Below are 53773 nucleotides of genomic sequence, written 5' to 3'. Positions count from 1 at the left end.
GGGCGTTAGCTCAGTTGGTAGAGCAGCGGACTCTTAATCCGTAGGTCGAGTGTTCGAGTCACTCACGCCCCACCAAAGCATTACAGGAAGGCTGCGACGCTTGCAGCCTTTTTTGTTCCCGGTAGTATCGGGGCGTTAGCTCAGTTGGTAGAGCAGCGGACTCTTAATCCGTAGGTCGAGTGTTCGAGTCACTCACGCCCCACCAAGTATTCATGTAACGAAAAGGGTCTGCGCTTGCAGACCCTTTTTTGTTTCCCCCTACGAAAGTCCCCCTTCAACCTGCCGCGATTGGGCGGCGTGCCTCGAATTCCCACCGGCAATCTCCCGAAAAAACGCGCAGGTGCATCGCCGCACGGCACGGGCCCATACACTGCATCAGCACGTATCAGCCCGCACCGTATCGACCTCCCCTCCCGAGGACCCGCGATGACAAACTGCCCACCTGCCCCCGCGCTTTACCGTGTATGGCCATCGCACCTGCCTGACGAATTCTGCGACCTGCTGCTCGACACAGGCCGCTCGATAGCCCTGTCCGATGCCAATGTGGTATCGACAGCCGAAGGACCGATACGCAACGAAAACGTCAGAAAATCGAAAGTCGGATTTTTCAACAAAGCACACTGGATTTCCCAGATCTGCCTGCATTACGGATGCCTGGCCAACCACGAACTCTGGCAGTACGACATCGCCGAAATACAGGGCACGCAATTTAGTACTTACGAGCAGGGCTGCTTCTTCAACTGGCATCGCGATGGCGCACCGCGAAGCGACGCAACACACAACGATCCCGACGTTTTAAGAAGAGTCATCACGGTGATCATCATGCTCTCGGACGGGAGCAGCTACGAGGGGGGCGATTTTCTGCTCCGCGATGCAAGCCGTGCGGAGCTGAAGGATCCGGCGTTTCGAGCAAGAGGCACGGTGGTGGTCTTTCCCGCCTACGTTTTGCATCAGGTGAGTCGAATGGTGTCTGGCCATCGAGCGTCGATTGTCGGATGGCTCATGGGCCCGTAATCCAGACACTAGCGCCAGACACCAGCGCGGGCACAAGCCCGACCACAGGCGACCAAAAAGACGAGGCAGCGCTCCCTGTCATCCAATTCCTACAGTCGTTTCAGCCACGACCGATAGTGCGTCAATCAGGCCCGCCCTAAGCTGGACTCATGTCGCTGCGCGGCACGCTGCCGCCAATTGCTACAGGAGACGCATCATGAAAATGGCCAAGTCGATTCTCGTTGTCATCACCGCGCTTGCGATGGGTTCGTCCATCATCGGGTGCACGCTGGGTGGCGCAGCGGCAGGCGGCGTCATCGGTCACGAAGCCACCGGAGGTAGCACTGCGGGGACCATCGGCGGTGCCGTCGTCGGCGGCGTGATCGGCCACGAACTCGGCAAGTAATCCAAATCAACGCGCCGAATCAACGCGCCGATACCCTCCGCCCCAATCTGCACGCCGGATTTGCTACGCCGTCATCGGCCAACGATGTATAGCGGGCCGTTGGCGGCGAAGCTGTACATGATCAGCACATCGCCCACCAACGTGTCTCCCGCCGCCCTCGCCTGCGCCACGCTGCCATAGCGCTTGGCATGCGCTGTGCAGGGGACATAGTGACGCACGCCGCCTTTGAGCGGCCCCCGAGAATTGCGCAGATCATGAGTGTCACGCGCATCGTCGTCGCGACCGATGAAGGCTGCCTGCCGCACACTCCAGACGAAATGCCCTTCGCACTTCGCCATTTCGGGCGGACGCCGTACCGTCGGATCTTCCTTTGCCGACGACTCTCCCTCTTTGTGCAAACGCCATTGACGCTTGGCCGCGTTATCCGACCAACGTCCAATCCCGATGTCCTTGCCTTTCGTTCTCGCCATTGTTTCCTCCTGGTTTCGGTTGCGGCACCGCGTTCGCGGGCACTCCGATAATGGTGAAACATAACGGGGGGAATGGGGTTGGGGAGTGTCCGATATGCGAGGCCGCACCCTACGATCACGCTTCACGCGCTTCGAAACTCGCCGGGCGTCAAGCAAAGGACACCAAATCGCGCCCCGCATGTCGCGCTCATCCGCAACATGCGTTATTTCCTGGCATACATAGCGCGGCGCACACGCAACACTCGCGCGACGAATCCGGGAGGCTGCCGCCGCAGATGATCCTCATTGTCTACACTGAAAGTCTCACTGCCGACGATTGACGGCGTCGCGCCTGGAACATTCGGCGGCAGCAGGAAAACGCACAAGCGAGCCCCAACGCACAAAACACCCACCAGCCCAACATGGCGACCGTTATTTTTGCGCCCGCAATCCAACGTCATGTGCCCGTCGACGAGCAACACGTCGACGGCGCGAACGTGCACGAAGCACTGGCGCAATGCGTGTCGCAAACCCCTGCCCTGCGCGGCTATCTGTTCAACGATCAGGGACGCTTACGCCCGCACGTCGCCGTCTTTGTGGACGGTCGGCTGATTCGCGATCGTCGCACGCTGGGCGACGCACTGACCGGCGCGAGCAGCGTCTACGTCGCACAGGCGCTTTCGGGTGGATGAGGAGAGACAACATGGAACACGTCATTGGTGCCACCCTCCTGGTCGCCACACGCAAGGGATTGTTCACATGGCAGCGTGAAGGCGCCGAATGGCGATTGACGTCGAGCACACCGGACTTTCCCGGCGAGCCGGTCAGCGCGGTGTTGCACGACGCCCGCGACGGCACCGACTACGCGGCGCTCAACCTCGGTCACTTCGGTGTGAAGCTGTGGTGCCGCGCGCGTGACGCAAGCACGTGGACGGAACTCGCTCCTCCCGCGTTCGCGCAAGCGTCCGACACGCAGACGCCACCGTCCGAGCCTGCCGAGTCTCCAACACAAGCACCGTCAGTGGAGCTTCTCTGGTCGCTCGAAGCCGCAGGCCCCGACGCGCCCGGCGTGCTGTGGGCGGGCACCATTCCCGGCGGCCTGTTTCGCTCCGGCGATCACGGACAAAGCTGGCAACTGATCGAAAGCTTGTGGGACCGGCCGGAGCGCGCCGAATGGATGGGGGGCGGCTACGATCACGCGGGTATCCATTCGATCTGTATCGACCCGCACGATAGCCGGCAGGTGATGGTCGCCGTGTCGACCGGCGGTGTCTGGCGCACGCGCGACGATGGTCAGACATGGGCGCTCGCCGCGTCCGGCATGGAAGCCGATTACATGCCGCCCGAGCGGCGGCTCGATCCGAACGCGCAGGACGTTCACCGCCTCGTGCAGTGCCGCGACGCCCCGAACGCGCTATGGGCCCAGCATCACAATGGCATCTTCCGCACACTCGACTACGGCACCACGTGGCGACGCATTCAGGCTGCACCGTCGAGTTTCGGCTTCGCGGTCGCCGTCGATCCGCATGACCCCGACGTGGCGTGGTTTGCCCCCGCGCAGCGCGACGCGTGCCGCATTCCCGTCGACGCGCGTCTCGTCGTCACACGCACACGCGATGGCGGCGAGACGTTCACCTCGCTCTCGCATGGCTTGCCCGAGACCCCCTCCTACGATCTGATCTACCGGCACGGACTCGACATCGACGCCACCGGCCGCACGCTCGCGATGGGGTCGACCACCGGTGCGCTATGGATCAGCGACAACGCGGGCGAACAATGGCAATCGCTGTCGGCGCACTTGCCGCCGATTTATGCCGTACGTTTTGTCTGAGCGCTCTAACTCGCACGCAGGCGCGCCGATGCGCACGAATTCGGCGGCCACATTGCATCACGTCGGCTGAATCGTCGCGTTCTGCGTCATCGCGTGCGTCGCGCGCCGCGCGTCTCGTTTTGTTGCTCAACTCGTCGTTTACCCCTTCGCGACAAAAGTAGCCTTCAGTTCGCATATTTCCGGTCGTATACGAAATCAGACGGACTGGCTTCATCGAATCCCCCCGTCACGCGTCGCCGGACATGTCACACGTGTCGCTCCCGGCGCGTGAGCTGCGTCGCGTCGCGCCTGATCCGGGCATCGATGCTTATACGCAGCAGACCGGCGACCACTCCTCGAAAACGCCGACAGTTACACGTCACCCGTGTTGTCCTGGCATCAAATCACTACAAGGAGTCTCTCCCTATGCGAATCGCCGACCTGAAGATCCGAACCCGGCTGGCCATCGGCTTCGGCACCCTGCTGTTGCTACTTCTCACCATGCTGGTCATCTCGTTGGTGCGCTTCATCGCCATCGAACGCTCCAATGAAGAGTTGCTCACCCGCGCCTGGGCGAAAGCCGACGCCGCGCACAGTATCGACGCCATGGTGCGCGGCAACGGCCGTCGCATGCTCGAAGTCGCTACCGCGCAAGACCCTGCGCAACGTAAAGCCTTTAATGAACGCATCGACGTCAATCTGGGTCGCATTGCGGCGGCGCAGGCAGTGCTCGACAAATATGTGACGTCGGGACGCGGCAAGGAATTGATCGCGAGTCTGCGTAAGCACAACGATGCATTCCAGGCGTCGCGCAACAAGGTCATCGCCGACCTGAATGCCGACCAGCGTGCGGACGCCATCGGTCTCGTGGAACGCGAAGCGCTGCCCACGCTCGACGCCATGCAGGCCGAGGCCGCCGACCTCGTCACGCTCCAGCAAAAGATCGTCGACGACACGGGGGCTGCCACGGCCGCCGACATCGCCTTCGCCAAATGGCTGCTGGTCGCGATCGGCGTTATCGCGACGGTCATCGGTATCGGCGCGGCGTACTCGGTCACGCGCAGCATCACGCGCCCGATCGCGCGCGCCGTCGAAGTGGCCGAGCGCGTCGCGCAAGGCGATCTCACGAGCCGCATCGAAGTCACCAGCCGCGACGAGACCGGCCAACTGATGGCGGCCCTCAAACACATGAACGAAAGCCTCGATCAGATCGTGCGTCGCGTGCGCAGCGGCACTGCCGCCATCGCATCAGCCTCGGGCGAACTGCTGGCGGGCAACACCGACCTTTCGTCGCGTACGGAGGAGCAAGCCGCGTCGCTCGAAGAAACGGCATCGTCCATGGAGCAGTTGACGGCCACCGTCAAACAGAATGCCGACAACGCGCGACAGGCGAGCCAACTCGCGTCGAACGCCTCGGAGATCGCGGGCGAAGGCGGCCGCGTGGTCGAACGTGCTGTGAGTTCCATGCAGGAAATCGCGGCCAGCTCGACGAAGATCAACGACATCATCGGCGTGATCGACGGCATCGCTTTCCAGACCAACATCCTCGCACTGAATGCGGCCGTCGAAGCGGCGCGTGCCGGTGAACAGGGACGCGGTTTCGCCGTCGTCGCCGGTGAAGTGCGTACGCTCGCCCAACGCAGCGCTGCGGCAGCCAAGGAGATCAAGTCGCTCATCGAGACGTCCGTGGGCAAGGTCGAAGACGGTTCGTCGCAAGTGCGCGATGCCGGCCGCACGATGACGGAAATTGTGCAGGCGGTGCAGCGCGTGACCGACATCATGGGCGAAATCTCGGCCGCATCGAGCGAGCAGTCGGGTGGTATCGAGCAGGTCAACACGGCCGTGATGCAGATGGATCAGGTCACGCAGCAAAATGCCGCACTGGTCGAGGAAGCGACGGCAGCCGCTGGCTCGCTCGAAGATCAGGCGCGCAATCTGCGTGAGGCCGTGGCGGTCTTTCGTCTGCCCGGCGGCGATACTGCAAGCACCGGTTACGACGACGATGCCGGTATCGCGTCCAATAGCCCGCGCGGTGCTGTGCTGGCTTTTTCGCGTGAGCGGCAGGTTGCCTGACGTCGCGTTCTCTGCGGCAGACCCTGCTGTATTAGCGGTCACTTAGACGTCAACTTTGCCGTCACCGCCAAAGCCCCGGCCCTCACGCCGGGGCTTTGCTTTTTTTGCGCTCGGACTCGGTGCGACACGTCACCGCGCCTTCGCCGCAAAGCCCCGTCTGCGCTGGACTTGCGGACGATGTGACCGCCAGCGAGGTATCGGGACATTGGAGTATGATGGCTGCTCCTGTGCTTTTTCCTCACCGTCTGAAAAGAGGTGTACTGTGCCCAGAAAGACCCCCATCGAGCGCTACCGAAATATCGGCATCAGCGCTCACATCGACGCTGGCAAGACAACGACGACCGAGCGGATCCTGTTCTACACGGGCGTCAATCACAAGCTGGGCGAAGTCCACGAAGGCGCTGCCACGATGGACTGGATGGAGCAGGAACAAGAGCGCGGCATCACGATCACGTCCGCCGCGACGACCTGCTTCTGGCGCGGCATGGCTGGCAACTTCCCCGAACACCGCATCAACATCATCGACACGCCGGGACACGTCGACTTCACCATTGAAGTCGAGCGCTCGATGCGCGTGCTCGACGGTGCCTGCATGGTCTACGACTCGGTCGGTGGCGTGCAGCCGCAGTCGGAAACGGTCTGGCGTCAGGCCAACAAGTACAAGGTGCCGCGCATTGCGTTCGTCAACAAGATGGACCGCGTGGGCGCCGACTTCTTTCGCGTGCACAAGCAGATTCACGAACGTCTGCGCGGCAATGCCGTGCCGCTGCAGATCCCCATCGGTGCCGAAGATCATTTCCAGGGCGTCGTCGATCTTGTGAAGATGAAAGGCATCGTCTGGGACGAAGAATCGAAGGGTGTGAAGTTCGAGTACATCGATATCCCCGACAACCTCAAGGACCTCGCGCAAGAGTGGCACGAGAAGATGATCGAGGCTGCCGCCGAAGCCGATGAGACGTTGCTCGAAAAGTATCTGGGCGGCGAAACGCTGACCGAGGACGAGATCAAGGCCGGGCTGCGCAAGCGCACGGTCGCCGGTGAGATCGTGCCCATGCTGTGCGGCACGGCCTTCAAGAACAAGGGCGTGCAGGCCATGCTCGACGCTGTGATCGAGTACCTTCCCTCGCCTGTCGACGTGCCCGCCATCGCCGGTCACGACGAGGACGACAAAGAGATCGAGCGTCATCCGTCGGACGACGAGCCGTTCTCGGCGCTCGCCTTCAAGATCATGACGGACCCGTTCGTCGGTCAGCTGATCTTCTTCCGTGTGTATTCCGGCGTGATCGAGTCGGGCGGCACCGTGCTCAACCCGCTCAAGGGCAAGAAGGAGCGTCTGGGGCGCATCTTGCAGATGCATGCGAACACGCGTCAGGAACTCAAGGAAGTGCGCGCGGGCGACATTGCGGCCGCCGTGGGCCTGAAGGAAGCAACGACCGGCGATACGCTGTGCGATCCGAACCACATCATCATTCTGGAAAAGATGGAGTTTCCGGAGCCGGTGATCTCGCAGGCGGTCGAGCCGAAGACCAAGGCCGATCAGGAAAAGATGGGCCTCGCGCTCAACCGTCTGGCGCAGGAAGACCCGTCGTTCCGTGTGCAGACCGACGAAGAATCGGGCCAGACGATCATCTCCGGCATGGGCGAGCTGCACCTCGAAATTCTGGTCGACCGCATGCGCCGCGAGTTCGGCGTGGAGGCGACGGTCGGTAAGCCGCAGGTCGCGTATCGCGAAACCGTCCGCAAGAAAGTCGAAGACGTGCAGGGCAAGTTCGTCAAGCAGTCGGGCGGACGCGGCCAGTACGGCGACGTGGTCATCACGCTCGAACCGGACAAGGAAAAGCCGTACGAATTCGTCGACGCCATCAAGGGTGGCGTGGTGCCACGCGAGTACATCCCGGCAGTCGACAAGGGCATTCGCGAGACGCTCAACAACGGTGTGGTCGCTGGCTACCCGGTCGTGAACGTGAAGGTCACGCTCACATTTGGTTCGTACCACGACGTCGACTCGAACGAAAACGCGTTCCGCATGGCCGGTTCGATGGCCTTCAAGGAAGCCATGCGCCGCGCCGAGCCGGTGCTGCTCGAACCGATGATGGCGGTGGAAGTCGAGACGCCCGAGGAGTTCATGGGCAACGTGATGGGCGACCTCTCAGGGCGTCGCGGCATCATGCAAGGCATGGACGACATCGTGGGGGGTGGCAAGATCGTACGCGCAGAGGTGCCGCTCTCGGAGATGTTCGGCTACTCGACGTCGCTGCGCTCGCTCACGCAAGGACGCGCCACGTACACCATGGAGTTCAAGCACTACGCCGAAGCCCCGAAGAATGTGGCCGAAGCGGTCATGACGTCGAAGAAGTAGGCCGTTCGACGCAAGCGCGTCGACGAGCATCGATGGCAAGTGCGATGGCCTCGCGCCACGCGCTTGCCGCTAGTTGCACACTCGACAACCCAACGCTTTCCAGCGCTTCCCAACGCTCAAGCCTCGCCCGCAATGCCCACGCCCCCGTCTTTACTGATGCGAGACGTGCCGCTTGCGGGCGTTGTCCATTCTGCGTAGTTTCCGGGTATTGTTGGCGTACTTAGCGCCGCTCACCTCGCGCGCCCTCGCTACCCCGCTTACATCGCTTCTCCCCGTCAATATGAAAAACGTCCTCAGCATCCAGTCCCACGTCGTTTTTGGCCATGCAGGCAACAGCGCCGCCGAGTTTCCGATGCGGCGTCTCGGGGTCAACGTCTGGCCGATCAACACCGTTCAGTTCTCGAACCACACGCAATACGGCAAATGGACGGGACAGGCGCTGCCGAGCGACGAGATTCTGCGACTGGTCGAAGGCATCGCCGACATCGGCGAGCTGGGCAACTGCGACGCTGTGCTCTCGGGCTACCTCGGCGCACCGGAACAGGCGGGCTACGTGCGCGCAGCGGTGCAACGCGTCAAGCAGGCCAATCCGGCGGCGATTTATCTCTGCGACCCGGTGATGGGCCATCCGGAGAAAGGATGTCAGGTCAAGCCGGGCATCGAACAGTATCTCGTCGAGCACATGCCCGAGATCGCGGACATCATGACGCCCAACCATCTCGAACTCGAAAAGCTTTCGCAGCATCCCATCGATTCGTTCGACGACGCCGTTGCCGCGTGCCGCGCCCTGCTCGCACGCGGACCGAAGATGGTGCTCGTCAAGCATCTGGAGTACGCAGGCAAGCCTGCCGATCGCTTCGACATGCTGGTGGTCACGCGTGACGAAGCGTGGCATGGCTCGCGTCCGCTTTACCCTTTCTCACGTCACCCGGTCGGCGTTGGCGATCTGACATCGGGCGTATTTCTGGCCCGCCTGCTCAAAGGCGATACGGTGCGGGCAGCGTTCGAACATACGCTCGCGGCGGTCGATGCGGTACTGTCGGTCACGCACCTAGCGGGACGCTACGAACTGGAGATCGTGCGTGCACAGGACGAGATCGTCACGCCGCCGCGCCATTACGAAGCGCGGGCGGTGTGACGTCACATCACGATTGAAAGGAAGACGGCAGATCAGTACGCGCGCAGATGCTCGGCGTGATGCGACAGATGATCTGCCATGAACGTCTGGATGAAGTAGTAGCCGTGATCGTAGCCGTTGTGACGGCGCAGATTCAACGGCTGCCCCGCCTTCTGGCAGGCACGCTCGAAGATGTCAGGATGCAACTGCGCTTCGAGGAACTGGTCGTTCAGGCCCTGATCGATCAGAATGCCGCCCGGAAACACCACCGTCCCTGCCTTCGCGATCAGTTCGCTGGCATCGTACTGACGCCACGTCTCGCGGTCCGCCCCCAGATAGCCGGTGAATGCCTTTTCGCCCCACGGGCAATGCATCGGCGCGGCGATCGGTGCGAACGCCGACACCGAGCGGAACTTGTCCGGGTTACGTAGCGCGAGCGTCAGCGCACCATGTCCGCCCATCGAGTGACCGAAGATGCCGATACGTTCGGCGTCGATGGGGAGCGACTGCGTGACGAGGCCGTACAGTTCGTCGACGATGTAGCTGTACATCCGGTAGTGCTTCGACCACGGGTCTTGCGTAGCGTCGAGATAGAAACCTGCACCGACGCCGAAATCCCACGCGTCGGTCTCGCCGGGCACGCCCGCGCCTCGCGGGCTGGTGTCAGGGGTGATGAGCGCCACCCCGTGTTCTGCGGCCAGCCACTGCGCGCCGCCCTTGATCATGAACGTTTCTTCCGTACACGTGAGGCCCGCGAGATAGAACAGCGCGGGCACGGCGCGTCCGTCACGCGCCTGCGGCGGCACAAACACCGAAAAGCGCATCGGCAGACCGATCACGGACGAAGTGTGGCGATAGAAGCGCTGCACGCCACCGAAGCAGCGGTGTTCGGAAATGAGTTCGAGCATGGCGAAATCCGGGAAATGTGGCTGCTATCTTACCTCGCGATGTGACGCGTGACATTGGCTAGGCACGCAACGTGCGCATCTCACCGAACTACGTACCGGACGGCGACGGCTATGTAGCGCTTGTCTGCGCTTGTCTGCGCTTGTCGTCGCTTGTCTTCTTGTGACAGGTGAGCACGCGTCGCTACGGTGGGCCTCCCGTATTCGATACCAGGAGCACCCCATGCCGATGTCACCGTTCGACCTGGACGACGTCACCAATCTCGTACAACGCGACGGCATTGCCGCGCGCCTGTCGGAGCAGGAAAAGCGTTTGTTGGTCCTGCTCGTCGCCCGTGCCGGCACCGCACTCGACAAGCACGCGCTGATGTCGGCCCTGTGGGGCAACCGCGCGCAGTGGATGGAAGACGCCGCGCTCGTGCAACTCGTCTCCCGTCTGCGCCGCTCGCTCGCCCCGCTCGGCCTGCAACGCGCCATCGTGACGGTCGCGCGCGTCGGCTACCGCTTCGACGTCCCGGCGTCTGCGGCCGAGACCGCTTCGGATACTCATCCCGCTGATGGCGTAGTGCACGACAGCGTGCCGGTGTCCGCACACAGCCCCCACGACGGCGTGACCGTCGTCGATGCCACGGCATCCGCGTCGTGCGCACCGCCGCTCTCGCATGGTGTCGCGTGTGACGGGCACGGCGAGGTGCGGCGGCACGGCGTGATCGTCCGGATTCCGCAGATCGAGTACCGCTTGCTGTGCGCATTGCGCTCGCCCGCCAACGTCGCGCATGACAAACGTACGCTGATCGCGATGCTGTGGCCGACGCGTCCCGATCAGGACGACACCAATCTGATGCAGGTGGTCTCGCGCCTTCGTCGCAAGCTGATTCCGCTCGGATTGCATCGCCATATCGTGACGGTGCCACGCATCGGCTATCGGTTCGAGCCTTGCGTCGAAGCTGACACTGCGGCCCCGCCCGAGGCACCCGAGACGTCATTGACGTCATCGGCATCCACCGCGCCCGGCGCGTCGACTGCCAGGCCCACTCGCCTTCGGAACTGGCTGCCGACGACGCTCCCGCACGCCCTGCGCACGCTGACACGTCATTTGCGCTGGCGACACCGCTGAGCGAACGCGACGCTGGTCACGCCGATGTCGTCGCGAGCCACACGTTTCATCGCCCGGCAACGGCACCTGTCCATTCACTCTCAGGAGCCACATCATGACTGCACCGCGCAATTCGTTGTCCTCGTCCTCCTCGTCTACCGCATCCGCTACGTCGACTACGTCTGCTACGCCCACCACCGACGCCGCCAGCGAACTCATCTACCCCACCGATCCGCTCGACGGCGCGACGGAAACCACCTATGCACAGAACGGGTTCGATCCGGCAACGAGCACAACGCAGCTGTCGTACACATCGGCGCGTGTCGCCAAGCGCGTCTACAACCGCTACGCGAAGAACGCGCTCGAAGTCTCCGGCTATTACACCGACTGGTCGCAATATGACGGACGCCTCGACGGCGATTTCAGCAACGACGCGGCCGGACGCGGCGTCGATCTGATGCTGCTCGATCCGTTTGCCTACGACCGGCTGATCATCGGTTTCGCAGGCATCGTCGGCGATCAGGGCGAGAAGGCGCAGACCATCGCCCGTGCGGCCACCGACTTCGTACGCAAGCCGGATCAGGCCACCTTCGTCGACAGTTGGGGCGACGTGCTCTCTTATCGCAACTGCGGCTTTCCCGGCTGGATGAGCAACGACGTGATGCCGATGTTCCAGCAGTCGCGGGCACAGGGCGTACTCGGCGGGTTGCGTCTGCTTCACGCGAAAAACCCGGCATTGAAGCTCGCCATCGCCATCGGCGGCTGGACGATGAGTCAGGCCTTTCACGGGCTGGCCGGCAGCAGCGCGCGACGCAAAACGTTCTGCGCGAGCGTCGTCGATCTGCTGCGCCGCTTCCCGATGTTCAGCGAGATCAACATCGACTGGGAGTATCCCGGCTCGCCGGGTGACGACGGCAACGTCTACGACGACACGGACGGACCGAACTACGCAGCGCTCGTGAGCGATCTGAAGAAAGCGTTAGTGGCCGCCGGACGCAAGGACGTCGACATCTCGATTGCAGCGTCGGCCAACGTGGCCGACATGCAGAAGGCCAATCTGCCGGGTCTGATCGCTGCGGGGGTCTCGCGGCTGAATCTGATGACGTACGACTTCTTCGGCACGCCGTGGGCCCCCACCCTCGCCCATCACACGAATCTTCACGACACGGATCCGGCTGCGCCCGACGGCTTCTCGATCGACCGCGCAGTCAACTGGTTGCGTCAGGCAGGCGTTCCGCTCGCGAAGGTGCACATCGGTTACGCGGCGTACTCGCGCAACGCGCTTCAGGCGCAGATTGCACAGGTCGCAGCGCTCTCCGGCACCTACGCTGCGGGCGATGACATCACCACCGGCACGTTCGAATCGGGCACAACGGAGTATTACGACGTGCTGCGCAATTACCTCGATCTGGAACACGGTGCAGCGCGCAACGGCTTCGTGTTGTACACCGATACGGTGGCCGACGCCGACTTCCTGTACCAACCGTCGACGGGCATGTTCATGTCGCTCGATACGCCGCGCACCGTGCGGGCCAAGGGCGATTACGTCAAGCGCAACGGGCTTGGCGGCCTGTTTACCTGGACCATCGATCAGGACAACGGCGTGCTGGCGAATGCGGCACGTGAGGGGCTTGGGCAGAAAGCGACCGCCTCGCATATCGACATGACGCCGTTTTACTTCAGCGGGAAGACGTCGCTGGACGATACGTCGACGGGGGACTGATCATGCGCTTTCTCTTGTCCCGGTTGCTGGAACCGTCGACGTGGGCGGGCCTCACGGGCCTCGCCGTCTCGCTCGGCACATCGCCCGACGTCATGCATGAACTGGCGCAGGCGGGGGCGGCACTGGCGTCGCTCGCGGCCATGGCGCTGCCGGAGAACGCGGTGCGCGCTCGCCCGAACGACGGCATTTCCCGGCAACCGTAAGCCTCACTCTCACCATGCATGACCGGGGTTGGCACGGACCGGAGGCACGTCGCAGGCGCGCCATCGGTCCGTGTCGACAAAAAAATGTCACGATTTCTAAACTTTTCGCTGCGCGTGTCGCTATACGTTTTAGGGCATGCTGCGCCGCTGCACGCCCTGAGTTTGGGAAGTCCGGGAAAGTTGTCACATTGGCAGACTATGATGCCGTCGATGCGAGACGTCCCGAGGCCCCCGCCCCATCAGGCAGTTGCGGCACCGAAGTCCCTCAGCAGTGCATGACAGAAGCGTCGTGGCTTGATCGCCGGCACGGCTCCCTAGCGAGAGCCGGTCAGGACGATGGCAACGGCGTACGACAAACAAAAGACAGACCAGATTCACCAGAGATTGACCGGGGGCCATATGAAACTGATCCTGCTGGCGCTTGCCGCCTCGCTGTTTACGCTCGTCATGATGGTACAGGCGCGCAGCGAAGCCAACGAAGTTGCCGCCTCTTCATCGCGCTCGCAGCCTGCGGGCATCAATGTCGGCGAACGCATCCGCACCCGCAAGGACATGGCGATGTGGAATGCGCGTCGCAAGATGCACGCCGTCCGTCAGGAAGACTGAATAATCGCAGCAACATGCTGCGTTGCACCAAATTTGGGCATCTCTGAAGACCGTCCTATAGTGGAAAGGCACATAGGAGAGGAGATAAGAAAGATGCCCGCAATCCACTTCAATCTCTACGACCTGACCTTGTTCCTGCCGATGGCAGTGGCCGGTGCGCTACTCGTTGGCGGCATCCCCGTGGCCACGCGCTCGACGCGCTACGGTCTGCGTGCCGTCGGTGCGGTGGCTGGGGCGCTCGTTGCGTTCCTTGTGGTGGAGGCGCTGCCCGTGCTCGTGTAGCCGGCGCACGCTTCAGCCAGCATCGAACGAGGCAGGGCCAGAGGTGCGCTTCGCGCGCCGTGGGTGGTTTTTCCTCCGAAATTTTCCCAACCTCGTTCCTCGCTACCCCGTCACTCGCCGACTACGGTTTGCGACGTGAAACGCGCGCGCTATCGATGCCCGCGCGCCGTCGGCCGTTCACGCCCGTGCGGCGGTCATGGCGTTGTCATCGCCACGATCTAATCTGAGTTACGGCAACTTCGGTTGCGCTGTCACCCTCTCTGTTGCGCCGCCGACCCGCTCGGCGGCTTTTTTTATGGGAATGTCCGGGGGAATCGACGGTCTGTTTCCTCAGTGTTTCCACCGTCATCGTTTTGCCCCGACACGCGTCGCCCCATCGCCTACAATCACCGGAAGTGCAACGCCATGTGCGTGCCTCCGGCGTGAGACGCCGGGGTGTCACGCCACGCAGACAGAGGAGGTTTCCGAATGTCCGACGCGTTCTCCCGCGCCTTCGCCGTTGTCGTCAACCAGTACCGTTCGCCGCGTCAGTACACTGTCTCGGTCGAGCGGGCGAGTGAGATGATCGCCAAGAATATCGGCCTGTTTTCAGATGGCTTCGCCGCCGAACCGCATCTGATCGTGGGCCTGTTCGAGACCGAAGCCGAAGCCTGGGCACTGGCCCGGCGTCTCCAGCGCACCCGCATCACCATGCAGACGCTGCTTCAGACGCCCGCGCGCGCCACGTCCGTCTCACCGCCGGAACTCGATCCGAGCGAGTGACCTCGCGAGTACGGCGGCGCACCGCCGTCTCGCTGCCGAGCTTCTTTCCCTCCCGCTTCTTGCCCTCTCTCCTCCGGCGACTTCCCCCCAAACGGACGTCCATGGAAATAAACCGTGTCGACCTCCGCCATCGGGCGTAGAATTCGGAATTCCAGATATCACGGATACCGGCCGACGCCGGAATGCCATGCCACACCCCGGTTCATCTTCGGTCTCATCCCCCACGGATACCATCGACGCCCCAACGGCTGCCGCGATGCCATCGCCAATGGCCCCGCTTGCGCCGCTCGCCAGCACGCCGGTGCTCATCGACCAGGTGTATTCGCGGCTGCGCGACGCCATCGCCGACCTCACCCTCCCGCCCGGCGAGCGCATCCGTCAGGCCGAACTAGCCGACTCGCTGGGGGTGTCGCGTCAACCCGTGAGCCACGCGCTACAGTTGCTCAAGCGCGACGGGCTGGTGTGCGACAGCGGACGTCAGGGGCTCGAAGTGGCCCCGATCGATGCGGACCATCTGCGTCAGCTTTATCAGGTGCGCACGGCGCTCGACAGTCTGGCCGCGCGGCTGGCTGCCATGCGCCGCGCCGAAGGCACGTTGCCGGACGATGCACTGCGCCGTTTGCAAGACGCTGTCGCCGCTGGCATGGCCATGACCAAAGGGACGCCGGTGGCGCGACAGGTACGCATCGAAGTCGCCTTCCACACGGCCTTGCACGACGCCTCGGGCAACCCGCTGATCGCACAGACGGTGGCGCCACAGTGGCCACACATCATGCGCGCAATGGCTGCCACGCTGGGTGCGATGCCGATGCAGGAAGTCGTCTGGCATGAGCATGGGGAAATCGTCGCACGCATTGCGGCCGGCGACGCCAACGGTGCCGAAACCGCCGCCCGCGAACATACGGAAGCCGACGGTGGCAATGCACGTCGCGAATGGCTGATCCGTCTCGCGCAATCAAACTGACGAACTGACGAAGCCCCCCATGCAAGCCGTTATCTCTGCCGCCCTGCCCGTCTTCGGGCTGATCTTTCTGGGGTATCTCTGCGCCCGCCGGGCCTGGCTCGGCGATGCCGCGCTCGATGCGCTCAATCGCTTCGTCGTCTACCTTGCGTTGCCCGCCGTTCTGTTCCAGTCGATGGCGCAGATCACGTGGGCCGAACTCGTTAATCCCGGCTTTCTGGGCGCGTTCGGCGGCGGGATGGCCGCGACTTTCGCATTGTCCTTCCTGCTCGACCGGACGGTGCGCGGCCGCCTGACCGACGCGAGCATCGAAGGCATGGGCGCGGCGTACCCGAACGCGGGCTTCATGGGGCTGCCGCTGTGCCTCGTCGCCTTCGGTCCGGCGAGCGTGCCGGCCGTGGTCGTCGCCATGCTGCTCACGGCGACGGTGCTCTTCGCGATCTCCATCGGGATCATCGAAACGGATCTGCAAGCCACGCCGAACTGGCGTCGCACGGCAGGCTTCGTTGCCCGTGCGCTCATTCGCAATCCGCTGGTCGTCTCGCCGTTCGCCGGTATGGCGTTTGCGGCGTTCGGCATCACGCTCCCCGCCCCGGTGCTTCACTTCACGACGTTGCTCGGCGGTGCTGCGAGCCCGTGCGCGCTGGTGGCCATCGGCATGTTCCTCGCGCAAAGCTCGGGCGCAGCAAAAGAGCCACGGATCGCGCGCGCCGTGGGACGTCTCGTCGGGCTCAAGCTGATTTTTCAACCGGCGATTACCGCGTTCCTGGCGTTTCGCGTGTTCGATCTGCCGACGATCTGGGCGCACAGCGCGTTGCTACTGTCGGCACTGCCCATCGGCACCGGGCCGTTCATGCTGGCGCAGTTGTACGGACGCGAGGCGGCTGTGGCTTCGCGCGCCATCCTGATTTCGACGGTGCTGTCGGTGGTCACGGTATCGTTGCTGATCGGCTGGTTCAGCGTGAGATAGCGGCTCGGCGCAAGCCGGACCGAATCGATGCAGGGATTCGGTCGACTACCGCAGGCTTGCTGTCGGGGCGACGACCACGCGGTCGCGTCCCGACCGCTTCGCGGCGTAGAGCGCAGCATCGGCTGCGCCCAGCAGGCGCATGGGCAGCGATTCCGGATCGGCGATGTCACGCGGATCGACGCTGGCCAGGCCAATCGAAATGGTGAGCGGCACGAGAATCCCGTCGTCGTCGGGCACCTCCAGCCGCGCCACCGCACGACGCACCCGCTCGGCCACCGTCCCCGCCCAGTTCTGCTCGGTCTGCACCAGGAGTGCGGCGAACTCTTCCCCGCCGTATCGCGCGAGGGTATCCGTCACCCGCAATTGCGCACGCATGCAGACACTCGCCGCACGCAGCGCGCGATCGCCGGTCGCGTGACCGTGGCTGTCGTTGACGCGCTTGAAATGGTCGATGTCGATGAGCAGGCAAGCGAGCGGCGCACCATAGCGGGCACCCCGGATGACTTCCTCTCGCAGACGCTGATCGAAGTAGCGACGGTTGGACAAGCCCGTCAGCGGGTCCGTCAGACCAATACGCTTGAGGCGCTCGCGGTTCCACATGTTCTCGAGACACACAGCGACGACTGCGCCGAAACGTTCGAGGAAGTCGGTGGCCATGTCGGGGGCGAAGCGACGTGCGTCGCGACTGCCCAGTGCGATCACCCCGATGTAACGTCCGTTACGCGCCAGCGGCATGACGACGGCGCTCGCCGGCGCACGCGCACCGAACAGCGCTGCGTGACGCTCGCGCGGTGCGCCGATCCAGAGCTGACCGTTGCCGCACACGGCGGAAAACGTCCCGGTGTCCTGGGCGATGCACAGACCGCCATCGAGAGCGCGGATGCCTTCGGCCGTGTCGATCAGATCGCGGAGGGTATCGTCGACCTCGGCCAGCATCAGACGCACACCCGACAGGTCGAAGTCGTGGCGCAGACGATTGAGCACCACTTCCAGGAATTGACCGAAGTCCGGCGCGCCCATGAGCGCCAGTTCGATGTCCTGAAAACGTTTTAGCGAGCGCTCGTTGCGCTGGACGGTCGCCAGCAGCGATTGCAAAGAGTCGAGCGTCGGTGCCTGATTGGTTGCCACGTAAGGTCTCGAAAGACACGCGGCACTGCGCGGCCGCCTAGCGTGTTTGCCCCACGATGATGGCCTCGCAAATGCGCGTGTTGCAACGCCGTCGTGAGGCGACCATGAGGCCGTTAACGGCAGGCGTTTACCAAAACTGAGGGTAATGAGAATCTATTTTGACGTCTCGAAAGCGAGCACTGGCGCGCGGTTTCTGTCTGACTAGGGAAAATACCTACTTCATATGAGGGCCCTGCCGCGGCGCACAAAACCCTCATCCGGCCTATATGGAATTTCCGGGCGGGCGGCCGACCGCGTCTCGTTTGGCGCGCGTCTGATCGCAACTTATCGGGCGGTTGCGCCGGGCGCATAGCTCGGTGACGGCGCGGTGACACCGGGTGACGTCACGTACCCGTTGTGCCCGCGCCACATGCCCCCTATCGAAAGGGGTATTGATCGAATGCATGGGACTTTTGATGAAACGCGTATCGGTGTCGCGCGCTTCTCACTTCAATCGCCGAACTTCCCGGCAAACGGGAACAGTCCATCTGCCGACCATGCAAAACGCGTCGACTCGCAACCCAATGATTCAGAATCCGGATTACGCGAACGCGAGTGGCTTCAACGTGGATCCTGGTGCCATATGGAACGAGATGGAAGGATGACGCAAAGCACGACGTCCGGCCGTCCGGCATGACCGATTGCATGTCGCAACGCAGCGAAAATCGGCTGGAAACTGGCGTGGATCAACAATCCCACAGTTTCCCTGCTTGACACCTTCCCACCTTTCCCGTAAAAAAACGGGTGCATGAACGTTGTATGGCGAGTCTTGTGTCATCTAATGTCGCCCTCTGCGTCAACTCGGTTGTACCTGATCAGCTTTAATGTCATGCGCTCGCTGAGCATCTCGCTCGCTCATTTGAAAACTTTAAGGATTTAAGAAATGGCAACTGGTACCGTCAAGTGGTTCAACGACGCCAAGGGTTTTGGTTTTATTACGCCGGACGAAGGCGGTGAAGATCTCTTCGCTCACTTCTCGGAAATCCAAGCGAAGGGCTTCAAGTCGCTGCAAGAAAACCAGAAGGTCAGCTTCGAAGTGAAGATGGGACCGAAGGGCCGTCAAGCCAGCAACATCCAGCCCATCTAAGGTCTGTGATTCGCTGAGCGGTCGCTAACGCGACCGACGCGCCTCGGGCAGTACGCTGAACCCTAGCGACTGCCCGAACTGAAAACCCCGCCAAGGCGGGGTTTTTTCGTTGTGGGATGCAACCGGATGGATGCTCAGACAGCGCGCGGTTTCACCCGGCTCGCCGCTTCCACGGCATTGCTGCGCGCGACGTCCAAGTTCGCGTCGTACGCGAGCGCCACACCCATGCGGCGCTTCACGAAGCTCTCCGGCTTGCCGAACAGACGAATGTCCGTCTGCGGCACCTGCAACGCCTGATCGACACCGTCGAACACAATGCCCTTGGCATCGACCCCGCCATAGATCACCGCGCTCGCGCCCGGCGTCTTCAGCGTGGTGTTCACCGGCAGACCGAGAATCGCGCGCGCATGCAGCTCGAACTCGTTCTGCCACTGCGTGATCATCGTCACCATGCCCGTGTCGTGCGGACGCGGACTGACTTCGCTGAACCACACGTCGTCGCCCTTCACGAACAGCTCGACACCGAAGAGGCCCTGCCCGCCCAGGTTGTTCGTCACCTCACGTGCAATGACACGCGCACGCTCAAGTGCGACGGACGACATCGGATGCGGCTGCCAGCTCTCCACGTAATCGCCACTGACCTGCTTGTGGCCAATCGGTGCGCAGAAGTGCGTCTCGACCTGCGCGTCGGCGCCCCGTGCGCGCACGGTCAACAGCGTGATCTCGTAGTCGAAGTCGATGAAACCTTCGACGATGATGCGGCCGTGACTCACGCGTCCGCCCGCCATGGCGTAGTCCCAGGCGGCTTTCATGTCAGCCGCGCTGTCGATCTTGCTCTGCCCCTTGCCCGAACTGCTCATCACCGGCTTGACGATGCACGGATAGCCGATGCCGCCGTCGATGGCGGCTTGCAGTTCCTCCAGCGAATCGCAGAACTCGTACGGGCTCGTCGGCAGGCCCAGCGTCTCGGCGGCCAGACGACGAATGCCCTCGCGATCCATCGTCAGACGCGCCGCGCGCGCCGTCGGAATCACGCGCACCACGCCGTCCGCTTCCAGCGCTTCGAGCATCGGCGTGGCGATGGCCTCGATTTCCGGCACGACGAGATCGGGCTTCTCGGCTTCGATCAGTGCCTTGAGCTGTTCGGGATCGGTCATCGCGATGGTGCGCGAATGATGCGCCACCTGCTGACCAGGCGCGTTCTCGTAGCGATCGACGGCAATCGTCTCGACACCGAGACGCTGCAAGGCGATCAGCACTTCACGGCCGAGTTCGCCAGCGCCCAACAACATGACCTTCGTCGCGCTCGGCGACAGCGGGGTTCCGATAGTGGTCATTTGCGACCTTTGGAGAGTGAGAAATTAGGGAGGACGACGGCGGATGGCGAGCGCTCAGCCACTTCACTGCCGTCGTACGCGAAAGTCGTATTGTAGCGAGCCGTGCCGTCAGATGAGCGCGCCTCGCAGCACGCGCCGGCAGCTCGCCACCATGCACGCCTGCGTATCCTGATAGCCCATGAGCACCCACGCCGTTCCCGCGTTGGTCATCGCGCCGACCAGCGCCAGCCCGACGATCCGGGCCTGTGCCTGCGCGTCGTCACCGGTCGGCGGTGGCTCGTCCATCGAGTTGGCCATCGCGAGAATCAACTTCGCGAATTCGAAGATGTAGCGCTGATAGGTCAGATCCGTCTCCGGGCTCACGCCCATCACCTCGAGCAGCAAGACACGCGCCGCATGCGGTTGACGCAGGAACGTGAAGAAAGCGTTCAGACCGGCGTCGAGCCGCGCGTCGAGCGTCGGCGCACTATCGGCGATGGCGGCCTGCAACCGTTCGAGCAGCGTCTGCGCGTGATGCGCATACGTCGCTCGCAGCAGATGCTCCATATTGTCGAACGCCGCGTAAAAGTACCGGTCGTTGAGCTTCGCCAGACCGCACACCGAGCGCACGGTGGCGCGGCGAAAGCCATGGGTGCCGAACACCTCGGTGGCGGCGTCGATCAGCGCGGCGCGACGCGCCTGCTCCCGCTGCGCCTGGGCCACGCCGCCATAGCGCCGCCCGCCCTCCCGGGCCATCGGCGCGACATCCTTCGATTCGAGTCCTTGTTCCATTTCGCTATTTGACATCACCTTAACGGAAAACTAAAGTGGTGACACGCAACACCAAATTTGCGTGGCCTCATTATAGGCAACGCGAGCGCCGCCGCAAGACGACTTGAAAAACACATAAAGGCGACGCGAGACAAGCATCCCCCAGGGGAGACAGGGAGACGGCACGATGAAGACGTTCACGGACAAGGTGGCGGCCATCACGGGCGCGGGATCGGGCATGGGACGCTCACTCGCGCTCGAACTGGCGCGCCAGGGTGCGCATCTCGCGTTATCCGACATCGACGAAGCGAGCGTGACTCACACCGCCATCGCCTGCCGGGCACTCGGCGCGCGCGTGACGTCGCAACGCCTCGACGTCGCCGATCGCGATGCTGTCTTTGCATGGGCGCGCGACACCGCCGCCGCACACGGCAAGGTCAACCTCGTCTTCAACAACGCGGGCGTGTCGTTGTCCGTACCGGTGGCGACCGCGCGTCTTGAGGACATCGAGTGGCTGATGAACATCAACTTCTGGGGCGTGGTGCACGGCACACAGGCGTTCCTCCCCTACCTCACCGCCTCCGGTGACGGTCATATCGTCAACACATCGAGCCTGTTCGGCATCATCGCCATGCCGACGCAATCGGCCTACAACGCCAGCAAGTTCGCCGTGCGCGGCTTCACCGAAGCGCTGCGCATGGAGCTGGAACTGGCGGGCTCCCCCGTGTCGTGCACCTGCGTGCATCCGGGGGGCGTGGCCACCAATATCGTGACGGCGTCGCGCATCGACGACAGCATTGCCGCGTTCACCGGCATCGACGCGCAAACGCATCGCCGACGCGCAAACAAGCTGATCGACGTGACGAGCGCCGACGCGGCCGCGCGTCAGATGCTCGCAGGGGTCCAGCGCAATGCACGACGCGTACTCGTGGGTGCGGACGCCCGCCGCGTCGACAAGCTCGCCCGCCTGCTCGGCGCGCGCTATCAGGCGATGGTCGTCTGGTTCTACCGGCGCTCGGCCATGTCAGGCAAGCGGTCTGCGGACGCTGGGAGCGCACGCGCCGCCGCGACCGAGTCATCCACCCACTGAAGACTTCCGGCCAGAGGATTTCGTCATGACCGCAAACACGACTGTGTCCGATATTGCGAGCGCGTCCCGCGCACGCAAGGATCTGGACGTCATCATTGTGGGCGCAGGCCTCTCGGGCATCGCTGCCGCGCACTATCTGCGCGAGCGCTGCCCCGGCACCCGATTCGCGATGCTCGAAGCCCGTCAGTCGCTGGGGGGCACGTGGGATCTGTTCCGCTACCCCGGCGTGCGCTCCGACTCCGACATGTACACGCTCGGCTTCAGCTTCCGTCCGTGGGCCAGCGATCAGGCCATCGCCGACGGCGGCAAGATTCTCGACTATCTCAAGGAAACGGTCCACGCGGAAGGTCTCGACGAGGCGATCCGCTACGGGCACAAGGTGAGCGAAGCGCACTGGGATTCCGGCATCGCCCGATGGACGCTCGACGTCGAGCGCACGCACGAGGACGGTCGCAGCGACACCGAGACGCTCACGTGCCGCTTCCTCTTCATGTGCAGCGGCTACTACGCCTACGACGCGGGCCACGCGCCCACCTGGCCCGGTATGGAGACATTCGGCGGCACCGTGGTCCACCCGCAGCACTGGCCTGCCGATCTCGACTATCGCGACAAGCGCGTCGTCATCATCGGCAGCGGCGCGACGGCTGTCACCCTGCTGCCGAGCATGGCGACGAGCGCGTCGCACGTCACGATGTTGCAGCGCTCGCCAAGCTACATCCTGTCGATGCCGCAGCGCGACGGCGTTGCCGAACGGCTGCGCAAATGGCTGCCCGCAGGTGTCGCTCACCGGCTCGTGCGCACGAAGAACGTGCTGATCACGCTCGGTTTCTACAACGCAGCGCGACGCTGGCCGAACGCCATCCGTCGCGTATTGATCAGGCGTGCGGCACAACAGGCGCAAGGTCATGCGGACGTCGAACGCGATCTCACGCCTCGTTACAACCCGTGGGATCAGCGGTTGTGCCTCGCACCGAATGGCGACATCTTCAAGGCGTTGCGCAGCGGGCGTGCCGATATCGTCACCGACGAAATCTCGGCATTCACCCCTGCCGGTCTCGCGCTCAAGAGCGGCAAGACGCTCGATGCCGACATCGTGGTGACGGCGACCGGCTTGCGTGTGCAACTGATGGGCGGTGCGCGCCTGCGAGTCGACGGCCAGCCCGTGACACTCTCCGACACGGTGGCCTACAAGGGGATGATGTACAGCGGCGTGCCGAATCTCGCGTCGGTCTTCGGCTATACGAATGCCTCGTGGACACTCAAGGCGGAGCTGATCGCGCAGTACGTCTGCCGTCTGATCAACCATATGAATGCGCATGACGCCGACACGTGCGTCCCCTATCTGCGCGAGGGTGAACACGGCGAGTTGCCCGCGATCGGTCTGACGTCGGGGTACATCCAACGCGCCGCCGGCACACTGCCCCGGCAAGGTGGCCGCAAGCCGTGGGTGTTCTATCAGAACTATCTGCGCGACCTGCGACTGATGCGCTGGGGCAGCGTCGACGACGGGGCGATGCGTTTCGAGCGTCGTGCGACGCAGGCCGCACAGCCGCCGCGAGCGACTGGCGACGCGGCACCTTGCTACGATGCGTCCTGACGCACGCGTGTCGCGCGTCTTCCCTTGCCTGCTTTTCGAAACAACACCATGCTCATCGTCTACTTGCTCGCCTGTCTCGTCATCGCCTTCGCCGCTGTGGTGATCGTGCTGATGCGCTTTACGCGTCGCGTCGCCAGGCGCGCCGAAGCGGCCGTGCCGCCGGACGGACAGTTTCTCGACATCGACGGCGAACAGCTACATTACGTCGATTTCGGACACGGCCCCGCCATCGTGTTCATTCACGGGCTCTGCGGACAGTTGCGCAACTTCGCCTATTTGCCGCTCGAAGCGCTGGCGCGCACGCATCGTGTCGTGCTCGTCGACCGCCCCGGCTCGGGCTATTCGACACGAGGCCCGCAGCACGACGCCGCCATCGCATGGCAGGCGAAAGTCGTCGCGCAGTTGATCGACGCCCTTACGCTGGACCGTCCGCTGGTGGTCGGGCATTCGTTGGGCGGTGCGGTTTCGCTGGCGCTGGCGCTCGACCATCCGCAACGTGTGGGTGCGCTCGCGCTGATCGCGCCGCTGACGCAACCGGTGTCCGAAGTGCCGGCCGCCTTTCGTGCGCTCGCCATTCGAAGTGCGTGGTGGCGTCGCTGGGTCGGACGCACGCTCGCCGTGCCGATCGGCATGATGACGGGACGCACCACGCTCGCGTACGTCTTCGGCCCAGAGCAAGCGCCCGAAGACTTTCTCATCCGTGGCGGCGGTGTACTGGGCTATCGTCCGGGCAACTTCGAATCGGGCAGCGTCGACATCCTCGCCGCAGAGCGCGACATGACCGGGCTGGCGGCGAGATATGGCGACCTGACTGTGCCCGTCGATGTTCTGTACGGCCGCAGCGACCGTGTGCTCGACTACCGTCAGCAAGGCGAGACACTGCCGGTCGCGAGCCCACGTGCGCAACTGATGCTCGTCGACGGTGGCCACATGCTTCCCGTCACGCAACCCGAGCTGACGGCGCAATGGCTACGTGAGGTCGCTGCGCGCATGCCGTCCGCACAGAACTATCGCCCCCGTCACGATGTGACGACGGTGTCGACACACGCCGCAAACGACGCAGCCTGATCGTCGCGAAAAGCATCACGATGCTCGTCCCGACCTCTCCTCTTCGATGACGTAACGCACATCACGCCGCAAGTTGGGGATCGCCCCGCCTGCGGCGTCTTGGTTCCGATGGCACACTAGGGACTTTCCGATATCGCGCGCCTCCGTGCGCACGTCTCATGGCAGATCGTCCCGAAGCGCCATCGTCTACGCCTGACAGCCAGCATTCCTCTGCTGCCCAGCCGCCCTCACAGCGCGCGCCAACGTCCCTGCGGATGGCGGCGAGTCTCGTCGTCTTGCGCGAGCGCCCGAGCGGTCTGGAAGTGCTGCTGTTGCGGCGTGCCGTGCGGGCCGGTGACTTCAGCTCCGATGCCTACGTTTTTCCCGGCGGTGTCGTCGACGCAGGCGATCGGCACGGGCACGCCGTGTGCATCGGGCTGGATGACGCCACGGCGAGCGAACGTCTCCAACTCACCGATCATGGCCTCAATGGCGGCCTCGACTATTACGTCGCAGCGATGCGCGAATGCTTCGAAGAAACGGGGGTGTTGTTCGCGGTCGACGCTGCGGGTCTGCCCATCGACGCGGCCCATCTCGACGCCATGCGTGCGCAACGTGACGCGCTGCACGACGGCGAGATCGATATCGCATCGCTTTGCCAAACGTCCAACGTTCGGCTCACGCCCGACCGTCTGCACTATCTGAGTCATTGGGTCACGCCATTGGCGCTGCCGAAGCGCTTCGACACGCGCTTCTTTCTGGCGATGCTCCCTGAAGGCCAATCCGTCGAAGTCGATCAGATCGAGACGGCTGCGCACCGTTGGATGCGTCCGAACTATGCGCTGACGCACGCGGACCAACTGCGTCTGCTGCCGCCCACGCGCAAACTCCTCCAGTGGCTCGAAAGCATGGGCACTGCCGAGCGGGCGATGGCAACGGCATCGACACTGGCCGCACGGCACGAAATACCACGTATCCAGCCGCGCCTTGCCAATGGCAAACGCGGCCGCTGGCCCGTCACACCGGACGAACCCGCGTGGGCAGAACTCACGCTGACCGATCCCCACGAGCAAGGCAACGGCAGCTACGACATCGTGCCGGGACACGTTGTGACGCTCATGCCCGGCGTACTGCGCGTCACCGCGTCGAATCCCGGGATGATGACCGGCCCCGGCACCAACACCTATCTGATTGGCGGCGGGCCGAAGAACGAATGGGCGGTCATCGACCCCGGTCCCGACGACCCCGCGCACACCGAGACGATCCTGCGTGCGGTGCCGGGCGTCATCCGACAGATTTTCGTCACGCATACACACCGCGATCATTCGCCGGGTGCACGGTTGCTAAAAGCAAAGACCGGTGCTGTGACGTATGGCATGCAAGCGCGCCATGACGAAGGGCAAGACACGGCGTTCGTGCCGGACGTTGCCCTCTTCGACGACGACGAAGTGACGCTGCCGGACGGACGCATGCTGCGCGCCATCCATACGCCGGGGCATGCGGCGAATCATCTGTGCTATTCGCTGGACGACGCGAAGCTTGTCTTCACCGGCGACCATGTGATGCAAGGCTCGACGGTCGTCATCAACCCGCCGGATGGCCATATGGCGACCTATCTGGCGTCGCTGGAAAAGCTGGCCGCGTTAGCGCCGCAGTGGCTCGCACCGGGGCATGGTTTTGTGATGGACCGTCCGGCGCAGCGCATCGCGCGATTGGTCGCACATCGGCTTGCGCGAGAAGCGAGGACGCTGGCGGCGCTCGCGGACGTCGGGCCAGCGAGCATCGACACGCTCACGCCTGTGGTTTATGCGGACGTGCCGACGACGCGGCACGGTGTCGCGAGACGTTCGCTGCGCGCGCATCTGGATAAGCTCGCAGAAGACGGACGCGCCGTTCTCTCAACGGATGGCGTATGGCGTTTGCGTGGTGAGACGGACGCTGGCTAAGCGCGCGCGAGGGGGCGCGCAAAGGGTGAGCGCAGGGTCACGCGTCCCCGTCACCGAGCAGTTCGTCGACGATGCGCTCGCCGGCCTTGCGTCCGGCCATTTCGGCGTCGAGCCGATTGTCGCGATGACCGTCGGGAGAGCGCACTTCCGGCCCTTCCGGCTTGTCGTGCCGTAGCACTTGCACCAGATAGTCCCACGGGCCGGCGTACTCGTTCTGAAACGCCTGAACGCGAATTCGATAGCCTGCGCGGTAATCGTAGACCTGCTCATGCGATGCGTAGCTCATGAAGGACTCCGTGTTTCCGGTTAGCGGGATGCTGTCTTGCTGCAACGTTCTGGATGGAAATCAAACGCTCACTGCGTGCCGACTTCGATCGGTTCGACGTTAGCGCCCTGCGCAATCGCCGCTGCGGCGAGGTCGACGATTTCGTCTTCGAAGTCGACGAACTGATCGAACAGCGCTTCGCTCCCGGCATCGATGCCTGACAGGCGATTGAGCGCCGCACGACCGATCTGGCATGTCCAGACCTTGCCGTCGACATGCACATTGAAACGCACGGACTCGCCGTCACTCCCCAAGCCGAGGCCACCGTGCAAAAAGATACTCATTGCTGTCTCCACACTGTCCTGAAAGTCGAAAAATCACCCTGCGATGCCAAAAATCGTAGCACGTTCGAATTTCATAGGGGACATCGTAGCGTTACGCAAAGCGCACATTCCGGATCGTCCGGGACATAAAAAAAGCCCGCCTGAGGGAGGCGGGCTTCAAAACCGGGACGCATGGGGCACCATGGGCACCGGGAAGACAGGGTCATGAAAACATGACGATTCCATTATGGACGGCCCTGTCCGGCCCGGCGTCGCCCGTCGAGCGGGGAATTAGATATAGATCAAACTTTGGGTTGATCGGGTGCCAGGTCGCTGTCGAAGGTGCGTGGTGCTCTTTAGGAAAAACTGACGCCCCGCACCGGCGTCGTAGTTAGCTCACCCAATCGGCCCAACTATTTACACAACATTGTGTAAAATTCACTTTCCTCAATGAAAAGCGCAGACATCATCAAGCGGGGATCGATTGGAGAAGCGAATGAAATACCCGATTTACGTATGGCAAGAAGGCGACAGTGCCTTTGGTGCGGTCTTCCCGGATTTGCCGGGTGTCCACACGGCCGCCGACACATTGGATGAACTGGAGCGCAATGCCCAGGAGGCTGTCGAGCTTATGTACGCGGACGGCGACAAGGCCATCCCGGCACCGACATACGATCTACGCAAACTTCACGCTCACGAAGTCAATGATGGCAATGGCAGTTGGATGTTCATCGATATCGACCTGTCGAAATTCAGCCATCGGGCGATTCGACTGAACATCAGCCTGCCCGAGCGTCTTGTTCAGCAAATCGATGCTACGGCCGAAAAACGCCACATGTCGCGCTCCGCTTTCCTCGCCCTTGCGGCGCAGCACGAAATGCAGCGCGTCTGAACGTCCGCATATCCCATTTGTGAAAGCATTTTCGATGCGCACGCGAAGATTCGGTCAATGACCGACCTTCGGCTGTCGATCTCGCATGAGCGACTTCAAATGTTCTTGCGATACATCACGAAGCCCGGCTTCTCTGCGACATCGTCGTAAAGCCGCATGGCGGTGCGATTCGTTTCATGCGTATGCCAATACACCCGCGACGAATTGGATGCCTTCGCGTGCGCATACACGGCCTCTATTAACGCACGGCCGACCCCCTGCCCTCGCGCCGCTTCGACAGTAAAGAGGTCCTGCAAATAGCAGGTCGGCCCTTCCATCGTCGTGCTGCGGTGATAGAGGAAGTGCACGAGCCCGAGCATATGTTCGCCACGCTTGGCGATGATCGCGTGCATGGGTTCATACCCGTCGAAGAAACGCGACCAGGTCGTGCGCGTGATGTGCTCCGGAAGCGCGGTTGCATCGAAGCGGCCATAGAAACGGTTGTAGCCGTCCCACAGGGGACGCCATGCGTCGTAATCTTCTGGCGCGACGGCGCGAACTTCAAGCGTCGATTCGGTCATGCGTTATCTCCATTTGTCGGCTGATTCAAACCGCCAAGCGTAAGCGACACATGGCCCCCGTGTTAGTCCCAGACAGGTCAAAAAGTGTGAGGCCAGAGGGTTGGGAGAACGAATCAATGACGGCGGACTAGCGACGCGTTGCGTCAGGCGAGTATGTCCGCGAATGCGAAAAGATCCAGATGCCATCCCGGCGCTTCCCAGAGGAGGCTGCGCAGGCTAAGGCCTCGACAATGCACAAGCACCGTCATCGAGCAAAACGCGCGTCGACTACCGAGTGAGCTAGATTTTTATCAGGAGAATTTCCCGGAACGGGAAGATGAAGTACGTGTAACGCTGAGAACTACAAGGGGATTTTGGGGTGACCGATGGGACTCGAACCCACGACGACTGGAATCACAATCCAGGACTCTACCAACTGAGCTACGGCCACCGCCGTGATCAGCGCTTTGACTTGCTCGCTGAACAGAAACAAGATTATAGCGACGTTTTTATCGCGTTGCCAACTCTTTTTTCACTTCTTCGAAATATTTCTTCTCTCGCGTGCACGATCGATGCGCGACATCGTCATCTCGCGCGGCGAACGCTCATCGCTGAACGTCGCCTCATACACGCTATATGTCACACAGCAACGATCGATTGCGTTTCGTCACGTTCGGAGAATGCGCCTGCACGTAGCTGAGCGCGCGCGTCTTCGAACGCACTCACGCCAGCCTTCAAACGCTTCGGATCCGACAACACGCGACGCCATCCACGTGCGCCCGGCACGCCACGATACAAGCCCAGCGCGTGACGCGTGATCGCGCCGAGATACTGGCCCTTCTCGACTTGCGACGCGGCGTATTCGATCAACGCATCTTCCACTTCCTCACGCGACTTCACCGGCGACGCGTCGCCATAAAAGCGTGCGTCGACCTCAGCAAGTACATAGGGGTTGTGATACGCCTCGCGGCCGAGCATCACGCCATCGACATGCTGCAAGTGCAGCTCGACTTCATCGAGTGTTTTGACGCCACCGTTGATCAGGATTTCAAGCTGCGGGAACGCTTGCTTAAGACGGTAGGCATAGTCGTATTTCAGCGGCGGAATCTCACGGTTCTCTTTCGGACTCAGGCCTTTAAGAATCGCGTTGCGCGCGTGGACGATGAATGTCGAGCATCCGGCTTCCGCGATCTTGCCCACGAAGTCCTCGACGAACGAGAACGACTCGACATCGTCGATGCCAATGCGATGCTTGACGGTCACCGGCACCTGCACCACGTCGCGCATGGCCTTCACGCAATCCGCCACCAACGCCGGCTCAGCCATCAGACACGCACCGAACGCACCGCGCTGCACGCGCTCCGACGGGCAACCGCAATTCAGGTTGATCTCGTCGTACCCCCACTGCTCGCCCAACTTCGCCGCGCGCGCCAGATCCTGCGGCTCGCTCCCGCCCAGTTGCAATGCGACGGGATGCTCCACTGCATCGAAATCGAGATGACGCGCAACGTCGCCGTACAACAGCGCACCGGTCGTCACCATCTCGGTATACAGCCACGTGTGACGCGAAAGCTGACGGTGGAAGACGCGACAGTGCTTATCCGTCCAATCCATCATCGGTGCGACACTAACGCGGCGGGAGGGTAAATTCATTGAAAATCTCTTACAAAACAGTCGATTACAGCGAAAAGCGTAGTGCCCGATTTCCCAATTTTAGACGCCATTCAGGCTCGTTTTAGCACCCAAGTGCTACGGTGTAGCACCGAAAAAAGCCGTGTAGCACCGACGAAAACCTATGGGAACAATCTCAGTACGGGAACGAAAGGACAAAAGTATAGGGTATACGGCTCAGATCCGCCTGAAGCGGGACGGCCGGGTGGCCTACACCGAGGCGAAGACGTTTGACCGTAGGCAGGCTGCTGCGGCGTGGATCGTCAAGAGGGAGAAGGAGCTGGCGCGTCCGGGGGGCATAGAGGCCGCTGCGGTGGTCGACCCTCTATTTAGTGAGGTGATTAAGAAGTACGTCGACGAATCGATCAAGAAAATCGGGCGGACGAAGGCCCAAGTATTGAACGCTGTCGCGCGAGCGCCAATCGGGGAGAAGCGTTGCAGCCAGTTGGGAAGCACCGATTACGTTGATTTCGCCAAGAGCCTAGACGTACTTCCTCAAACCGCGAGCAACTATATGTCTCACATCGGGGCGGTCGTCAACGTCGCTCGCCCGGCTTGGGGATATCCACTGTCTGAGCAAGCCTTGAGGGATGCGCGACGAGTGCTGTCCCACCTCGGTCATACGGCCAAGTCAGCCAAACGGGAAAGACGTGCAAGCTTTGCCGAGCTAGACCTACTGCTTGAACACTTCGTAGGGATTCGCAAACGGCATCCGAAAAGCGCGCCAATGCACTACATCATCCCGTTCGCGATATTTTCGACGCGACGCCAGGAGGAGATCGTGACGATTAAGTGGTCGAACTTGGATAAGGATGGGTCACGGATACTCGTTCGTGACATGAAGCACCCAGGACAAAAGATCGGCAACGACGTCTGGTGCGACCTTCCCCCGGAAGCAATGCGGATTCTGTCCGCGATCCCCCAACACGAAGGCGAAGACCGAATCTTCCCCCACACCACCGACGCCGTCGGCGCGGCATTCACTCGCGCATGCCAGTTCCTGCAAATTCAGGATCTGAGATTTCACGACCTGCGCCACGAAGGCACCAGTTGGCTGTTCGAGCAAGGCCTGTCGATACCTCGTGTAGCAGCGGTAACCGGCCACCGAAGCTGGGCGAGCCTAAAGAGATACACACATATCCGCGAGACCGGCAATCGATTCGCTGACTGGCCGTGGCTTACGAGACTGCTTCCCTCCCCGGCACCGGAGCATTGCGCCGAAATTTGACTCGACAGGCTATCAACCTAGGGCAGGGTTGGCTGGGAAGCTTGTCTGGTAGGAGGGGCAAGTTGGGGGGCTTACTATTTTGAGGAGTTACGTGGGGAGGGTAAGTCTTTGATTTTTGTGGAGGGGGATTGGGGGGTAGCGGGGGATGTCGGCGGATACACAGATCGAAAAAGAGAACTCCGCAATGGCGACTTTCGACCAGTTGAATCCACAACCCGAGGAAACATTCGCTATCCTAATTTCATCTCAACAAAGTAGCCGGTCGAACCCGCATAATGGAATATCAAGGTGACTCCCCAGTGGAGAGTACAAGTCAGCGGTCCCGGAAAATGTCCGGATGACTCGACGGCAGCCCTCTGCTTCCCGAGATTCCGACAATCGCAGAAGAGACAGCTTCCCGACAAATGATTACTCCAACACATCCAGGTTTTCGCATCTTCATTCTCGGCGCGGGCTTCTCTCGCCCGGCGGGGCTGCCGCTGGCGAGTGCGTTGTATCCCGCGGTCAAGTCGCTGATCGAGGAGAAGCACGGTACCGATACGAAGTTCGACCGCGACTTGACCTACTACCTGTCGTATTGCAATGACTGTGGTGTTACTGGGCAGACCAAAGATGCACTGGACCTAGAGCTGTTCATGTCTTACCTGGACATCGAGCACTACCTGAGACTGCGGGGCAGCGACACCTGGAGCAGCGAGGGCAATGAGTCGCAGCTAATGATCCGGAAAGCAATCGGCAAGGTGATCCACGATGGCACCCCCGCTGCCGACAAACTTCCCGACTGCTACTATAAGTTCGCCGATCTGCTGTCGCCGAGGGACATCGTCCTAACGTTCAACTACGATTTAGTGCTCGAAGCCGCGCTCACCCACGTCGGCAAGCGATTTCGGCGGTTCCCCCATCGTTTCAAGTCGGTTAACACGCACGGTGGTGTCCTCGATTCTGATACCGAGGAAATAGTCCTCCTTAAGCTGCACGGGTCGCTAGACTGGTTTGACGATAGTCATTTCTTGGAGCTGCGAGCCGCGCTTCAGGCCCAAGGGCTAGACAAATCCAGATTGCACAGCGTGTTCGATGACCCGACGAGGTACGGTACAAAACCACTGGTCGATGGTCTGCTGCCCCCTGAGGATCCGCTAGTTCACCTCCATGCCATACAGAACGTCGCACGCTATTACAGTCAAGACGGTGGCTTCAATGCGCCCTTTATCCTGTCTCCCTCGCATGTGAAGTTCGTATACGCCTCGCCCATCATGAGCCTGTGGAACGGACTCGGGCGCAGCGGCGGGTACAACCTGGGCGTGTCAGTTATCGGATTTTCGCTGCCACCGCATGATGAGTACATCCGCATTGGGCTGCACCAAATGTTGAGTAACTATTCATCATGGTGGGACTCGCCGATGTTGGGCGGCCTGCTTAAGGACTATGCACGTTTCGTCGACTACAAACCGAGCCAACCAGAGAGGGACGCCTACGTCGAGCGGTACCGCTTTGCCGGCGCAGATCGTTCGCGCTTCTTCTTTGAGGGCTTCGGGGAAGGTTCACTTGAGTTCCTATTCAATCAACCGCGCGTCGCGTGACGAAAATAGATAACCCTCGATCGTGGCAGGCTCGTCGTGCTGTGATAGCGCTCGGACGTCAGAGTGAGCGAATTAAAAGTCGCGCTTCTTGAATCGAAAAAAAGCGAGCCATCTGCCAGGCTGAAATCGACGATGCTCGCCAGCGAGCCTTTGCTGTTACCGCCCACATCCAAATAAACAAATCCAAATTAAACCCACCGCAGGAAGACAAATGACAAATAACTACATTTATGTTTTTGAATGCGATTACGGGTCACGCACAAAGGAAAGAGGGTTCATAAAAGATATTCTTCGGAATTTTGACAAAGATTACGTCACGATGGTTGGCGCAATGGTCAACAACAATCCGTACAGCCTGGAGTTCTACATCACTGTCAACTTGCAGGATGACCCCAAAAAATTCGAAAAATGGGTGAGAGACAATTATCCAGAGAAACTTAAGAGACACAATATCTTTCTCAATGCATTGCTGTCATTTAACTTGATGACATTCATCGATGAGACGATGGTCGATCTGGTACTTGTTGAGGAGGGGGGTGGCCCACTGTTCCATTGGATCGAAAAAGATCTCTTAGAATCCAATCACCCTCAATACAAACCAATGAAGCCTGAGCAGTCGCGAGTTTTTATAAGTCACTCCTCGAAAGATAAAGATCTTATCGTTAACCCGATTAATGCATACTTGCAAGCGCAAGGGATTGCCACTTGGCTCGACAGCTACGAGATTGACTATGGGGACAACATCTACGTTAAGGTTAATGAAGGAATCGAAAAATCCGAGGTTGGAGTCTTCATCTTGACAAACAATTTCTTTGATAGCTCAAGCGGATGGCCAATTACTGAGTTCTCAACATTCTTCATGGAATTAATGAGAGGGAGCAAAAAAGTGATCATGCTGAATGCTGGGGTAGACCCTGGAAAAATAGACTCGATGATGAAAGCCTACCGTTATCTGGACTGGAACGATGGGAGGGGGCTCCCTGAACTTGGGAACGCAATTAGGCGGAAGCTGAGTTCATAGCGGGAGTTCTTCGACTTCCACGCAAAGCGACCGAAGAACGGCGGCGTAGACCATAACAAAATGTCCGACCACAAAACGCGGCGGACGCTCAAGCATCTTGAAGGTTATCGGTGCAGCTCGCTTGTTGGCCGATAGGCGACGACCACGTCCGGCCGTCACTATTGCAATAAGCTATGCGTTGACCGGTTGAATCTAGAGTGCGCAACGGACGACGAGTAGTCGCCGAACCCCGGCTGCTACTCGACTTTCAGAGCCGACCAATCTCGGCTCATCATTTCCATTTGCGGCCTTCTGTAGGCTTGCAACGCAATACAGCGCTTGGTCGTAGTCAAAGGGCGAAAGCGGCTACGGCCTTTTCAACTGTTTTTGGACCTACACCACGGATCTTCGAGAGTAGAAGTTTGTCGAGCTTGCCGTATTGCACTCGGGCCTTGACGATCTCCTTCGCGGTCGCCCTACTGATATCGAGCAACGCTTCCAGTTCGTCGATTGTTGCGGTATTGATATCGGATTTTGGCTTCGATGTCTTTCCAGAATCAAGATAATCAAGCAAATCCGCGACGACAAGATATGTATGGAATACTGCTTTGACTGCCTCCAGTTGCCCAACCTCGGCGTGAACACCTTTATTTGTTATCTTGTTTGTCTTTTCAATCCATGACCCCAAGAAATCGACGTGCGCCTTTGCGAGCTCGCGGTTACTCTCGGACTCAATGGCTCTATCCATAAACGCCCACAGCCGATTCACATACTGAGCTTTCCCCAAAACCCGCCCTTTGACTGGCTGAGTATCTGCCGGATGCAAGTGGTCGGCGATCCCCTCAAGCAAACGCCGACAAGTCGTTAGCGCTTGTGACCACTCCTCGTCCTTTGAGCTTGACACCCCCCGAAATGCCAGCATAAGTTGCTCGGCGAGAACTGGATTCAAGTCCAGCAGCTTGTCGTCGACCGCAGCTTTAAGCACATCAAAACTATTGCTTACAGTGTCGGAGAATTTGAGCTGATTAAATAAATCTGACGCAAAACCGTGCGCTCTATTTCTGACGTAGCCAAGGTGGCTGTATAGGTTGTTTTTGTAGTAAGTTCCATCGTTTCCTCGTTTAGTTCGAACGAGGTCAGCATAACGTTCCTCAATAAATCCGACGCTCACATATCCACCACCACTTTGACTCGCCTTTTGGCTCAGCTCATCATTTGTGAAATGAATTTCATGCTTTAACCCAATGGCCTTAAGCCTCTCAAAAATCACGTCTAAAGCACTTTGAAATTTTTTCGACGCTTGGTCGTCGTTGCTTGTTGCGAGTTTTATCAAATTCTCCAGCTCTGGAACATAGCGAGAATCAGCAAATTGAATGGCACACCAAATCTGAACATCTTCATTACCGAGCAATGTTGCTGCTCGTGAGAGTTTTTGTATTGCCGCAAAAACAGAACCCTTTTGTGACTCGAGCTCTTTCAAAGTCTCTTCAAGCAAACGCAAGGCCTCAGCTTTCTGTGTCATGATTTTTTCTTTATAAACAGTGGCGCCGGATCCACGAATTTTCTAGTATGTTCCATAGCGTATTGTGGCACAGGGCAAGTTACAAACGCCTTTCGCCGCGTATCTGGCGCGATCGGCGCAACCATCAGCCGATGCCTTGAGCTCGGCCGTGCGCTCGACCGATTTTGATGTCCCCTCCTGGCCGACTTCGGCCGTTAGCGAGGTTCAGTTCTCGCCCAGTCGCGGGCGGTCAATACATGTGGGCTCAACGGCAGTGTTCCGAGCTAACGGACAGCCGCATTCCTCGATTGGGGTATGGACCGCCCACGTTCACCGCTCGCCAAAGCCGTGCCACGAGGAACCGAAGACCGATTTCGTTCCCGCTCGTATACGAAACTCCCAAACCTCTTCGGCTTGCAGGCTTTCGTTCCCGAGCGGGAACGAAAGCGTATCGCGGTACCGTCTATTTGGGCGGACTCTTATATCTGCCCTAGCCAATACCCTCCGAGCCTCTCGGCAACCGCAAGCGGGATAGGCAAAGAAGCGATTATCCACGCTGGATACGCCCTTCAGCCATCGACTCAACGCTAGATTGCTGACGTACAATCCGCGCCCATATCAACCGGGAGATGCCGGCAAGTCCGCAGGAGGAGTTTTGATAAACGACGAGGAACGCACACTTGTCTCCCGCAACTAAATGGGTACTGCTTGAAGCGTTGCTACCACTCTTCGGAGCGAGTTTGATTTATGGATTCTTTGGCGTAGCAAGATGGCTGGTGACGCCAGCAACCAAGCGAGTGACATGGGCTTGGGGCGAAGCGTTCGACTCGATGGGCTGGTTGTATGGCGGAGTAATTCTTGCCGTTCAGGCGGGAATTAGAGGTTACGAGGTCGCTGACACAGGACCACATCTCGTCGTTGTCTGGATTTGCTTTATCGCGGCAATCGCATGCGGCATCCTCTTGTCCGCAGCCATGATGGCACGCGGGGAGGATCACGAATGGAAGCCGCCAGCAGTCATGCTAGTATCCACATGCTTCTTGATGATCGTGATTGTGGTTGCTGCGCACACGGTCCAAGAGGTGACATTAGCCAATGGAGTATTTGATGTCAGCCACACCGACGCGGAAAAGACTTGCAGCTAGCGCATCGAAGGCGCGTTCCATCAAGAAGATGCGTCTTGCTCACGGCCGAACCATTCCCGCGAATTCGCATCGCTCCCAAGCTGCTAGCGGGATGATCAAGTTCGCATCCACTCTCAGCGGTGGGACTGCAGTCGGCCTTGCTGTGGCGCTTCTCACGCCCAGCGTCATCGTTACGATAGGCGCAATGATCGCGGGTCTCATTGGTAGTGGGCTGCTGGTAAAGCGGTACGGATAAAGTCACCTGCGCACACAAGTCAACGGAGCCTTTCGGCTCCGTTTTCGTTTCTGGGCACTCATCACGTCTGTGTCGACCAAGGAGAATCCCTATTGAGGCATCGGAATGATCTGAATCTCAACGAGTGACCTAGAATGCGACTCCGAACGCGTGGTGCCCTCGAAGTCGGGTCGGTAATCTTGTTCCCGTCGCGCCCCAAACGCGACCGGGTTTTGCGACCCGAATGATGATCTCTCGGGCACACAGCCGCGATTCTTGCGGCTTCTGTGTGCGCGTACCTTTGCGTTTCCTGCCTCAATGGGCGGGCCTGGATTGGGACGCCTTCGGGCGTGCCGCCAAATCCGAGTCATCAGCGGTTCGCAAACCTAGTCCAGTGCCCGCCCACCCCCTGCGCAACGCAGCGGGTGGCGGGGATCTCAGATTGGCTAGTTAGAGGTGCCCCGCATGACGCTTCATCTCCCAGCAGCTTCCTTAGTCCACGCTTCCGTCGACAGGCTCAACACCCTCTCAGAACGCATCCTTGCGCTGACGATGTGTACCAACACCGACGCAGGCAAGGAAATACCTCACCGGTTTCTGCTCGCGATCTTCGAAGAGCTTGGCGAAATGACCGTCGAACTCGTCTGTGAATGCCACAAGTTGAAGGCTGATTGTCTCGACGCGTAGTCGTCCCTGACGCAGTTCATCCAACTCTGCCAACGGCATGGCCCCCCGCATGTTTCGGCTGTCTCTACAACATCGCGCCCCCCTCATGCGCGCGATCTGTTTCAATTTCACGCCAAGCCTTTCGCCATGCACGCCATCACTCCCCTCGCCGTCGCGCCAATCGGAATTTCCCCATATACGGTGCGTTCGCGCGCTGCTTTAATAGCCCCACATTCGCGCCACGCCTCCATACGTGGCTCCCGATTGTGTTCAGTGCATAGCATCACCACTTCCGGCTACAGACGCTGGAAGTCAATTCGCGCTCAAGGGCGTTTGCTGGGGCATTTATGCGAGAGCTCGGCCAAGATCCCATCGTGGGCAGTATCCATCGTCGTACTGCGGCCATCATCCAAAAAATTCCCTTTCTCACCCAGCAGGTAAGACCGTCGTAACCCAACCTGATCCGTTGGTTCGTTCGTTGACGTTTGTACTTCCGTAAGCCGGTCGTCTTTCAGGACGGCTAGCGTCGGGAGTGTCAGCGCCGTACCCGGAGAGAGGGTTGCGTATGCGTGCCTTGCGGAGTCCGGGCGGTTGTCGCGCGGCTCAGCGCGGCTTGCGTGACCGAGCAGCGGGTATTACCTCCTGCGTCCGCCATCACCTCATACCTTTGCATTCTGGCCTTCATGCCAAACCTTTCGGTCGCCCACGGCGCGCTATCGCTCGCCGTGTTCGTGAAGGGTTACGGATAACAGCTGGGAAGCACTGCGAGCGCCCGCCGCCCGCAGGGTCGAGGACGGCGGGCGCACGAAGTGCGCCCATAGACTTGTATCACTAGCATTTAACGATAAGTCCTCGAAATCGCACGCCAGACAAGGCACGACAGGAACACTTACTCCCCAAGCCATCCGCGCAAGGGGACCCCTGATCAACGTGATTGAGGCAAGGCGATGAATGACACGAACGTATTGAACTACTCCCCCTTCCGTCGCGAATGGATCGTCCGTCGACGTGTGTTTGAGGACGGCCAGGTTGAGGCGACAGCGGTTCGATTTGACCAGTACCTGAAGGCGCAAGCGCTTCACCTCATGCCCCGCGCAAAACGCGGTGAGTCGCAGACTACGGAGGAGAACAAGCTGATGGCCGCCAAGCGGGCGAAACAGCAAGTGCGGCTGCGCTGCAAAGCCATCGGCGCAGACAGGATGATCACGCTGACCTATCGCGAGAACATGCTGGACAAGGAACGACTCAAGCGCGATTTCGACGCGCTGAGACGCCTCCTAGGCCGGGTTCAGAACTTCCAGTACGTCGCGGTGGCAGAGCGTCAGAAGCGCGGTGCGTGGCATCTCCACATCGCCGTTAAGGGGCGACAGAACTACCGAGTGCTGCGGACGCTGTGGCTGCGCGTCGTCGGCGAGGACAACGGCAACGTCGACGTTCGCAACCCGAATCGCGAAGTGGGTCTGCGTCACAAGATCGCTTCCTACATCGGCAAATACATCGTCAAGAACTTTGACGAGCATCAGTTGAACGAGAAGCGCTATTGGGCGAGTCGCGGCATCACGATCCCTGAATCGGAGACCGTCAAACACTTCCTCGCGGATTGCGCCGCCGAAGCTATTGTCGCTGCGTACGATTCAGCACTGGAGACCGGTGCGACGCTGGATGACCACGCGTGGTATTGGAGTCAGGACAACGGCTACTTTTGGATGGCGACAAAAGAGCGGCCAACCGATTCTGGCAAAGCGTGAGGAGGTAGCCAATGAACACCACTTTTCTTCTTATGGCTCAGTACGGTGCCGTCGCGGTCGTCCCTATCGACCTCGTGTGTCGAGACTACTTCTCTCACCTGAGCGCCGAGAAACTGACTCGAAAGATTGGCGCAGGCGATATCGCGCTTCCATTAGTCCGCATGGAAGGCTCCCAGAAGAGCGCAAAGGGAGTGCACGTGGAGGATCTTGCGAAGTACATCGACGACCGCCGGGCAGCGGCCGTGAAGGAGTGCCAGCAACTCTGCCACTGAGTCGTGCAAGGCAGCCGGAATAGTCTGAGGCTCGACGCATGAACCTCGCCCCGAAAGTTGGATGCACATCCAGCCTTTGGGGCGTTCGACTGGGGTTGTATCTTCGCCTGATGCAGAACGCTAGCAGACAGATGCTCAAACTTTCCCGCAATCCTGAGCCGCCGTGTCTGACGCATGCGCCAGGTCCGAATAGAACGCACGGCACGGCAAACCGCACGACGAAGTGCTACATCCGTGCTACACCGACCACCGCCCTATCCCGAAACGTCCAAACGACGGGCGTCACGCGCCTTTAAGCCGTCCAATCCATCATCGGTGCGACGCTGACGCGGCGGGAGGGTAAATTCATTGAAAATCTCTTACAAAACAGTCGATTACAGCGAAAAGCGTAGTGCCGGATTTCTCGGTGTTAGGGCCGATTTTCGATCGTTTTGGCACCCGAATGCTACGGGCAGCACCGACCAAACCTATCGGTGCCATCGTACGAGAGCGAAAAGGCGAAAGTATAGGCTATACGGCAAAGTGCCGCCTGAAGCGCGCCGAATCAATGGCTTCGACGACTATTGCCACCGAAGCCACACGTCAATTCGTTAACGTTCACCGGGGAAGTGTCTTGCCAACGAACGCATCTCGCGTGAACGCATACACGTCGCCTTCGACATAGAGACGATCGAATGGACCCACTGGATCGGATATAACCACTGGATCGGCTGGATCCACCGGACTGGATGAAACCACTGGATCGGATGTCGTTGAAATCCACTGCGCAACAGAGACGATCGAGAATCCAGGAAAGTATGTATTCCGAGTATTGCCGATCTCTCGTTCCGCTTCGACGCGCGAAATCTTAAAATTATTCCAAATTATGGTACGCCTTTCGTCACGATCCTTTTCCGTGAACCCATAAGAGAGCCCCGGCGGATTGTCGTGATAATCCTTATAGGTATGTGCGTCCACATGCACACGTCTCAGAATCTCGTGCATATCGTGAAGTTCGCTCGCTGGAAATGCCGCTTTGTATTTGGCTGCGCACCCATCAAGGTCCATCCCCTCTTCCTGTGCGAACGACGTATCTACGGCGCGATGCCTAGTAGATTCCAGCGCGAGTGCCATTTCTGACCCGAGAGGTGCCTGGCGTTCGGTACCAGTGCTAGCTTGCATTCCTTGAATGGCAGCCACATCGGACGGATTTACATCCATGTTCAATCTCCATTGGTTGAGGGAGATTGCAGCGTGCACCACTATAAGGTGACGCTCTTCTGAGAACGAAACGCCACTTATTGGATTTCGCAGACGCTTGGGAAGAGGTCGCGGACCCGATGTAGGTCAACTTGCGAATCTACACCCGTGGCCCTGCCAGCAAGACTTTCGACAGGTTTTCCTCACGACAGGTCGACGCACCGGGAGTACACTTTCGCCTTCCGTCGATAACAAATTAACTATTCGGGCACAGGAGACGCCACCATGGCACCGAAGGACCTCTTGCAGGCACTGATCGTCGTACTCGCCTGGGGCGTGAACTTCGTCGTCATCAAAGTCGGCCTGCATGGTGTTCCGCCCATGTTGCTGGGCGCACTCCGATTTTTGCTTGCTGCGTTTCCCGCGGTCTTCTTCGTCAAGCGTCCACAAGTGCCGCTCGGATGGCTGATCGCCTACGGTGCCACCATCTCGTTCGGTCAGTTCGCCCTCTTGTTTACTGCGATGTACGTCGGCATGCCCGCGGGCCTCGCGTCGCTCGTGCTACAAGCGCAGGCTTTCTTCACGCTCGGGCTCGCAGCGATGTGCCTCGGCGAACGCTTTCGTGCGCAAAACGTCATCGGCCTGTTGATCGCTGCGGCGGGGCTCGCCGTCATCGGCATGCAGGGCGGCGGTGCCATGACACTGATCGGTTTCGTGCTGACGTTGTGCGCCTCGCTCAGTTGGGCCACCGGCAACATCGTCACGAAGAAGATCGGCAAGGTCGATCTCGTCGGACTTGTCGTCTGGGCCAGCCTGATTCCGCCGATCCCGTTCCTGCTGCTCTCTTATTGGTTCGAAGGTCCGCAACAGATCGCGCAATCCCTCGCGCACATCTCGGCGTCGTCGATCTTCGCGATTGCCTATCTGGCCTTTATCGCCACGCTCGTCGGTTACTCGCTCTGGGGCCGTCTCATGACGCGCTACCCCGCCAGCCAGGTCGCACCGTTCTCGCTGCTGGTGCCGATCATCGGCCTGGCGTCGGCAGCGTTGCTGCTGGACGAACAGCTCACGACACCGCAAATCGCCGGTGCCGTGCTCGTGATGACAGGCCTCGTGGTGAACGTCTTCGGCGCAAAGATCAAACAGCGTCTGCTGCCGGCGTCGCAGTAGATCCAGCAGACGCAGTGGGTTTTGCCGTTGCAAGGCGCATGTGCAAGATCGGGAACGGACGCCCCTGACCATCGAGTTCGGAGCGTCCCGTTACCTCGAAGCCCTCGCGACGATAGAACGCCAGCGCCTGCGGATTCTGCTCGTTGACGTCGACACCGACACAGTCCAACTCACGTACCGCATACGCAAGCAACGTCGCACCGATCCCCTGCCGACGCGCCTCAGGGGCGACGAACAGCATCTCCACATTCCCCGGCGACACGCCAAGAAAACCGCGAATCACGCCGTCGTCATCGCGAAACACGCGCAACGTCACCGCGCCGAGATACTCGTTACGAATGCGCGGACGCAGCCACGCAATATCTTCGTCGCCCAGGAAATCGTGCGTGGCACGCACGGACGCTTCCCAAAGTTCGGTGATGGCGTCGAATTCGTTTTCATCGGGAGTGTGGATGCCAGACATAGAGACCCGTAGTTGGATTTCGTTAGCGTGACCGTTCGTGCTGCGCTGTTCTACCAACGATCCGCAGCGTCGTCGCGGGACGAATCGCAGGACAGCAGGACATCACGCAAAGCAGAAGCAGAAACGCAAAAAGCCTGATTTCTTGTGGAAATCAGGCTTTCAAATTTGGTTGCGGGGACAGGATTTGAACCTGTGACCTTCGGGTTATGAGCCCGACGAGCTGCCAGACTGCTCCACCCCGCGTCTGAAGAATTAGATTATATGACAATTGCCATCGCAGTGCAACATGACACGCCGAATATTTTTCCTGTGATGCGTTCGCGCCTCCTGCATACGTCGTCGCAAACCGCCGTACATCGACAATACCGGGGTTATCCCGGCACCCGGTGTGCGTCGCCGCACAGCGCGCGTCGCCGGTGATACACTCGCAGCAACCATGAACCGACGTCCTCCCATCCAATTCTGTTCCGCCTGCGGCCATACGGTCGAGTTGCGCATTCCGCCCGGTGACAACCGCGAGCGGCATGTCTGCACCCATTGCGGCACCATCCACTATCAGAACCCGCGCAACGTGCTCGGCACGGTGCCTGTGTGGGGCGATCAGGTGCTGCTGTGCAAGCGCGCCATCGAGCCGAGACTCGGCTACTGGACGCTACCCGCAGGCTTCATGGAAATCGGGGAGACGACGTCGCAAGCTGCCGCACGCGAAACGCTGGAAGAAGCCGGTGCCGTCGTCGAAGTCGGTGCGCTGTTCTCGCTGCTCAACGTGCCGCACGTCAATCAGGTCCACATCTTCTATCTGGCCCAGATGCGCGAGCCGCAGTTTGCTGCCGGCGAAGAGAGCCTCGAAGTCGCCCTCTTCTCGGAAGACGAAATCCCGTGGGACGACATCGCGTTTCCGACGGTCGCCAAAACGCTACGCTTCTTCTTCGAAGATCGCCGCGCGGGTGCCTTCGGCGTACACGTCGAAGCCTCGGCTGACGCCGCCGTTCCGGGCGCGCCGGTCCCCTCGCTGCCCGTGCACACGGCGCACACCGAGGACATCCTCACGCCGATGCTGCGTGTCTGAACGCACCGTCGCCCGCTGCGTCGACATCTGCACCTACCCTGTGATGTCGACGAAATCCCCGCAAGGTTGACGTCGTCATGGTCGTCTGGCTCGAAGCAAACGATCCCTTCCCTTCCGTGGACGAAGCGCTCGACGCATCGAGCGACGCGCCGGGATTGCTCGCGGCCGGACTCGATCTCTCCCCGCAACGCCTGCTCGCCGCTTATCGGCAAGGCATCTTCCCGTGGTACTCGCAAGGCCAGCCGGTACTCTGGTGGAGCCCCGATCCGCGCATGGTGCTGCGGCCCGAGAACTTCGTCGTCAGTCACAACTTCCGAAAATTGCTGCGCCGCGTGCTGCGTGACGACGCCTGGGAAATTCGCCTCGACGTCGACTTCCCTGCCGTCATGCAGGCATGCGCCCAAGCGCCACGTCGCGGTCAGGACGGCACGTGGATCACGCCCGCCATCGTCAACGCCTACCGTGCGCTGCACGACGCCGGACTCGCGCACAGCGTGGAGACGTACTACGAAGGCGAGCGCGTCGGCGGCCTGTACGGTGTCGCGCTCGGGCGCATGTTCTACGGCGAATCGATGTTCGCCAAACGCACCGACGCCTCGAAAATCGCGCTGGCCGCGCTCGTCTCGTTTGCACGCACACACGCAATAGAGGTGATAGACTGCCAGCAAAGTACCGCGCACTTGGCGTCACTTGGCGGCGGTGAAATCCCCCGTCAGGCCTTTCTGGCGCATGTGCAAAAGGCGGTCGTGGCCCCCGCGCCGGTCTGGCGTCTGGACAAACAGATGCTCAGCGCACTGGCCTACGGTAACGCAGCAGACAAGGCTCACGAGGTTTCGCAGTGACCCATCCGAACGAACTGCCGCTCTCTCCGCTGTCCGCCCTTCAGTTCTACGCAACGGCGCCGTATCCCTGCAGCTATCTCGACAATCACACCGCGCGCTCGCAGGTCGCCACCCCAAGTCACCTGATCAATTCGGACGTCTATAGCGAACTCGTGCGCTCCGGCTTTCGTCGCAGTGGCGTGTTCACGTACCGTCCGTATTGCGACGGCTGCCGCGCATGCGTTCCCGTGCGTGTGCCGATCGCCCGCTTCGTCCCCAACCGCACGCAACGTCGTATCTGGAAGCGCCACGCGGCACTGGCCGTCAACGTCTCCGGATTGCACTACACCGAGGAGCACTACCAGCTCTACATGCGCTACCAGTCGCGACGCCACGCCGGCGGCGGCATGGATCACGACAGCCGCGAGCAGTACGAGCAGTTCCTGCTGCAAAGCCGCGTGAACTCGCGTCTGGTGGAATTCCGCGAGCCGCCGGGCCATCAGGGCGCCGGCACGCTGCGCATGATCAGCATGGTCGACATCCTGAGCGACGGTCTGTCGTCGGTCTATACGTTCTTCGATCCGGATGTCGAAGGGGCGTCGTACGGCACGTACAACATCCTGTGGCAGATCGAACAGGCGCGCGCGCTCGGACTGCCGCACGTGTACCTCGGCTACTGGATTCAGCAAAGCCGCAAAATGGTCTACAAGGCGAATTTCCGTCCGCTGCAAGGCCTGCTCGACGGCCAATGGCAGGACATGCCCGAGGCCATGCTCGACGCAGCCGGTCAGCCAGCGAGCCAATAGCCCGACCGCCTGTCGCACTGCCCCCTCACGTCAGTGCGCACCGCGCTCATCCGCCCTCCGCATCCACGCAAAACAGGAGTACGCAGAGCGTAGAAAAAGACGCGCTCCGCGCCCGGGATACCGGTAAAATGGCGACTTTCCGATTCTGCCGAACCCGACATCGTGCTTGCGCCTCTCTACCCTCTGGCCCGTCGCGCCCTGTTCTGCCTTGACGCCGAACAAGCCCACCATCTGACGCTGGCCACACTGCGCGGCGCTGCCTCGCTCGGCCTGGCCGGTCTCGTCGGCCAGACACTCCCCGAATCGCCGCGCACGGTCATGGGCATCCGCTTCCCGAACCCTGTCGGCCTCGCGGCCGGCCTCGACAAGGACGGTAGCTGCATCGACGGCCTCGCCGCCCTCGGCTTCGGCTTCGTCGAAGTCGGAACGGTGACGCCGCGTCCGCAGGCAGGCAATCCGAAGCCGCGCATCTTCCGTCTGCCGCAAGCCGAAGCCATCATCAACCGCATGGGCTTCAACAACGGCGGCGTCGAGCAATTCCTGCAAAACGTGCAGTCCGCGCGATACAAGGGGCCACTGGGCCTGAACATCGGCAAGAACGCCGATACGCCCATCGAGCGCGCCGTCGACGACTATCTCATCTGCCTCGAAAAGGTGTATCCGTACGCCACCTATGTGACGGTGAACATCTCGTCGCCGAACACGAAGAACCTGCGCCAACTCCAAGGCGGCGACGAACTCGACGCCCTGCTCGGCAAGCTCAAGGACAAGCAGCGCGCGCTGTCGGACCGTCACGGCAAGTACGTGCCGATCGCCTTGAAGATCGCGCCGGATCTCGACGACGAACAGATCAAGGTGATCGCCGGCACACTCACGCGCCATGGCTTCGACGGTGTGATCGCGACGAACACCACGCTTTCGCGCGAGGCCGTCGCGGGCCTGCCGAATGCCAACGAAACGGGTGGATTGTCGGGACGTCCGGTGTTCAACGCGTCCAATCGCGTCATCAGCGCGCTGGCAACGGAGCTGGGCGGCGCACTGCCGATCATCGGTGTCGGCGGCATTCTGTCGGGCGCGGACGCGCAAGCGAAGCTCGATGCAGGAGCCAGTCTGGTCCAGGTGTACAGCGGCCTGATTTACCGCGGCCCCGAGCTGGTGCGAGAATGCGTGCAAGCGCTGCGTACGGTCTGACAAGCCGGACGTCGGCGTCCCCTTCATTTGACACAGGGATAACCAGACATCATGAAATCCTGGCTCAAGACGCTTTGCCTCGTACCGCTGGCCGCCGCCGCCCTCATCGGCACGTCGCCCGCTCGCGCCGCTGACCTGCTCGACACCGTGAAGTCCGCGGGCGTGCTGAAGATCGGCATCGAAGGCACCTACCCGCCGTTCAACTATCGCGACAAGTCCGGTCAGCTCGACGGCTTCGACGTCGATGTCGCCAAAGCCGTCGCTCAGCGCCTCGGCGTGAAGCCCCAGTTTGTGACGACCGAATGGAGCGGCATCATCGGCGGCCTTCAGGCAGGCAAGTTCGACGTCATCGTCAATCAGGTCGCCATCACCGACGAGCGCAAGAAGTCGCTCGACTTCAGCGAGCCCTACACGTACTCGGCGGCACAACTGATTCGTCGCAAGGACGACAAGCGCGAATTCAAGACGCTCGACGCGCTCAAGGGCCACAAGCTCGGCGTGAGCCTCGGCAGCAACTACGACAAGATGGCGAAGGCCGTGCCGGGTATCGACGTGCGCACCTATCCGGGCGCGCCCGAGTACCTCGCCGACCTCGCCGCCGGTCGTGTCGACGCCGCACTCAACGACCAGCTGATGATGGCGTATCTGCTCCAGAACGCGAAGCTGCCGCTCGAAGCCGGCGCGGTATTGCCGGGCACGAACCAGGCCGTCGGCATTCCGTTCCGCAAGGGTAATCCGGCGTTCGCCAAAGCCATCGACGACGCGCTCACTGGTATGAAGCAAGACGGCTCGCTCGCCAAGATCGCGCAGAAGTGGTTCGGCAAGGACACGTCCAAGCCGGCGCAGTAATACGGTAACGACGACGATAGAGACGATAATCGCGTCGGACTCACGGCCGGCATCACGCCAACGTTGCGGATGTCGGCCGTTGTCTATCCGTCGCAAGACACCCCCTAAGACACTCCCCCATGAATCCATTCGAACTCGCTGCCCAATCCTTGCCAGTGCTGTTGCAGGGCACCGTGCTCACCATCAAGTTCGCATTGATGTCGATGGTGTTCGGTCTGGCGATCGGCATCATCGTGGCGGTCATGGGCATCGGCAAGGTGCGCGTGTTCCGGGCCATTGCGCGCGCCTACGTCAGCATCATGCGCGGCACGCCGCTGCTGGTGCAGATCTTCGTCATCTATTACGGTCTGCCGGGCGTCGGCATTTCGCTTGAACCGACGGCAGCCGGCGTGCTCACGCTCAGTCTGAACGTCGGCGCGTATCTCTCGGAGAGCATGCGCGGTGCGCTCGAAGGCATGCCGCGCGGACAATGGCTCGCGTCGTACAGTCTCGGACTGTCGTACTGGCAAACGCTGCGTTACATCATCGGGCCGCAAGCCCTGCGCATCGCCGTGCCGAGTCTCGGCAACAGCCTCATCAGCCTGATCAAGGACACGTCGCTGGTCTCCGTGATTACCGTGACGGAGTTGCTGCGCTCGGCGCAGGAAGTCATCGCGTCGACGTATCAGCCGCTGCCGTTGTACCTCGCGTGCGCGGCCATCTACTGGGTCCTGTCGACGGGACTGTCGGCGCTGCAACGTCGTATTGAAAAGCGACTTGCCCTGCCCTCACGTACCTGAGCACAGCCGACCACCGCCGACTTCGGCAAGACGTAAAAAAGCTGGCACTCCCGAGGGAGGCCAGCTTTTTTATTTGCGTGTCGACGCGATCAGCGCGGCGCGCGACGCTCGCGATACATCGCACGGAAAGTCTTGCCGCTCGGCGCAGGCATCTCGCGCGTATCCGTCCATCCGCCCGCGAAGGGCAGCTTGGAGATACTTCCGCGATCACGGCCCATACGCTTCAACGCCCACGAACCGATTCCCGACAGCGTGGCGTACAGACGCGGCCGACGTGCAGTAAAGGCCCACGCCGCCAGCGCCGCCCGCTCGCGCCACGGGCGCAGACCGCGATCCACCTGACGCTCGCGCAACTTGCGCAGCAGGTCCGAAATCGGAATTCCCACCGGACAAACGCGATTGCACTCACCACACAGGGTCGCAGCTTGCGGCAGATCGAGCGTCTTCTCCAGCCCGACGTAGCTCGGCGTGAGCACCGACCCCATCGGCCCCGGATAGACCCATCCATACGCGTGGCCACCGATCTTCTGATACACCGGGCAGTGGTTCATGCACGCACCGCAGCGAATGCAGCGCAGCATCTCCTGAAACGCTCCACCGATCAGACCGGAGCGTCCACCGTCGACAATCACGAAGTACATGTGATCCGGCCCGTCGACCTCGCCCTCGGCACGCGTACCGGTGAGCAACGAGAAGTAGTTCGACGTGCCCTGCCCGGTCGCCGAGCGCGGCAGCAGACGCATCGCCGTGGCGAGATCCTCCAGCGTCGGCAGCACCTTCTCGATGCCGGTGACCGCCACGTGCACGCGCGGCATGATCGTGCACATGCCTTCGTTGCCCTCGTTGGTCACCACTGCCACCGAACCGGTCTCTGCGACGAGGAAGTTACCGCCCGTCACGCCCATATCCGCCGACAGGAACTGCGGACGCAGCATCTCGCGCGCTTCGCGGGTCATCAACGGAATTTCGGTCAGACGCGGCTTCTGGTGCACGCGCGCGAACAGGTCCGCGACCTCGTCCTTATCCTTGTGCACGACCGGTGCGATGATGTGCGACGGCGGCTCGTTGTCGTTGATCTGAAGAATGTACTCGCCAAGATCGGTCTCGACCGACTGCACGCCCATGTCGGCGAGCACCTTGTTGAGTTGAAGCTCTTCGGTGACCATCGATTTCGATTTGATCACCTTCTTGACGTCGTGCTTGCGCGCGATCTCGGCGATCAGACGCGCGGCATCCTGCGTCGACTCAGCGAACAGGACGGTTGCGCCGCGTCGCGTGGCTTCGCGCTCGAAGATCTCCAGCCAGACGTCGAGATTCTCGATCCCGCGATTACGACGCTCCTTGAGCGCCTCACGCGTCGCTTCGAAATCGATCTCTTCCATGGCGCTCGCGCGCGCCGTCACAAACTTGGTCGAGAGCTTCTTGAGGTTGGCTTGCAGACGCTGGTCGGCAAGCTTCTGCCCGGCGCGCGCCTTGAATTGCATCGATTGAACTTGCATCGCGACTCACGTGAAGTGATGACGGCCCGCGCGCACAACGGAGTCGGCGCGCACAAGCCTGAAGGTCGGGAAGATGGCGGCGCGCTCAGGCATCGCCGGCGAGCACCTGCGCAATGTGCAGCACGCGCGTGCGCGTGTCGCCGGTGCGGCGCAGTCGCCCTTCGATGTTGAGCATGCACCCCAGATCGCCCAGCACGACGGCCGGCGCGCCGCTCGCGGCGATGTTGGCGCACTTCTCGTCGACGATCGCTGTCGAGATATTGCCGTACTTGAGTGCGAACGTACCGCCAAAGCCGCAGCACGCCTGACAGTCCTTCATCTCCGTCATCTTCACGCCGGGCATTTTGGCGAGCAGCGCGCGCGGTTGCGTCTTCACACCAAGCTCGCGCAGACCGGAGCAGGAGTCGTGATACGTCACCTCGCCGTTATAGTCGCCGGGCACGGTGTCGACGTGCAGCACGTTGACGAGGAAGTCCGTGAGTTCGTACACGCGCGGACGCAGACGCTCGTAACGGCCCATGAGTTCGGGATCGTCGGCGAAGAGGTCGCCGTAATGCGCCTTGACCATGCCGCCGCACGAGCCGGACGGTACGACGACGTAGTCGAACGATTCGAATTCGTCGAGGAATTTCTGGGCGAGGTCACGAGCGATGGCACGCTCACCCGAGTTGTAGCCCGGCTGACCACAGCAGGTCTGGGAATCGGGAATCACGACCTCGCAACCGGCTGTCTCGAGCAGCTTGAGCGTAGAAAAGCCAATCTCCGGCCGCATCATGTCGATCAGACACGTGACAAACAGTCCGACGCGCATTGGGGGAATCCTCTTTTCGGGAATAATGCGCCATTATAAGTCGCCGGGCCGAACCGGCCCAGCGTGGATTCCCGTATTCACCGCTCGCGGGCGGCGGCGCGTCACGCTTTGGGCTGCGCCGGTGACTGCCGTCGACGGTACGTCTCGAGCGACGTAGCACGCGCCATGGGGGCACGGGATAGCACTTCGTCATGACCACACGACACGGGCCTTCCCTCCGGAATCCCCGGTTGGCGAGACGATTTATCAAACAGGATCGTGTTGCGAAGTCCTTCAAAATCCTTGCGCAAGGTCGAGACGTCACCGCGCATCGTCGAGAAGTCTTCGCGCAACGTCGAAACGTCACCGCCCAACTTCGAAACGTCTCCGCCCAACTTCGAGACGTCACCGCTCAACTTCGAGACGTCGCCGCTCAACTTCGAGACGTCTCCGCTCAACTTCGAGACGTCTCCGCCCAACTTCGAGACGTCATTGTTCAACCTCGAGACGTCGCCACGCAACGTCGAGACGTCGCCGCGCAACGTCGAGAAGTCACCGTGCAGCGACGTTGCGGTTTGCACTACCGCCTGCTTGATCGCACTGACGTCCTCCTTCATGCAGCGCAGATCTTCCGAGTTCTGCTGTATCGCTACCGAGTTTTTTAGAACTTGCTGCCAAACCAATCGGTCCTGATCGAACTGCGCTATCAAGATTTTGTCGGTTAAAGTCGAATACATGGCGCTCTCCTGATTATTGATAAACTCCTTCGCCTGATCGAGAAGGCCTTCTACAGCCTTCCACCCCTTCTCTCTATCGAAACCTCGAATACTCCCCAAGCTGACACACCGAATCACCATGGTGACGCAAAAGCCAATGATCGCCACCACCCAGCCCGAAACGAGCAAAGCGATACCGGAGACGATCGCCCCAACGGCGTAAAGCGCACCGTTGATCCCTTCGCGCTTGCCGTGATGCTTCCTGTCTGGCTTCACACTTGAGCGTGCCGCATCCACGGTGCGCCGCATGTACTCAATAAGCGGCGCCGTTTGGGTGCGGAACGTCGAGCACATACGTTTTGTGTCTTCCAACGCCTCCCAGTTGGTAATGACACCGTCAAGCGCGTCGTTCTGAAGATCACCGGTGTTTGACGCGAGCGACGCATACTCGCGCAACATCGTTTGCTCATGCTCAAGCGCCTCGCTAAGCGACGTCAGAATCGTCAACAGTCGCCTGGCGGATGACGTCATGCGCTCCACACACGGCTCATCGAGCTGGTCAGCGACCATCGAGCAAAAGAAGCCCGGTGAATCCGGCACGGTGAGGCATCGCCAAAATGGATCCCGTAGGCCGCCGCGCCAATATCCGGACGTTGCCTTGGCGTACGACTTGTCGAATGCCGATGACAGCTTGTCAACCGCATAGGTGCTCAGCCCCATGGTTTGCTGTGCGTTTCGAATTTGCGCGAGTTGCGATGCAATTTCCTGGCGCTTCTGTGCGATTGATGCGCCCTTTTTGTACATCCTCTCCGGGACCGCGGACTGATCGGCCGACATCGAGAAGATCGAATACCCCGGGTAACTTATATATTCGCCATACATGCACTCCCCTCCTCGTTGGCATTGGCACTCTCCCTCACTGCGACCAAGGGCCAGACATCGTCGTGGAACTGAAGGGCATCGTAATGAGGCGAGCGACCGCCTACTTTAGATTTCTGTCACCGAATGAACGCTACTCGTCACTCAACGCATGTTGTGGCGGGAGGCACTTTGTGCGCGTGGTAGGCATTGGATGCCCGGTTTTTTACAGGAAGTGTCTAAGCGAAACCTGCGAATTTTTCACCATATGATATAGAATCGACGCTATACGAAACTCGGCCCTACCTCATGAAAGACGACACCAGTCAAGGCGCGGAGTCGCGCACGTCCATTCAGGTGATCGAGCGCATGATGCGTTTGCTCGACGCCCTTGCCGGACATGCCGATCCCGTGAGTCTCAAAGAGTTGGCGCAAGCCACCGAACTTCATCCGTCGACCGCGCACCGCATCCTGAACGACATGGTGGCGTGCCGCTTCGTCGATCGCTGCGATCCCGGCACTTACCGCCTCGGCATGCGTTTGCTGGAACTCGGCAATCTGGTCAAAGCGCGCCTGTCGGTACGCGACGCCGCGCTCACGCCCATGCGCGGGCTGCACCGCATCACCGGACAGACGGTCAACCTGTCGGTGCGTCAGGGCGACGAAATCGTCTACATCGAACGTGCTTACAGCGAGCGCTCCGGCATGCAGGTGGTGCGTGCCATCGGTGGCCACGCACCGCTGCACCTCACGTCGGTCGGTAAGCTGTTTTTGGCGGCCGACGAAGCATCGCGCGTACGCGCTTATGCCACGCGCACTGGACTCTCGGGTCACACGCGTAACAGCATCACCGATCTGCAAAAGCTCGAACGCGAGCTGACGCACGTGCGCAAGTCAGGCTACGCGCGCGACAACGAAGAGCTTGAGTTAGGGGTGCGATGCATCGCTGCCGGGATCTATGACGACAGCGGCAAGCTCGTGGCAGGCCTCTCGCTCTCTGCCCCGGCCGATCGTCTGCAAGACGCCTGGCTGGCGAATCTGAACGAGACGGCGCTGCAAATCTCGTCGTCGCTCGGCTTTCATTCGCCGAATCCGGATGTGGGGGGTGGCCTGTCGCAGGTCGCAACGGCGGAGTGATTCGCGGCAAGCTGTAGGGCGCGATGCACTTGCGCCCTGCCGCCGACGCCGATCCCGTCGCATAAAACAAAAGGCGCTCCCGAGGGAGCGCCTTTCTTTTACCGCTGCCGCGCGACGCGAATCGAACCGTATCGCGCGATTTTCGAACGTGACGCGAATTACAGCGCGTGTCCGTTGTTGGTCGCCACTTGTGCCGTCGGCGTGTTGCCAGCCGTACGTTGCGGCGTAGCGCCGCCGCCTTCCAGCAGCCACTTGCGAACGCGCGTGGCGTCGGCGAAGCGCGAGTACTTGCCCGTCGAATCCAGCAGAATCATGATCACCGGACGACCTTCGACGTTGGCTTGCATCACGAGGCACTGTCCTGCTTCGTTGATGTAACCCGTCTTCTGCAGGCCGATCTCCCAGCCCGAATGACCGATCAGATGGTTCGTGCTCACGTAGTGCAGTTCGCGACGACCGGTGTTCACGTCGTAATTGCTGTCCGTCGAGAAACGACGAATCATCGGGTACTGATAAGCCGCCTTGACCATCTTCACGAGGTCACGCGCGCTCGACACGTTCTGGCTCGACAGACCCGTCGGATCGTTGAAATGCGTGTCGTTCATGCCCAGTTGCTTCGCCTTGGCGTTCATCGCGGCGAGGAACGCCGGACGGCCGCCCGGGAAG

At 60.9% G+C, this 53773-nt stretch carries 52 protein-coding genes and 3 tRNA genes (1 of these 55 running past the window's edge); 37 read left to right on the top strand and 18 right to left on the bottom strand.

Annotation, left to right across the window (positions count from 1 at the left end):
• Positions 1 to 129: 129 nt before the first annotated feature.
• The 3 genes from PAQ31011_RS17130 (at position 130) to PAQ31011_RS17120 (ending at position 1399) form a co-directional block, all read left to right on the top strand.
• Positions 130 to 205, top strand: a tRNA-Lys gene (locus PAQ31011_RS17130).
• Between the two features lie 221 nt (positions 206 to 426).
• Complete coding sequence (locus tag PAQ31011_RS17125) at positions 427 to 1014, top strand: 2OG-Fe(II) oxygenase (RefSeq protein ID WP_150576919.1); 588 nt, start codon at positions 427 to 429, stop codon at positions 1012 to 1014.
• 196 nt (positions 1015 to 1210) lie between these two features.
• Positions 1211 to 1399 carry a glycine zipper 2TM domain-containing protein gene (locus PAQ31011_RS17120; protein ID WP_044455446.1) on the top strand — a complete coding sequence of 63 codons (189 nt, stop codon included), beginning with the start codon at positions 1211 to 1213 and terminating at the stop codon, positions 1397 to 1399.
• Positions 1400 to 1470: 71 nt separating this feature from the next.
• Here the strand turns inward: PAQ31011_RS17120 and PAQ31011_RS17115 are convergent, their stop codons facing one another.
• Entirely contained in the window at positions 1471 to 1869 is a 399-nt protein-coding gene (locus PAQ31011_RS17115) for a hypothetical protein (protein ID WP_150576918.1), read from the bottom strand.
• A gap of 401 nt (positions 1870 to 2270) precedes the next feature.
• On the opposite strand from PAQ31011_RS17115, the gene PAQ31011_RS17110 reads away from it, so the two are divergent.
• The 5 genes from PAQ31011_RS17110 (at position 2271) to pdxY (ending at position 9228) form a co-directional block, all read left to right on the top strand.
• On the top strand, positions 2271 to 2540 hold the full coding sequence (locus PAQ31011_RS17110; protein ID WP_150576917.1) for a MoaD/ThiS family protein: 270 nt from the start codon (positions 2271 to 2273) through the stop codon (positions 2538 to 2540).
• 11 nt (positions 2541 to 2551) lie between these two features.
• Complete coding sequence (locus tag PAQ31011_RS17105; RefSeq protein WP_150576916.1) at positions 2552 to 3679, top strand: VPS10 domain-containing protein; 1128 nt, start codon at positions 2552 to 2554, stop codon at positions 3677 to 3679.
• Between the two features lie 405 nt (positions 3680 to 4084).
• A complete protein-coding gene (locus tag PAQ31011_RS17100; RefSeq protein WP_150576915.1) occupies positions 4085 to 5731 on the top strand; it encodes a methyl-accepting chemotaxis protein in 1647 nt (548 codons plus the stop codon).
• Between the two features lie 262 nt (positions 5732 to 5993).
• The gene (gene fusA, locus PAQ31011_RS17095; protein WP_150576914.1) at positions 5994 to 8090 is read left to right on the top strand and encodes an elongation factor G; all 2097 of its coding nucleotides are present in this window, start codon (positions 5994 to 5996) and stop codon (positions 8088 to 8090) included.
• A 280-nt stretch (positions 8091 to 8370) separates the two neighbouring features.
• Entirely contained in the window at positions 8371 to 9228 is an 858-nt protein-coding gene (pdxY, locus tag PAQ31011_RS17090; RefSeq protein ID WP_150576913.1) for a pyridoxal kinase PdxY, read from the top strand.
• A 32-nt stretch (positions 9229 to 9260) separates the two neighbouring features.
• On the opposite strand, the gene fghA is transcribed toward pdxY, so the two are convergent.
• Positions 9261 to 10115 carry an S-formylglutathione hydrolase gene (gene fghA, locus PAQ31011_RS17085; RefSeq protein WP_150576912.1) on the bottom strand — a complete coding sequence of 285 codons (855 nt, stop codon included), beginning with the start codon at positions 10113 to 10115 and terminating at the stop codon, positions 9261 to 9263.
• Positions 10116 to 10335: 220 nt separating this feature from the next.
• Here fghA and PAQ31011_RS17080 point away from each other — a divergent pair, with 220 nt between their 5' ends.
• From PAQ31011_RS17080 to PAQ31011_RS17050, 8 genes are all read left to right on the top strand, one after another.
• On the top strand, positions 10336 to 11229 hold the full coding sequence (locus PAQ31011_RS17080; RefSeq protein ID WP_150576911.1) for a winged helix-turn-helix domain-containing protein: 894 nt from the start codon (positions 10336 to 10338) through the stop codon (positions 11227 to 11229).
• Between the two features lie 94 nt (positions 11230 to 11323).
• Entirely contained in the window at positions 11324 to 12931 is a 1608-nt protein-coding gene (locus PAQ31011_RS17075; RefSeq protein ID WP_150576910.1) for a glycoside hydrolase family 18 protein, read from the top strand.
• A 2-nt stretch (positions 12932 to 12933) separates the two neighbouring features.
• Complete coding sequence (locus tag PAQ31011_RS26460) at positions 12934 to 13134, top strand: hypothetical protein (protein ID WP_046291654.1); 201 nt, start codon at positions 12934 to 12936, stop codon at positions 13132 to 13134.
• Between the two features lie 336 nt (positions 13135 to 13470).
• Positions 13471 to 13740, top strand: a complete 270-nt coding sequence (locus tag PAQ31011_RS17070; protein ID WP_150576909.1) for a hypothetical protein — start codon at positions 13471 to 13473, stop codon at positions 13738 to 13740.
• 93 nt (positions 13741 to 13833) lie between these two features.
• The gene (locus PAQ31011_RS17065; protein ID WP_150576908.1) at positions 13834 to 14022 is read left to right on the top strand and encodes a hypothetical protein; all 189 of its coding nucleotides are present in this window, start codon (positions 13834 to 13836) and stop codon (positions 14020 to 14022) included.
• 468 nt (positions 14023 to 14490) lie between these two features.
• Positions 14491 to 14784 (top strand): hypothetical protein, encoded by a 294-nt coding sequence (locus PAQ31011_RS17060; RefSeq protein WP_039398995.1) that lies wholly within the window; start codon positions 14491 to 14493, stop codon positions 14782 to 14784.
• Positions 14785 to 15040: 256 nt separating this feature from the next.
• Positions 15041 to 15748 carry a GntR family transcriptional regulator gene (locus PAQ31011_RS17055; protein WP_246179616.1) on the top strand — a complete coding sequence of 236 codons (708 nt, stop codon included), beginning with the start codon at positions 15041 to 15043 and terminating at the stop codon, positions 15746 to 15748.
• 19 nt (positions 15749 to 15767) lie between these two features.
• Positions 15768 to 16715, top strand: coding sequence for an AEC family transporter (locus tag PAQ31011_RS17050; protein WP_039398997.1), 948 nt, complete (start codon positions 15768 to 15770; stop codon positions 16713 to 16715).
• A 45-nt stretch (positions 16716 to 16760) separates the two neighbouring features.
• On the opposite strand, the gene PAQ31011_RS17045 is transcribed toward PAQ31011_RS17050, so the two are convergent.
• A complete protein-coding gene (locus tag PAQ31011_RS17045) occupies positions 16761 to 17843 on the bottom strand; it encodes a GGDEF domain-containing protein (protein ID WP_224791767.1) in 1083 nt (360 codons plus the stop codon).
• Positions 17844 to 18765: 922 nt separating this feature from the next.
• On the opposite strand from PAQ31011_RS17045, the gene PAQ31011_RS17040 reads away from it, so the two are divergent.
• Positions 18766 to 18969, top strand: a complete 204-nt coding sequence (locus tag PAQ31011_RS17040) for a cold-shock protein (protein ID WP_039399001.1) — start codon at positions 18766 to 18768, stop codon at positions 18967 to 18969.
• 134 nt (positions 18970 to 19103) lie between these two features.
• On the opposite strand, the gene purT is transcribed toward PAQ31011_RS17040, so the two are convergent.
• Together purT and PAQ31011_RS17030 are read right to left on the bottom strand one after the other, a co-directional pair.
• A complete protein-coding gene (gene purT, locus PAQ31011_RS17035) occupies positions 19104 to 20306 on the bottom strand; it encodes a formate-dependent phosphoribosylglycinamide formyltransferase (RefSeq protein ID WP_150576906.1) in 1203 nt (400 codons plus the stop codon).
• Between the two features lie 108 nt (positions 20307 to 20414).
• On the bottom strand, positions 20415 to 21092 hold the full coding sequence (locus PAQ31011_RS17030) for a TetR/AcrR family transcriptional regulator (protein ID WP_150576905.1): 678 nt from the start codon (positions 21090 to 21092) through the stop codon (positions 20415 to 20417).
• A gap of 151 nt (positions 21093 to 21243) precedes the next feature.
• On the opposite strand from PAQ31011_RS17030, the gene PAQ31011_RS17025 reads away from it, so the two are divergent.
• From PAQ31011_RS17025 to PAQ31011_RS17010, 4 genes are all read left to right on the top strand, one after another.
• Positions 21244 to 22146, top strand: coding sequence for an SDR family NAD(P)-dependent oxidoreductase (locus PAQ31011_RS17025; RefSeq protein WP_150576904.1), 903 nt, complete (start codon positions 21244 to 21246; stop codon positions 22144 to 22146).
• Positions 22147 to 22171: 25 nt separating this feature from the next.
• A complete protein-coding gene (locus PAQ31011_RS17020) occupies positions 22172 to 23743 on the top strand; it encodes a flavin-containing monooxygenase (RefSeq protein WP_150576903.1) in 1572 nt (523 codons plus the stop codon).
• Between the two features lie 48 nt (positions 23744 to 23791).
• Complete coding sequence (locus PAQ31011_RS17015) at positions 23792 to 24811, top strand: alpha/beta fold hydrolase (protein ID WP_150576902.1); 1020 nt, start codon at positions 23792 to 23794, stop codon at positions 24809 to 24811.
• A gap of 158 nt (positions 24812 to 24969) precedes the next feature.
• On the top strand, positions 24970 to 26736 hold the full coding sequence (locus tag PAQ31011_RS17010) for an MBL fold metallo-hydrolase (RefSeq protein ID WP_150576901.1): 1767 nt from the start codon (positions 24970 to 24972) through the stop codon (positions 26734 to 26736).
• A gap of 37 nt (positions 26737 to 26773) precedes the next feature.
• Here the strand turns inward: PAQ31011_RS17010 and PAQ31011_RS17005 are convergent, their stop codons facing one another.
• Positions 26774 to 27022, bottom strand: coding sequence for a hypothetical protein (locus tag PAQ31011_RS17005; protein ID WP_039399007.1), 249 nt, complete (start codon positions 27020 to 27022; stop codon positions 26774 to 26776).
• 68 nt (positions 27023 to 27090) lie between these two features.
• Entirely contained in the window at positions 27091 to 27345 is a 255-nt protein-coding gene (locus tag PAQ31011_RS17000; RefSeq protein ID WP_150576900.1) for a DUF1488 family protein, read from the bottom strand.
• 475 nt (positions 27346 to 27820) lie between these two features.
• Here PAQ31011_RS17000 and PAQ31011_RS16995 point away from each other — a divergent pair, with 475 nt between their 5' ends.
• Positions 27821 to 28216, top strand: a complete 396-nt coding sequence (locus tag PAQ31011_RS16995) for a type II toxin-antitoxin system HicB family antitoxin (protein ID WP_150576899.1) — start codon at positions 27821 to 27823, stop codon at positions 28214 to 28216.
• Between the two features lie 95 nt (positions 28217 to 28311).
• Here the strand turns inward: PAQ31011_RS16995 and PAQ31011_RS16990 are convergent, their stop codons facing one another.
• The 3 genes from PAQ31011_RS16990 to dusA all read right to left on the bottom strand — a co-directional run bounded on the left by PAQ31011_RS16990 (position 28312) and on the right by dusA (position 30408).
• Positions 28312 to 28776 (bottom strand): GNAT family N-acetyltransferase, encoded by a 465-nt coding sequence (locus PAQ31011_RS16990; protein ID WP_150576898.1) that lies wholly within the window; start codon positions 28774 to 28776, stop codon positions 28312 to 28314.
• Between the two features lie 354 nt (positions 28777 to 29130).
• Positions 29131 to 29206 (bottom strand) — tRNA-His (locus tag PAQ31011_RS16985).
• Between the two features lie 188 nt (positions 29207 to 29394).
• On the bottom strand, positions 29395 to 30408 hold the full coding sequence (dusA, locus tag PAQ31011_RS16980) for a tRNA dihydrouridine(20/20a) synthase DusA (protein ID WP_150576897.1): 1014 nt from the start codon (positions 30406 to 30408) through the stop codon (positions 29395 to 29397).
• 142 nt (positions 30409 to 30550) lie between these two features.
• Between dusA and PAQ31011_RS16975 the strand changes: the two genes are divergently transcribed.
• The 3 genes from PAQ31011_RS16975 to PAQ31011_RS16965 all read left to right on the top strand — a co-directional run bounded on the left by PAQ31011_RS16975 (position 30551) and on the right by PAQ31011_RS16965 (position 34255).
• A complete protein-coding gene (locus tag PAQ31011_RS16975; protein WP_150576896.1) occupies positions 30551 to 31654 on the top strand; it encodes a site-specific integrase in 1104 nt (367 codons plus the stop codon).
• A gap of 404 nt (positions 31655 to 32058) precedes the next feature.
• Entirely contained in the window at positions 32059 to 33234 is a 1176-nt protein-coding gene (locus tag PAQ31011_RS16970; protein WP_150576895.1) for an SIR2 family protein, read from the top strand.
• A gap of 211 nt (positions 33235 to 33445) precedes the next feature.
• Positions 33446 to 34255, top strand: a complete 810-nt coding sequence (locus PAQ31011_RS16965; RefSeq protein WP_150576894.1) for a toll/interleukin-1 receptor domain-containing protein — start codon at positions 33446 to 33448, stop codon at positions 34253 to 34255.
• A gap of 328 nt (positions 34256 to 34583) precedes the next feature.
• Here PAQ31011_RS16965 and PAQ31011_RS16960 read toward each other — a convergent pair whose 3' ends face one another.
• Entirely contained in the window at positions 34584 to 35756 is a 1173-nt protein-coding gene (locus tag PAQ31011_RS16960) for a ComEA family DNA-binding protein (protein WP_150576893.1), read from the bottom strand.
• Positions 35757 to 36415: 659 nt separating this feature from the next.
• On the opposite strand from PAQ31011_RS16960, the gene PAQ31011_RS16955 reads away from it, so the two are divergent.
• The 4 genes from PAQ31011_RS16955 to PAQ31011_RS16940 all read left to right on the top strand — a co-directional run bounded on the left by PAQ31011_RS16955 (position 36416) and on the right by PAQ31011_RS16940 (position 39780).
• Positions 36416 to 36880, top strand: coding sequence for a hypothetical protein (locus tag PAQ31011_RS16955; protein WP_150576892.1), 465 nt, complete (start codon positions 36416 to 36418; stop codon positions 36878 to 36880).
• 679 nt (positions 36881 to 37559) lie between these two features.
• A complete protein-coding gene (locus tag PAQ31011_RS16950; RefSeq protein ID WP_150575723.1) occupies positions 37560 to 37781 on the top strand; it encodes a hypothetical protein in 222 nt (73 codons plus the stop codon).
• Between the two features lie 926 nt (positions 37782 to 38707).
• On the top strand, positions 38708 to 39508 hold the full coding sequence (locus PAQ31011_RS16945; protein WP_174990164.1) for a rolling circle replication-associated protein: 801 nt from the start codon (positions 38708 to 38710) through the stop codon (positions 39506 to 39508).
• Between the two features lie 11 nt (positions 39509 to 39519).
• Positions 39520 to 39780: a pyocin activator PrtN family protein gene (locus tag PAQ31011_RS16940; RefSeq protein ID WP_150576891.1), complete on the top strand. Its 261-nt coding sequence runs from the start codon at positions 39520 to 39522 to the stop codon at positions 39778 to 39780.
• A gap of 597 nt (positions 39781 to 40377) precedes the next feature.
• On the opposite strand, the gene PAQ31011_RS16935 is transcribed toward PAQ31011_RS16940, so the two are convergent.
• Positions 40378 to 40980, bottom strand: coding sequence for a hypothetical protein (locus PAQ31011_RS16935; protein ID WP_150576890.1), 603 nt, complete (start codon positions 40978 to 40980; stop codon positions 40378 to 40380).
• 264 nt (positions 40981 to 41244) lie between these two features.
• Between PAQ31011_RS16935 and PAQ31011_RS16930 the strand changes: the two genes are divergently transcribed.
• The gene (locus tag PAQ31011_RS16930) at positions 41245 to 42129 is read left to right on the top strand and encodes an EamA family transporter (RefSeq protein ID WP_150576889.1); all 885 of its coding nucleotides are present in this window, start codon (positions 41245 to 41247) and stop codon (positions 42127 to 42129) included.
• Here the strand turns inward: PAQ31011_RS16930 and PAQ31011_RS16925 are convergent.
• Both PAQ31011_RS16925 and PAQ31011_RS16920 read right to left on the bottom strand, forming a co-directional pair.
• Positions 42098 to 42592, bottom strand: a complete 495-nt coding sequence (locus tag PAQ31011_RS16925; protein WP_150576888.1) for a GNAT family N-acetyltransferase — start codon at positions 42590 to 42592, stop codon at positions 42098 to 42100. The genes PAQ31011_RS16930 and PAQ31011_RS16925 overlap by 32 nt on opposite strands.
• A gap of 166 nt (positions 42593 to 42758) precedes the next feature.
• A tRNA-Met gene (locus tag PAQ31011_RS16920) sits at positions 42759 to 42835 on the bottom strand.
• A gap of 211 nt (positions 42836 to 43046) precedes the next feature.
• On the opposite strand from PAQ31011_RS16920, the gene PAQ31011_RS16915 reads away from it, so the two are divergent.
• The 6 genes from PAQ31011_RS16915 to PAQ31011_RS16890 all read left to right on the top strand — a co-directional run bounded on the left by PAQ31011_RS16915 (position 43047) and on the right by PAQ31011_RS16890 (position 48107).
• On the top strand, positions 43047 to 43661 hold the full coding sequence (locus PAQ31011_RS16915) for an NUDIX hydrolase (protein ID WP_246179626.1): 615 nt from the start codon (positions 43047 to 43049) through the stop codon (positions 43659 to 43661).
• A gap of 77 nt (positions 43662 to 43738) precedes the next feature.
• Positions 43739 to 44503 (top strand): leucyl/phenylalanyl-tRNA--protein transferase, encoded by a 765-nt coding sequence (gene aat / locus PAQ31011_RS16910; protein WP_150576886.1) that lies wholly within the window; start codon positions 43739 to 43741, stop codon positions 44501 to 44503.
• Positions 44500 to 45288, top strand: coding sequence for an arginyltransferase (locus PAQ31011_RS16905; RefSeq protein ID WP_150576885.1), 789 nt, complete (start codon positions 44500 to 44502; stop codon positions 45286 to 45288). The genes aat and PAQ31011_RS16905 overlap by 4 nt, the downstream gene beginning before the upstream one ends.
• Before the next feature lie 162 nt (positions 45289 to 45450).
• Positions 45451 to 46479: a quinone-dependent dihydroorotate dehydrogenase gene (locus tag PAQ31011_RS16900; RefSeq protein ID WP_150576884.1), complete on the top strand. Its 1029-nt coding sequence runs from the start codon at positions 45451 to 45453 to the stop codon at positions 46477 to 46479.
• Between the two features lie 51 nt (positions 46480 to 46530).
• Complete coding sequence (locus tag PAQ31011_RS16895) at positions 46531 to 47328, top strand: transporter substrate-binding domain-containing protein (RefSeq protein WP_052252939.1); 798 nt, start codon at positions 46531 to 46533, stop codon at positions 47326 to 47328.
• Positions 47329 to 47447: 119 nt separating this feature from the next.
• Positions 47448 to 48107, top strand: a complete 660-nt coding sequence (locus PAQ31011_RS16890) for an amino acid ABC transporter permease (protein ID WP_150576883.1) — start codon at positions 47448 to 47450, stop codon at positions 48105 to 48107.
• Positions 48108 to 48196: 89 nt separating this feature from the next.
• Here PAQ31011_RS16890 and PAQ31011_RS16885 read toward each other — a convergent pair whose 3' ends face one another.
• The 3 genes from PAQ31011_RS16885 to PAQ31011_RS16875 all read right to left on the bottom strand — a co-directional run bounded on the left by PAQ31011_RS16885 (position 48197) and on the right by PAQ31011_RS16875 (position 51994).
• Positions 48197 to 49606: a lactate utilization protein B gene (locus tag PAQ31011_RS16885; protein WP_150576882.1), complete on the bottom strand. Its 1410-nt coding sequence runs from the start codon at positions 49604 to 49606 to the stop codon at positions 48197 to 48199.
• An 85-nt stretch (positions 49607 to 49691) separates the two neighbouring features.
• A complete protein-coding gene (locus PAQ31011_RS16880; protein WP_039399035.1) occupies positions 49692 to 50417 on the bottom strand; it encodes a (Fe-S)-binding protein in 726 nt (241 codons plus the stop codon).
• A 101-nt stretch (positions 50418 to 50518) separates the two neighbouring features.
• On the bottom strand, positions 50519 to 51994 hold the full coding sequence (locus PAQ31011_RS16875; RefSeq protein WP_150576881.1) for a hypothetical protein: 1476 nt from the start codon (positions 51992 to 51994) through the stop codon (positions 50519 to 50521).
• Between the two features lie 285 nt (positions 51995 to 52279).
• Here PAQ31011_RS16875 and PAQ31011_RS16870 point away from each other — a divergent pair, with 285 nt between their 5' ends.
• Entirely contained in the window at positions 52280 to 53107 is an 828-nt protein-coding gene (locus PAQ31011_RS16870; protein WP_150576880.1) for an IclR family transcriptional regulator, read from the top strand.
• 158 nt (positions 53108 to 53265) lie between these two features.
• Here the strand turns inward: PAQ31011_RS16870 and pbpG are convergent, their stop codons facing one another.
• Positions 53266 to 53773, bottom strand: the end of a protein-coding gene (gene pbpG, locus PAQ31011_RS16865) for a D-alanyl-D-alanine endopeptidase (protein ID WP_150576879.1). 761 nt of this gene lie beyond the right edge of the window; only the last 508 of its 1269 coding nucleotides appear in the window; the start codon falls outside the window, past its right edge — the gene reads right to left on this strand; it ends in the stop codon at positions 53266 to 53268.

It is taken from the genome of Pandoraea aquatica, assembly GCF_902459565.1.
Classification (GTDB): domain Bacteria; phylum Pseudomonadota; class Gammaproteobacteria; order Burkholderiales; family Burkholderiaceae; genus Pandoraea; species Pandoraea aquatica.
The sequence above is the reverse complement of the archived record's forward strand: the minus strand, read 5'-3'. Positions and strand labels throughout refer to the sequence as shown.

Coding starts and splice junctions, on each gene's coding strand:
- PAQ31011_RS17125 (WP_150576919.1), top strand. CDS start 427: ATGACAAACTGCCCACCTGCCCCCGCGCTTTACCGTGTATGGCCATCG.
- PAQ31011_RS17120 (WP_044455446.1), top strand. CDS start 1,211: ATGAAAATGGCCAAGTCGATTCTCGTTGTCATCACCGCGCTTGCGATG.
- PAQ31011_RS17115 (WP_150576918.1), bottom strand. CDS start 1,869: ATGGCGAGAACGAAAGGCAAGGACATCGGGATTGGACGTTGGTCGGAT.
- PAQ31011_RS17110 (WP_150576917.1), top strand. CDS start 2,271: ATGGCGACCGTTATTTTTGCGCCCGCAATCCAACGTCATGTGCCCGTC.
- PAQ31011_RS17105 (WP_150576916.1), top strand. CDS start 2,552: ATGGAACACGTCATTGGTGCCACCCTCCTGGTCGCCACACGCAAGGGA.
- PAQ31011_RS17100 (WP_150576915.1), top strand. CDS start 4,085: ATGCGAATCGCCGACCTGAAGATCCGAACCCGGCTGGCCATCGGCTTC.
- pdxY (WP_150576913.1), top strand. CDS start 8,371: ATGAAAAACGTCCTCAGCATCCAGTCCCACGTCGTTTTTGGCCATGCA.
- fghA (WP_150576912.1), bottom strand. CDS start 10,115: ATGCTCGAACTCATTTCCGAACACCGCTGCTTCGGTGGCGTGCAGCGC.
- PAQ31011_RS17080 (WP_150576911.1), top strand. CDS start 10,336: ATGCCGATGTCACCGTTCGACCTGGACGACGTCACCAATCTCGTACAA.
- PAQ31011_RS17075 (WP_150576910.1), top strand. CDS start 11,324: ATGACTGCACCGCGCAATTCGTTGTCCTCGTCCTCCTCGTCTACCGCA.
- PAQ31011_RS26460 (WP_046291654.1), top strand. CDS start 12,934: ATGCGCTTTCTCTTGTCCCGGTTGCTGGAACCGTCGACGTGGGCGGGC.
- PAQ31011_RS17070 (WP_150576909.1), top strand. CDS start 13,471: ATGGCAACGGCGTACGACAAACAAAAGACAGACCAGATTCACCAGAGA.
- PAQ31011_RS17065 (WP_150576908.1), top strand. CDS start 13,834: ATGCCCGCAATCCACTTCAATCTCTACGACCTGACCTTGTTCCTGCCG.
- PAQ31011_RS17060 (WP_039398995.1), top strand. CDS start 14,491: ATGTCCGACGCGTTCTCCCGCGCCTTCGCCGTTGTCGTCAACCAGTAC.
- PAQ31011_RS17055 (WP_246179616.1), top strand. CDS start 15,041: ATGCCATCGCCAATGGCCCCGCTTGCGCCGCTCGCCAGCACGCCGGTG.
- PAQ31011_RS17050 (WP_039398997.1), top strand. CDS start 15,768: ATGCAAGCCGTTATCTCTGCCGCCCTGCCCGTCTTCGGGCTGATCTTT.
- PAQ31011_RS17040 (WP_039399001.1), top strand. CDS start 18,766: ATGGCAACTGGTACCGTCAAGTGGTTCAACGACGCCAAGGGTTTTGGT.
- purT (WP_150576906.1), bottom strand. CDS start 20,306: ATGACCACTATCGGAACCCCGCTGTCGCCGAGCGCGACGAAGGTCATG.
- PAQ31011_RS17030 (WP_150576905.1), bottom strand. CDS start 21,092: ATGTCAAATAGCGAAATGGAACAAGGACTCGAATCGAAGGATGTCGCG.
- PAQ31011_RS17025 (WP_150576904.1), top strand. CDS start 21,244: ATGAAGACGTTCACGGACAAGGTGGCGGCCATCACGGGCGCGGGATCG.
- PAQ31011_RS17020 (WP_150576903.1), top strand. CDS start 22,172: ATGACCGCAAACACGACTGTGTCCGATATTGCGAGCGCGTCCCGCGCA.
- PAQ31011_RS17015 (WP_150576902.1), top strand. CDS start 23,792: ATGCTCATCGTCTACTTGCTCGCCTGTCTCGTCATCGCCTTCGCCGCT.
- PAQ31011_RS17010 (WP_150576901.1), top strand. CDS start 24,970: ATGGCAGATCGTCCCGAAGCGCCATCGTCTACGCCTGACAGCCAGCAT.
- PAQ31011_RS17005 (WP_039399007.1), bottom strand. CDS start 27,022: ATGAGCTACGCATCGCATGAGCAGGTCTACGATTACCGCGCAGGCTAT.
- PAQ31011_RS17000 (WP_150576900.1), bottom strand. CDS start 27,345: ATGAGTATCTTTTTGCACGGTGGCCTCGGCTTGGGGAGTGACGGCGAG.
- PAQ31011_RS16995 (WP_150576899.1), top strand. CDS start 27,821: ATGAAATACCCGATTTACGTATGGCAAGAAGGCGACAGTGCCTTTGGT.
- PAQ31011_RS16990 (WP_150576898.1), bottom strand. CDS start 28,776: ATGACCGAATCGACGCTTGAAGTTCGCGCCGTCGCGCCAGAAGATTAC.
- dusA (WP_150576897.1), bottom strand. CDS start 30,408: ATGAATTTACCCTCCCGCCGCGTTAGTGTCGCACCGATGATGGATTGG.
- PAQ31011_RS16975 (WP_150576896.1), top strand. CDS start 30,551: ATGGGAACAATCTCAGTACGGGAACGAAAGGACAAAAGTATAGGGTAT.
- PAQ31011_RS16970 (WP_150576895.1), top strand. CDS start 32,059: ATGATTACTCCAACACATCCAGGTTTTCGCATCTTCATTCTCGGCGCG.
- PAQ31011_RS16965 (WP_150576894.1), top strand. CDS start 33,446: ATGACAAATAACTACATTTATGTTTTTGAATGCGATTACGGGTCACGC.
- PAQ31011_RS16960 (WP_150576893.1), bottom strand. CDS start 35,756: ATGACACAGAAAGCTGAGGCCTTGCGTTTGCTTGAAGAGACTTTGAAA.
- PAQ31011_RS16950 (WP_150575723.1), top strand. CDS start 37,560: ATGACGCTTCATCTCCCAGCAGCTTCCTTAGTCCACGCTTCCGTCGAC.
- PAQ31011_RS16945 (WP_174990164.1), top strand. CDS start 38,708: ATGAATGACACGAACGTATTGAACTACTCCCCCTTCCGTCGCGAATGG.
- PAQ31011_RS16940 (WP_150576891.1), top strand. CDS start 39,520: ATGAACACCACTTTTCTTCTTATGGCTCAGTACGGTGCCGTCGCGGTC.
- PAQ31011_RS16935 (WP_150576890.1), bottom strand. CDS start 40,980: ATGGATGTAAATCCGTCCGATGTGGCTGCCATTCAAGGAATGCAAGCT.
- PAQ31011_RS16930 (WP_150576889.1), top strand. CDS start 41,245: ATGGCACCGAAGGACCTCTTGCAGGCACTGATCGTCGTACTCGCCTGG.
- PAQ31011_RS16925 (WP_150576888.1), bottom strand. CDS start 42,592: ATGTCTGGCATCCACACTCCCGATGAAAACGAATTCGACGCCATCACC.
- aat (WP_150576886.1), top strand. CDS start 43,739: ATGGTCGTCTGGCTCGAAGCAAACGATCCCTTCCCTTCCGTGGACGAA.
- PAQ31011_RS16895 (WP_052252939.1), top strand. CDS start 46,531: ATGAAATCCTGGCTCAAGACGCTTTGCCTCGTACCGCTGGCCGCCGCC.
- PAQ31011_RS16890 (WP_150576883.1), top strand. CDS start 47,448: ATGAATCCATTCGAACTCGCTGCCCAATCCTTGCCAGTGCTGTTGCAG.
- PAQ31011_RS16885 (WP_150576882.1), bottom strand. CDS start 49,606: ATGCAAGTTCAATCGATGCAATTCAAGGCGCGCGCCGGGCAGAAGCTT.
- PAQ31011_RS16880 (WP_039399035.1), bottom strand. CDS start 50,417: ATGCGCGTCGGACTGTTTGTCACGTGTCTGATCGACATGATGCGGCCG.
- PAQ31011_RS16875 (WP_150576881.1), bottom strand. CDS start 51,994: ATGTATGGCGAATATATAAGTTACCCGGGGTATTCGATCTTCTCGATG.
- PAQ31011_RS16870 (WP_150576880.1), top strand. CDS start 52,280: ATGAAAGACGACACCAGTCAAGGCGCGGAGTCGCGCACGTCCATTCAG.